Source organism: Raineya sp., assembly GCF_053497555.1.
In genome coordinates this window covers 1-56,202 of record NZ_JBRCWE010000051.1, presented here as the reverse complement: position 1 = coordinate 56,202, position 56,202 = coordinate 1, and the positions used below count along the sequence as shown (strand labels likewise).

The following is a 56,202-nucleotide window of genomic DNA, read 5'->3' as shown; positions in this document are numbered from 1 at the left end:
GTCGCGTAATTGCTGAAAAGGTGCGACTACGTCTTTGAGCTCCTCTACAATATCCGATAGCTTTTTGATGCTTTCGTGAAGTTCTTTGTAGTCTTTTTTGGCAATTTCTTTGCCTTGCTCGAGTTTTTCAAGCCTGTTTTTTACGTCGGCTATTTCTTGGGCGTCTTTCACCTCTTTTGCGACAAACTTTCCGTAAGCGACAAACACCGCTATAATTTGCCCTAAGATAGAGGCAATTATCAAAAACCATTTTGTTGCTTCTTCCAAAGTCATTTTTCTTGCAATTCTAAAAGAACCAAACTATACAAGCTGCCGATTTTGAGCGTTTGAGCAAACTCATCCCAAAACGATTTAGGCACAACAATACACCCCGCCGACCACCTATCTATAATATTATTCCAACCCGCCGTGTGAATATTTATCCCAAACATTCCCGTTTGACTTACGCTTTTATCTATGTTTCGGTTTCGGTTGCCGTCCCGCCAAATCCGTACAGGTTTAATTTGTAATAGTTCCACGCTTTTAAAGCCGAACCTGTTTTGCCACGTTGCCTGCCAAGTGTTTGGGTAAAAGCCTTCGGCTAAAACTGCTGTCCCTGTAACACCTCCATAGGTAATGGGATTAAACACCCAAAAATCGCCCGCACGCGTAGAACAAGGCATTATTTCAGCAATTTTGCCGTTTTGAAAATAAAGCAAGAAATCTGTTGCCGTGTTGTCAAATTCTTGCTTAGTACGTATAGCCAAAAAGCCCGTATAATTAGGCACAAAGGCAAATTTGGCTACTTGTTTCAAAAGTTTTGGCGTTGCCTCGTCTAAGGCGGTTTGGGTTTTGTTGCCCATTACACCATCAACCACTAAGCTACTGCCGAAATATTGATTAAGAAAAGATTGTAAAACAGCAACGTTTTTCATAAGCCTTTTATCCACTTACTACAAAATAAGTGTATTGTAGGCTATTTTTCTACCATTTTCGGCACGAAAAAGAATGATTGCACTTTTGATAAAAAGTTGCCTAATAACTTGACTACTCAAAATAAACTTTGATTTTCAAAGTCGGGCAAGATTATACTCCGTTTTTGTTTCAATACCTTTTTCTTCTCCCCTCACAACGAATTTTCTCCCTTACTTTTTTTCATAAATTTTTTTTCAAAAAACACACACCAAAAAAATTTTTTCTCTCTAGTGTATACTGTATTATAATCTTATGATATATATTATGATGGATCCGCCAAAATGGGAGTTTAGACAACCTGCCAAATTGCAAGATTGCTTTTCGCAAATGCTTGAAAATCATTAAATTATACAAATTGCAAGATTACTTTGCTTGTAACCAACTGAATATCAGCAAGTTAAAAACACTTTTAAATTTTAAAAACAATTCAGCAAATTGCGAGGTTGCGTGTGGATAACTCTATAAAATATTGATTTTCAAGTATTTAACAAAAAAACAAAAAGCAACCCCGCAAATTCCGAGTTTGCTTTGCTTGTAATTTTTTGATTTTTAAGTATTTTTATGCTAAACTTAAAACCCCAAATCTTATGAAAAATTTTTGGAAAAACCTCGACTGGAGAAGAAAAATACTCGTGATTATCGGATTTTTGATGTTCTTGGCAATTCTCATGCCTAAAAGAGAAAAAAAACAAGAAGAAACCAATGAACAAAAAACGGAAGCAAAACATAACCGAATTAGCGTAAGCCGTTCCGATTTGGGCGAAAATTACCCACTCACAGTAAATAATTGTGAAGTTTTTTGCGAAAACGATATGCTTTTCTGTTATGCCAACGGCAAAATATACGCCCTTAACGGCTTAGCTCAACAAAAAGCACAACCCATAGACGAAATATGGGATAAACACCCTACTATTCCAAACGTTAAAAAAAGTATAGAACCCCTTGCTGATATAGCAAAAAAAACGTGCAAATAAAAAAACTTAGACGGTCTCAAAAAGAGTATAGATTAAGAAATATTGGTCGGACAAAAAAGACCGACCAAAAAGACTACGAAGCTATCGTCCTAAAAAGATCGACAGCTCAGGGTAATTTAACCATTTTCACCGACTACGCGAAAAATTTTCAAAAAAAACTTAAAAAAAAATTTGCAAATCTCAATAAACTTTTGCAATTTTGTATTGCAGAAAGTTTACGTGGTCGGAATGCCACGCAAAACCTATTCCATAGACTTGTGCGTGGCTGTGCTATTTTGTAGCCTTTCCGCCCAAATGGTACATATTTAAAAACCTTTGCCAAGGTTTTACGGAGCGTTTAAGAAACGCAAAATTCACCACGTGGACTTTCTGCAGCCGTAAAATTCTTGGCAATTAATTTTTAAAAAAATGCAGAAAGTCCCAAAATTCCCCACCGTTGCCACTAACGAGCAAGGCTCACAAGTGGTGTCCGCAAGAGATTTATATGATTTCTTAGGCGTAAAAACCGACTTTACAGATTGGTGCAAAAGAATGTTCGATTATGGCTTCGAACAAGGTCAAGACTTTTCCCCAATTTTGAGGAAAAGTACACTTGGTCGTCCAAGTATAGACTACGCCTTAACACTTGACACGGCGAAGGAGATTAGTATGTTGCAACGCAGCGAGAAGGGCAGGCAAGTAAGGCGATATTTTATTGAGTGTGAGAAGCGATTGCGTTCGGGGATGTTGCAACTACCGAACTATTTATTAAATCGTCTTGGTGCTGAGCTAACGCTTTTCTATTTGGTTTTGAAATCCGTAACTCCTGATGCGAAGGGTTGGCGTGCCATATCGAGTGTATCCATCAAAGAATATACGGGTCTCTCTGAGGGCAAGCAGAAGCGATGCCGTCGTGAGTTAAAGAAGTTAGGCGTTTTGGTCGAAAAACGCAAATGCGTAATGGTAGAAGGTGTAATGCGAAATTTACTGCATTACTATTTGTTTGAGATAAACGCTGAGGTTTTGGAAGGATACAAGCCTTTGGCTAAACGTATTGAAAACATCAAAGGGAAGGAGGTGTAGTATGGAAAGTTTGGCTTTGGAATTAGAGGGCAAAACAATGATGTTTTATGAGGGTATAAACCTTCGACCTCGTATCAGACAAAATAGTTGGCTTGTATTGCAGCCTGTGGAGCCTGTGGATTGGAAATATGCATTAAATGCTATTTTCGTTGTGAATTATGCGAATGGATTTCAGGCGGTCGGCGTTATCAAGAAACAAACTTTTAGTGAGGGATACATTGAGCTTCATCCTTACTCGTATAACGACGATTATCGTTGCGGTGTTTGCAAGATATACGCCGAGGATATTAAGAGTATCTACAAAGTGATTGCCAGCTATCAAACTCACCCTGACGATGTCTGATGATGTTTATCGCAATCGGGTGCTTTCGTACTTAGGAAGCACCCTTGCCGACTACAAACGAGAAATGGGACGTTTGCTCAAAAAAGGCATACACACCCCAGCTGATAAGGAAAGGTACTATGTACTTTTGGCGAAAATCACGCTTACGAAGCAATACTTAGATATTCTAAAAATTTTGTAAAAAAATACAAGTAAATACTTGTATAATTAAAAAACTTTGTATATCTTTGTAGCATAAACTTAAACGATAAAGATATGAAAAGCAAAGTATTCAAAACCGCTTGGCAACTTGTGAAGGAAAGTGCCATTAGTTTTGCAAAAGCCTTGAAAATGGCTTGGAAATTGGTAAAAAACGAAAAATTTGAGATTGAGTTTGTCAAGAAAAGCACAGGCGAAATCACAAAGAGGGTGGCAAGTTTTGCAAAAATCAAAGAACAACACCTGCTGTTTTGGTCCGAAACCGACAACGGCTACCGAATGGCTTTGTTGGAAAACATCATTAACATTAAAAAAATTTAACCTTAAAAACAAGTAATTACGAGTATGATGCCATTAGTTTTAATATTGCAAATAACCGCTAAGGCTTGGATAGAAGAAGACAAAGGAGATTATTGGACCGCCCCCTACTGCGAATATCATATCGATATTAAGCAGATTAGCTTGAATGATAAAGACGCAACGGCAATATTTAGCGATTTGCCCGAAATTTCCGATGAGCTTCAAAAATGTTATCCCGAAACAGGCTGGGTTGTAACCGATTGCGAGATTCAAATAGAGGTTGAATGTAGCAATGGTCACGTGTTTTGGCAAAACCACGATATTACAGACTACCTGAACGAAGACGAATGGGAACAAATAAACGAATTTCAATATGATACTCACCACCGATAACATACAATACGCCCCTGCCTCTGCAATCGTGGCAGAGGTGGAGGCACTCAGGAAGGCAAATGCTCCCGAAAGCGTAATACAAGTCTTGATAGACATTTTGCGAGAAAGAAAGGAATTTTTGCAAAAGGCTCTTCAGCTCACCGAAGCCTCGTTTGGTAAAGTTTTTCAGCACAATTTTAGAAATTCTTTGATAGACAATTACAAATATTACCAAAGTGAATTATCTGCTATCAACCAAGTATTAACCTAAAATTTTAAATTTATGAAAGAAAAAGCATATGTAAAAGTTCAGGAGCGGAAAGGCAATGGTCTTGATGCTCCTACGTTTGAACGAGACGCTTACAAATACAAGTTGTCTTTGTACATCGATATTCCCGACCACTTGATTTGTGATTATATCTACGACAATATGGATACTTTCAAAAAAGTATTGCTTGATAAATACACGCCTGAGGAATTATATCAACAGCATTTTTGGGATAACGACCAAGCGGTAGATTTTTTCCGAACAATTTTTTTTGCACACGGTGCAGAAGGTTGTCCTTATCAACTCATAGAAGAAATTAAAGCGAGGGCGGCAAAATTTTTAGCAAACTACGGCATAAAACCTAACGAACTACTTTAAAACCATCAGGGGTGCGTCTGCATACGCACACATTTTTAACAAAAACGCTTACAACCATGCAAAATCTTGATTTTAGTTACAATTGGAACAACAAGTTAAACTGCGATTGCTTTACCACGTTCCGCCTGCATAATCCGAAGCAAATCCTGTCGATTCGCTTTTTTCCAAGCCATCATCAGCCAAAGGCTTTTTTCGCTACTTATCATAGCACTTTAAATATTTTATACAAAATTACAAGTTATTACTTGTAAATAAAAGGGTTTTTAATAAAAATTTGAAAAAAAATTATTTTTTTCTTTTTTTGCAAGTATTTACTTGTATATTTGTAGCATAAAATCAATGAAAAAAAATGGAAAATCAAGGAAAAGAAAACCAAAATCTCGTTCCGATGGCAGAGGATCTCTCCATCGTTGAGCAAATCGCTCGTGTGGCTCATAATTTAGAGTCGGCAGAAGTAATTGATGTGGATCTTGCGTCAGATTATTGGACACCCACCGCACCGCTCGAGAGCAAAAAGCTAATTTTTATGGGTATTCAAGAAAGGCTGGTAGATGATATCGCATCGCCAGGTACGCAAAAATTATTACCGACGGCTTTTTTTGTAGAGAAAACAAAACAGGGCGACAAAGAGACCCTGCGAAGAGTTTGTAATGCCAGCAAAAAACTGCTCGGTGTAATTGCAGATGCTAATATCCAAGCAGGCACGCCTTTACTTGTAACTTATCTCGGAAAAGTTAAAAATAAGACCAATCAGTTCTCGTCAGACTCTTGGTCGGTTAAACCTATAAAAATTTAGTTCTTACTTGCCCTCGCAAGAGGGCTAAATCCCTTTTGATGTATGAAAGTGAAAAAAATAGAAATTCGCAATTTTAAAGCAATATCAGAAGCCGACATCACGCTGAATGGCTCACACATTATCGTTATGGGCAAAAATGGGGTGGGCAAAAGTACTATTGGACGTTTAGTGCAAGACCTACTTACCAAAAATACACCACCCCGCCCCCTCAAAGAAGGTGAAAAACGAGGCTACTGCCAAGTAGAACTTACAGACGGCTCTGTTATTCATTATGCTTTTGACGAAGCAGGTCAAAAGTTGAAAATCATTAGCAAAACCGAACAAGGTAGCTTAGCTCAAATCCTGAAAAAACTTAGCGGCAAAGGCTTGAGTTTTGATATAGATACCTTTCTAAACCTTGCTCCTAAAAATCAAAAAGAAATGCTTTTGCAAATGGCGGGTATTGATACAAGCGAAATTGAACGTAAATATCAAGAGGCTTACAGCAAGAGAACTGAAGCTAATGCTCGGCTTAAAACCCAACAGGCTCGTATCAAGCCGTATAATGAGGATCTTGTAGGCAAAGAAAAAATTGACGTGCTAAAAATTACAAAGCAGTACAATGATGCCTTAACCCACAACAATACCATTCAAACGTATCTGAATAAGGCTCAAAGTTTAGATGCTGAAATTTCAGAACTACGCAAGAAACTCGCTATGCTTGAGCAACAGAGAATAGAGGTGCAAAACTATCTTAGTAGCAACGTACCTGTTTCTGAAACTGCTTTGGTAGAAATGCAAAAACAAATCAATGAAGCCGAGAGTATCAATGCCAAAATCGACGAGGCTAACAGACTTGCCAAAGAGTATGAACTTTGTGAGCAATACGAAGCCGAAGCACAAGAAGCCCATCAGCTTGTTTTGAGCGTGGAAAATGAAAAAAAGTCTATACTCGCCAACGCTAATATGCCTGCTAACATTCGCTTTACTGATGACGGTTTGGAAATAGACGGCTTACCTTTTCATAGCAGCCAAATTGCAACTTCCAAAAAAGTTATCGCCGCCTTGGAAATCGCAGAGCGTATGTTGGGCGATGTCCGTTATTTGCACTTTGACGCCTCGGTGCTTGATAAAGAAAACGCTCAGAAAGTAATTGAATGGGCTAACTCAAAAGATTTACAACTTTGTTTGGAACGTGCCGACTGGGACGGGGGCGAATTGCGTTATGAAATTTTTGAAACCTTGAAACAATGAATTATTTTGACAAAAAAGCCGTTTCAAACTCAAAAATAGGAGAGTGGCAAAGGCTCTTGCAAGGAGATACTTTGCCCTTTTCTCGTAGCCAAGAAGCAAATTTTCTTTTCGGTTCAGTTTTTCACGCAATTTTAGCAGGAGAAGATATAGCAGAAAAGTTTGAGAAACTTAAACCACACGAAAGATTTGCGGCAATGAAAATGTCTAAAAAAATACGTAAAGAACTCGGTCACATTATCACAAAAAAAGTTTCGGTAGAGAAAGAATATTTTTGGGTGCAGGAATTTGAAACCATCGGCAAAGTTAGATGTAAAGCCAAAACAGATTTAGTCTATCAAGATGAGTTTGGCTTGCACTGTTTGGATTACAAAACTACTTCGGCGAGTTCCTACGAAGAGTTTCTTTCGAGCGTAATGGCTTTTTCGTATCATAGACAGGCGGCATGGTATTTTCTTGCCGATAATTTCGTAAGTTTTACGATTGTGGGTATCAGTAAGCAGCCAAGCCACGATATTTACGTGTTGCCACCATTTAGCAGCGATGATGTGCTTATTGAAGCTGGCTTGCAAGAGTGTATAGAGATTTTGCAAAAAGTCCGAAATTTGCCTGAATATGCGGAGTATTTTGAGTTTTAACATACAAGTATCACCAACGTAAATTGTCATATATCCCCATTTTACTATAATCAAATATTAAATCAGTTGGGTCAATATCGTTATCTACACCAATATTAGTAATGTACTCAACAAGTGACTCATATTCTTTTGTACCACGTACTGTTGCCTTTAATAAGTCAGGCAATTTCTTAAAATTTCTTTTTCCTCCACCCAAGGCAACGTACTCTGCGTTAAGAATTAGTAAAAATTGATACAAATATTCGTTTTCTGCATCAATTGCTCCATTGATAAAAGGCAATAGTTTTTCTGCTGTATTGGCATCATAATTAAACATAGCATGTTCGAGCCAATGTTCTAACTGCAAGAATATTGACAATTCATACTTATCAGGTTTTGCATATTTCAAGTTTTCTTTTAAGGCACTTAATGAGATCAGAAAATGAGTGAAAGAAATTCTTGTTCCGAAATATGTAGTATTCTCAGATGGATAAAAGTGACTTCCAATTCTTTTCAATCTACTTCCTTGATAGCATTTCCTAATTTCATACGAAAAAGCATTTATTGCATCGTCTCTATTTTCATTTTCTTTTATATTGCATCTGTTATAGAAATGAGAACCCCAAAAAGTGCCAATAACATCATAAAGCATACATAGGCTTTCATAAGAACCCCAAAGTTCAACACCGAGCCCTCTTTTCGTTGGTATCATATAAAACATAAGATTATTTTATTAAAGTTGTTTAACCTGCAACCTAACATCTACCAAACTATGTTTAATAATTTTTTTCAATAAACCTTACTTTGCACAATTTCCTCGATTTTCAAAATTTGATGTATATCTTCTGCCAATATCTTTTTTTCGCCGTATTTAGGGTTATCGGCAATGAGCGTAAGATAACCCTTTTCTAACAATTCGTTTTTCACAACACGTTTCACTTCGTAGCTGTTTCGGTAGAAAATAGCATAGACAGCGTTTCCGATATATTTCCAATCTTCTTTTTCCACCACTCGTGCCAATAGCAAAGCATCATCGGCAATCGTGGGCGACATACTATCGCCCGAAACGCTTATCAAATACGTGTTGCGATAGTATTCTTCCTCGTGCAAACGAATGATTTTTTTAGTTTTTTTCGCTACATACTCCAGTCCATTGCCCGACTCTTCTTGAAACGAAGCCGCCGCATAAAACTCAATATATGGCAGCTCTATCAATTTAATATCCGACTTTTTAAGTTGTGCTTCGTAAATCGGCAGTTCCCCCTCTATAAGCCACTCGTAACGCACACCGAATACTTTGGAGATACGCTCTAAAAGTTTTCGTCCAGGACGCGTTCTTTTGCGTTCATTACTTCCTTCTACGGCTTTACCTTTAATAATATCGTATATCAAGCCGTTGTTCTTGTAGCCGAGTTTTTGGCTGAAAGAGTTAGGATTGAGATTTTCTAAATTCATCAAATATTCCACTCTTTCGTTGATACGGTGGTCTTCATCTTTTTTTTTCATAAAAAATACAAGTATTTACTTGTTTATTATTTGTTTTTGTGTTACATTTGCATTGCATTACTGAATAAATATAAAAATATTTACAAGCATTTACAAGTAAAATTTTAATAAAATTTGCTATGGACGAAAAAAATAAAATTAAAGACGAGTACAAAAGTATTCTGACGCAAATTGAGGGCAGGTTGCCACAGCGTTACACACGTTTAGTGCGGCAAAAAATCGGAGATGAGGCAAAATATGTTTCGGATTTTATGATACAAAACGTAAAAAATGGTAAGACGCCCAACATAAGAATCGCAAGAATTTTGCAAGAAATAGCTAATGAATGGTGTCCTAATGAATAATTTTTTTGAAAATATTTACAAGTAAATACTTGTTTTTATGATAGAAATAAGTCCCGATTACATCAAAAATAAGATTTGGGAGTGCATCAAATCTGACGAAGATTTTGCGAAGGAAGTAACCCTGATACTCAAAGAGCAACTGCCCTCAATGTTCAGATCGCTTGGTTTTCGCGAAGAGTACATCACCGGTGAGCAGGTTTGTCAGATGCTACAATGTTCAGCCTCAACGCTTGCACTTTATCGCAAGCAAGGGATGCCTTACATCAAGAGCAGTCCAAATAAGTATTTGGCAAGCGAAGTTTTGGAATGGTATAAACACAACAAGCAATTACGCAGAAAAATATGTCTGAGGTAATTCGTAAAAAAATCGCCTATTGCCCTGATTATGCCATTTTGTTTGATAGCGTGGAAGTAGGCGTTTTTTTAAGCCAAATGCACTATTGGCAAGAAAAACTAAACAGTTCAGACGGGTATATCTACAAAAGTCAGGAGCAAATATACACCGATACAGGACTGAAACCTGCTCGGCAGAAAGTCGTCAGGAAAATTTTAGAACAAAATTCCGTTCTACACGAGAAACGTAAAGTGGTATATCAAAGGAAAAACTCAAAAAATCTAATTCACTATAAAATTGATTGGCAAAAAATAGAGTACCTTTTTGCCCACCCAGAGGAAGTAACAACGCGTTACGAAACACAAATCCGTAACGTAAAAAAAAACGATACAGAAAAGCAAACTGCCAAATTGCAAGTTTGCAACAAAGAGCCTAAAAATCAATCTTTTGAAGAGTTTTGGGAAAAATATGATAAAAAAGTTGGGCGACAAGCCGCCGAAAACCTATGGCAAACGCTTTCGGAACACGAACAAACGCAAGCTATACGACACGCTGAGCAACTGGCAAAACACATCGAAAAGCGATACAGACCTGACCCGCAACGATACCTCGCAGAAAAGAAGTATTTAGACGAAATTATACCCAAGAAAACAGATAAAAATTTAACAGCAAATCAAGATGAATACACAAGTAGCCCCATGGTCGGCATTCGTTTTAAAAATCGCCCATGAATTTGTGCAGGAATATCAGATTGATGATGAAAACGCAGACGAAATACAGGCTCTATGGCTCTATTTTAACCACTCAAAAGACTTCGAACAACTCAATGATTATTTTTCTTTGGAAAAATCTATCATGCTGATGGGCGGTGTAGGAACAGGTAAAACTTTGCTTATGCGAATCTTTCAAAGATTTTTGCTCCTCAAAACAGGCAAAACTTTCGCATACAAACATATCAACCAATTAGCCAACGAATACATTGAAACAGGTTTTTTGGCTATACAACATTACGACCAAAAAGATTTATGGATTGACGAGGTAGGACTTTTTGATAAAGAAAATTTGAAAAGATACGGCAATAACGCCAACCTCGTAGAAGAGGTGATTATGCATCGTTATGAACGATTCGTTTGGACAGGTGTAAAAACTCATCTCACCACCAACCTAACGCCCAAACAAATAGAGCAGGAGTACGGCTCTCGCGTATGGAGTAGGTTGAAAGAATTGACTAATATGCTGCCGCTTACAGGCAAAGACAGAAGGGATTTTGCAAAACCCAAGCCCCGAAAAAAAGAAGCAGATGAAGCCGAAAATAAACCCAATCAGCAAGAAATCAACAGAGATATAGCCACAGGCATTATGAGCCATTATCAACTTTGCAGGGAGCGTGGCGAATACGTCGATTGTGGCATTTACAATATGCTTGCCCATATCTATTATGACTTTTTAGACCGACACGGCATTATCAATTTTACAAGTCAGGAAAAATGGAAAGCCTTAGAAGAGGCGAAAAAGATAAACTATTTGCAAGAAAAACAATCTTTCAAAAACTTGATACAGCAAAATCTGCAATCAAGCAATATCAATACTGCAAAAGCATTGCTTTACAAAGATTTTATTTTAAACAATGATGTTCCACGCAAAATTTCTCAATTTTTATGCAACTCAGCCAAGTTATAGCAGATTTATCGGTAGAATTAGCCAAACTCAAAGCCGAAGCCCGCAACATTAACGAACAAAAAAGCCAGCTTCAAAAAAGACTTGAACAAAAAGTCGCTGAATACGAGTTGCGAGGCGATGTTTATTTGTCGGAAGAGGAAACAAACAAAAACTTATCTCAGAAACCCTTGCAACTGAACCTCGAGAGCATTAAGCCCGCAACATCTGCCGAAACTACAAAAGCGATTATTTTATACCTCAACGCTTTTGGCTGTGTCGCTTGGCGACAAAATAACGCTGGCGTATGGGACGCTAAAAAGCAATGCTATCGGAAAAATCAATTCTCACGAAGAGGTATTCCTGACATTGTTGGCTACCGAAAAAGCGACGGCAAAGCGATTTTTGTGGAGGTAAAATCTGGCAAAGACCGCCTCTCGGCAGAGCAAAAAGAGTTCTTGCGAGAAGCGAGGGAAAATAATTGTATTGCGATTGTTGCAAAAAATTTTGATGATTTCGAGGAACAATGGAAAAAAAACAACTACTCCACATAAATTTTACGGAGTAACTTTTTTTATTTTGCAACTAAAATTATGGAAATAAATCAACTTGCTTCGCAATACGGATTAGTTCGAGCCTCTCAAATCCCTTACAAGCGAATTTCAACAGGTTTTGTAAAATTAGATACTTTCTTGCTTGGGGGTTACGAAAGAAAAAAAATTACCGAAATCACAGGTTTTGAGCAGACTGGTAAAACGCATCTATGTATCCGTGCCGCCAAGAACGTACAATCCGAAGGGGGCATTGTGGCGGTCGTGGATACCGAAAACTTTGCTGTTTGGGCGAAAAAGTATTCGCTATGCCCCGAGAAAACAATTTTTTGCCCTTTGCACGTCTGCCATAAACTTTTGCACACAAAAACTATCGATTTACTCCTCATCGATAACATTGCTTCTGTGTCTTACGAAGAGAATTATTCTGCTAAAAGTTATTACAAAAATCTTCGCAAAGTTGCTGACTACATTGCCGAAATAGCCGAACTAATCAAACTTGCCAATACTGCCTGCATAATTACCAATCAATTTCGCAACAATTTGAAAAATTTTTACCCATACGGAGATAAACATTTTGGCAAATTCTTTGACACCCGAATTTTTCTGAAAAGAATTGCTAATAAAACCTTCCTCGGCGATGGCTTTCGTGTGAATGTTTTGCTGAAAAAAAATAGTGCCGAAAAAATTTTTGAAGGAAAAGAATTAGAGATAAGCATAGATTTGAGTGCAATGAATGTAACAGAAATTATACAACAGGGACTAACGAATGGTGTAATTCGTTTCGATGGAAAAAATTTTGTCTTTCTCAATGAAATTTTAGGCAGAACCAAACAAGATATAGCCAACACATTAGCTCAAAGAGAAGACCTACTTAGTGAAATTGCAAGTTGCAAGCCTAATTATTATTAGGTTCGTCGCGTACCAAAAGTTCAAAAATCCTATCACTTACGGCTTGTATTTCGTAAGGTTGTATGTGCGGTGCCCCCTCGAATACAGGGAAGCGAACGCTCTTGATGGCGAGATAAAATATGTCAAAAATGTTTAGATAATCGCAAATGACCTCAACAGTTTCCCGAGTTTCACAAATTTTCCTTATTTTTTGAATTTCGCTGATTGGATAGCTATTTTCGTCCTCGCCAATGATGATACCTCTGATGCTTACTTCCCAATCGTTCATTCCCATACTCTCCTTGATAGTACCTTCATAATTGACCATTTCGGTAATAACAATATTTTTGCTAAGTCCCAGTTCTATCAAAGGCTCGTTAGGCAGTTCTATATCGTTGAGGCGAACCGTGTTCATTACTTGCCCCACATACGGACTCGACTTCTTGCCCGTAATTGAGCTAATTATCTCGTCAGCTCTACTCTTATCAAAAGCACGAAAATATCCGTTTTCTTGCGTAAGAAGCGGAAAAGGCAAGCCCTTCAAACCAAATACAGCTTGATATAAATCGTTTAAATTAAACTTCAATTCTGCCATTTAAAAACTCGTTTGTAATTGTATTGCACCGTTGATGGCTCTTGTAATTGTAGTAATGATTTTGCTTTCTAAATCATCTAATCCGTTTTTGTTTGTTTCTGCTCCATTTACTTCCATACGTTCAGCGGCTTGCAATTTTGAGATATTAACCGTAACGTGAAGTTGTTTGTTGCCACCTGCCGAAACGCTATCTATACCTTTTTTTGCCGCTTGCGATTGTGTCAAACTTGCCGTATTAGACGCAGGATTGATAAGTGGTGCCGTTGCCGCTTGTGAAACTGTATCTTTTTTGAAGAGTTTTTTCGTAAAATCTATGGCTTGCCCAAGCATAGTATCTTTGCCCGTGAGGGTTTCAAACATAGATTTCACGCCATCAGACATTGATTGTACTTTGTCGGATACAAATTTAAGACTTGAACCCTCTACAGAGTTTTGTACGGAAGCTATCTTACTTTCTGTTTTATCACCAAGCCAGAGTATATCCATCACGGTATTGTAAATAGTTTTCAAATCCTCAATAAACTCCATAACTTTATCCCAAACCCATTTGAGAGCATCTCCGATAGCCTCAAAAGCCATTTTACCCGCATTGCCAACAGCATCAAATATAGTTCTTACGAGTTCGGAATTATCGTAAGCCATTTTCAAAAGCCCTATCAAAGTAGCGATAGCACCGATAATAAGTCCGATAGGGTTTGCAGTGAGAGCCGTATTCCAAGCCCATTGCAAAGCTATGACCGTTCCGTAAATACCTGCAAGCACACTGAGCCAATTGCTATTATCCAACACCCAACGAGCCAATACCGCCAAACCTTCTACCAAAGGCGAAAGAATTGTTGCAAATAAATTTATGGCAGGAGCGACTACATTTTGTACAATGCCTGCCAACCCTTGCATTATGTTCTTGGTACTATCCCCAACGGTGCCTACGCTTCCAAATCCGTTAATTATAGCCTGAATAATAGGCGAAAAGGCTTGCTGTAAGCTGGCGGCTATTTGTTCTACGAATTGGAAGTTTTCGGTAACAGCATTTATGAAACTTGTGATACCCTGCACTACCTCACGCATAAATCCATTGGAGCTGTCGCCCATTCGGATAAACAAACCCTCAATCCCACTTTGCAGTATCGTAACATCACCTTTCAAATTATCAAGCATTCGCTTAGACATCTTCTCGGCAGTTCCTGCGGCTTCATTGAACTCGTTGGTAAGCCCTCGAAGAGCCTCTGCCCCCCGCATCACTACTTCTTTTCCATCTACCATTATTTTCTTTTGTGCCGACATCAGCGTAAGTATTTCGCCTGTTGCCTCTGCCCCAAAAAGTGTGGATATAGCAGCCATCTTTTGTTCTTGGGTATAGTCTTTGGTCGCTACCGATAGCTTTTCAATCATAGTTGCCAGCCCAATAAATTTGCCATTAGCATCGAAAGCTGAGAACCCAAGTTGAGCCATAGTAGCTTGCATAGCAGTTGTGGGTGCTGCGAAGCGTCCTAATGCTGTACCTAAGGCACGCGTTGCCATACTACCTTTCATACCGTAGTCGCCTAAAATACCAACTGCCGCAGAGGCTTCTTCCAGAGAAATACCCATAGAAGCTGCCGTGGGTCCGAGATACTTCATAGACTCCGCCATACTTTCTACGGTCGTATTGGTACGGCTTACGGCTTTAGCAAATACATCGGTTACGCGAGCTGAGTCTTCGGCTTTAATGCTAAATGTTGCCATTGTGTTGGCTACAATTTCGGAACTTCTACCAAGTTCCATATTTGTTGCCGCCGCAAAACTAAGTACATTGCCAATAGTATTCACCGAATCACTTGCCGTAAAACCCGCTCTTGATAGCTCTGTAAGACCTTGTGCGGCTTGTGTGGCTGAAAAAGAAGTGCTATTGCCTAACTCTATCGCCTTCTGACGCATTTTGGCAAAATCTTCGCCTACTGCTCCCGAGACTGCACCAACTTCGCTCATCTGTGCATCAAAACTCATAGAGGGTGCCATCATACTTTCAAAAGCACCTTTTACTATGCCAACCGCCTGAACGATTTGGTTGAATTGAAAAGCCTTGCCAAACATTGAAAGTTGATTATCGGCAGCCTTTGCGGCGTTACTTGTGTTTTGAAAAGCATTAGAAACTCCTCCTAAGGCACTGCTTATTCGTGCCACAGGCGAGCTAACCATATCCTGAATTTTCAAAACTACTTCGTAGGCTTTCATGGCTTAAATTGCAAAAAAGGGTTTGAGAGGGCTTCTTTTTGGCGTACCCATTGAAGTTTAGCAAATTCACTGAACAATTCGTCATCATTCATTGCTTCTACTTCGGCTTGGGTGTATCTAAAATAATACCTCAGCTGTGTTTCAATTTGGCTGAGGTAGTCTTGTTCAATAAGATTTTTGTAGTGGTCTAATTTTTTTTTACCACTTCGGCATCATAGCCCGATACAACGGCTTCTATTTTGCTTTGCAAAGCGACATACACTTTGCCGTTGTTGAGGTAATCTTTACCGTTAATAAGGGTACTTTCCAAAATTACATCAATAAAATCGCTGCCATTTTTCGTTTGAGCGACTTTTGCATTAGCAGCTTTGATGATTTGCCTGCTAATCTCTTTGAAACAAAACAACATTTTTTCATCTGTATTTTGTTTAGTTAGCTCAATCATCGTCAGCTCGCCGTATTGTTTTTCCAAATCAGCAATTTCTTGCGGCGTAAATTGTACTTTTTTGTCTAAAAGTTCCATACTATACGTTGTAATCTATTTTGCCAATATTCAGAGGTAGGCTAATTTCCATGTGTGTGTCGCCTGTTTTCATTTTTTTCTCAAATTCTGTAAAAGTACAGCCACGCAAAATATCCACTACGACAGCATTTTCGTAAGCATAAGCCACCGTAATGTCAAAAGCAGGAATATCGGTAAGGGTTTTGCCTCGTGGCAAAGATTGTTGTAAGGCTTCCAATTCACTTTGAAGCAGTGTAATAGAGCCTTCGTATTCGTTACGACTTCTGCCGTAGGCGACGGGGTCTCTGCCTCTGCCGTAGATTTTTACCTGTTCTTTTTTGGTTTTATATGAAATTTCAGTAACGCCTATGAGCGGTCTGCCCAAAAGCACCACTTCAATATCTTCCCAAGCGTATTCAGTTCCGTTAATCATACATTAGTTGGCGTTAGGATTTGAAAAGCCCAAAGTTATGTCAAAGTTTCTCCCCATACCTGCGGGAACTGCCTTGATATTGATGACCACCTTATCGGTAGCTAATACATCTTGGTTAGGGTCCGCAAAGGCTTGCACGCCACTAATTTCACCGAAAGTAACCATATTTTGCTCTATGGCTCTTTCTACTTTGCGTTGAAAAGCCTTAATCACGGCGGGTGTTAATCTGCCTGTATCGGCATCGACGACAAAATCTCTGTTTAACTCACGCACATACACATCATAAGCAATCCGAGCAATTTTATCAATTACTCTGCCTCTATTGATGAAGGCGTAATCATCAGTGATGCTTGTAGCGGTGCTATCATCGCACCAATAGAAGCCAGCCAGTCCTGCATAACTACGTGGAAAAATGTAACCTTTGTTGTAAAGTGTTTGCAGCTCGGCATTGCTGTAATCTTGCACGCGTCTATTAGAACCAATCCAAGCATTTTGCAAACCAATATCGCCATCTTCCACACAGCCTAAGTTTCTTTGCACCCTAATACGAGCCAATCTGCCAAGTGCTAATCCGACGAGGCAAGCATCGGAATTAGCTGAGTCCCAACCGAGCAGAACAGAAACCCTATTTTGCGTACCAGTTCTAAAATCCCTTGCCACGCCTACATCGCCTTGGAAATCCCTGCCCTCAATGATAATTTGAACAGGTCGGTGATTATCTTGTTCTTGAACAGCAAGTAATTGAGCCTTTGTGACGGCGGCAATTACGTCAGGGTCTATTCCTTGCGTAATAGTCGGATTGTAACTGGCGGGCATTCGCGTTACACCAAGCAACTTGACTTTGCCTTGCAACTGATTGAGCAGTTTCGTTGCGTACAAATTGCCTGTCGGGTCTAATATGGTTTCCATCGTAACCGATTCAGATACTACCATTAAATACAGTTCTGCTCCTTCGCCTGCGGCAGTGTAAAAATCTTTGCATTGTTTATGGGCGTTGGTAGCATTTGCAGTATCGTAGGCGGGTGTAATTCCTTTTGCCTCTACGTCTTGCAAAGAAAATAAGGGACCGATAACCTCACCCAAAGCAAACTGACTTGCAACGGCAACGCCTGTAAGTATCATTGCGGCGATGCCGTCGTTGGAACTTGCGGTGCGTCCGAGTTGTCCGTTTTCGTACTCAATATTTACATTAGGTAATGGCATATCAATCAGGTTCTTGCAAGAGTTCTACCGATAAATCACTATTGATTTTGTACAATTTCAGTTTTTTCAAGCGTTGATGCCTTTCTGCATACAATTTGTTGCTCTCGTAAAAAGCCTGTCCGTCGGAAGTTACAAGCAAGGTTTTAAGTTTGCTGTTTTCCTCAAATATAGCTTTCACGGATTGTGCTAATTCATTTTCAGGGCTTAGTTCTGTTTTCTCGTCCTGATTTTTTTTCTTTTTTTCGTCCATAACCTTTTTAGATTTAAGTTATTACACTGGTACTGAAACAATTGCTCCTAAGCCTTCTAATTTTTTAGGGATAGCCACAAACCATAAGCCGAAACCTATGACGGTTTTCCTCGTTTGAGGATTTGTTTTGGCGTCTTCGTAATACATATCAGGCTCGGCACTTGCTTTGAAGGTTCTGGGAGCATAAAAAGCAACAGAAGCGTAACGGTCTGTGGCGGGGTTATACACACTACCAAATGCTTTTTTGGTAAGGGCTGTTGTGGGTCCTGTATAAGCGGGTACAGAATGATACTCGTAAATATCGAATCCGAAAAGCGAAGGTACGATTGCCCCTGAACCAGTGTTTTTATACTGCTCTTTAAACACTTCGGATATGTTTAATAGTTGTTCTACGTGCTGAGGGCACAAAACGAGTATCCTATCTTTTTTAGGCACTTTCAAATCATCGAAAAGTCTTTTAAGCCTGATAATATCGGCAACGGTGATTTGTCTGCGTGGTGAGGCGGCACCATCGGAAGCACCAGTTGTTGGCACGATTGGCGTTCCTGTGGTGTTGCTGTTAGGTGCTATGGCGTGAATGGCTAAATCGGCGGCTGTTTCCTGCAAACTCTCCACGTGAATTTGTGTGTATTCGGCGATAGCGTCGAAGCTAAGTCCGTGAAGGTATTTGTGAGGAATACCAGTGTTTTGAGTTTCAAGATGCCTCAAAGGAACAACCACGTCAGTGTCGTTGGCATCGACTACGGGGATTGGATAAGTGGTATTATCCACAAGCACTTGCGGGTCTGCACCTATATCAACAAGGTGAATCACACGATTTTTAACCCAATCATTTTTTTCAGGGATACGGGACATAAAGCCTGTATCCTTACGAAAACGTCTGATGACCTCACCTGTCCAAATTTCGGTATGTACTGGCATAAGCTATGTAATGGTTTGAGATTTAAGTTCTTTACAAAATTTTAATCAGGCACAAAGCCATATTCTTGTTTAAACAAAGCAATATAAGTGCTTAATTCCTCGTTTTTGAGCCTTTCTAACTCATCAGGGTCATTTTTTAAATAATCCGAAAGTTTCCATTTGGCTCTCTCGTCGAGCGTATTAGTTTTTTCTGAAAAACGAGGGTGTCCCGACAGACTATTGATAGTTTCTTTTGCCAAATCAAAATCGGCGAGGGCGAGTTTGAGGAACTGCTCTTTTTGCGTTGCTCTGATTTTGCCTTTTGCAAGTGCATCTTCAACAAGATTGTTTGCATTTGCTTTTTTTGCTTCTTCAATGTTCTTTTTGAACTCTTCATTTTCAGCACGCAAATTTTCTATTTCACGAAGCAAGAGTTCATTTTGAACAGCTTTGGCTTTGAGCGTTTTTATGGTTTCTTCGGCTTCTTTCACAGAGGCATCAGACGACAAGCCGAGCAAACTTTTGAAATTGTCTAAGATTTTAGTTTCATCGGTCATTTTTTTCAAATTTAATGGTTCATCATTCAGTATAGTGTTGAAATACAAATACAGGTCTTTTGCAGAAGCATTTTGTTCGGTACTTTGTAAAGCTCTTTTATTAGGATACGATACAATTTCATCAATAAATCCTTTTTCGAGGGCTTCTTGAGCCGAAAGCCAAGTTTCTTGATTCATCATCTCGGCGATGGTGTTGCCGTCTTGTTTAGTACGACTTTCATATATCTTCACGAGACTTTCTTTGAGCGTATCCAAAACTTTTTTTTCTTTGGCGTCGGGTTCAGGGTTGTTGTTGTGAGGGTTGTGCAACATTAGCTTGGCATAATCTGCCATAAAAACCTTTTTACCTGCCATCAAAATCACTCCTGCCATACTTGCCGCAATACCATCGTTGTAAGTATGCACGGGAACTTTGGCATTTACAATGCTCGAAAAAATAGCGTAGCCTTCTAAAATACTTCCGCCGGGCGAATTGATACGAACATTTATTTTTTTATAGAGTTGCGAAAGATAATCTAATTCATCGGCAAAGGTTTGTCCCTGCACACCATTCAAACCGCCAATCTCTTTGTAAATCCGCATTGTAGCTGTATCGCCTGTGGCGTTATGAAAGTATTTTAGATGAGAAGTCTTGGGTGACATTGCAAGTATTTACTTTTGTTTTGATAGACAAATTTATCAGACTTAAATTACATTCAAAAAAATAAGAACATTAAAAAAGAATTATTGCACCTTTTTGTTAAATTTACAACAAGTAAATACTTGTTTTTATGCTTAAAAATATAGAATTACGCAACAAACGATTGCAGGAGGATATAGACTTTCTGCTTGCAAAGGGCAAAAAATATGTTGAGGCAATAGAAATAGTTGCTTTCAAATATGGCATTTGCGAAGAAACAACAGAAAAGGCTTACGTAAAAACAAAACGTCAGTTAAAAGAAGGCAAAAATTGAATTGTTTTTTCAAGATTGTAGGTTTGCAAAGCCGAATAAATACCTGCTGAGTCCTCTCTAAATTCGCACTCGTACTCTACGGCAACTACATAGATATTGCCCCAAGCATTAGCCGTTTGCATACGTTTGCGAGCCAAAGCCCCGAAATAGTCTTTGTGCCAGCCGTGCAAAACTTTGTTAATTAGTTCGGCAAGCAAAAAAACACCTTCTTCGCCCATTATGCCGTCTATTTCTTCAATTTCAGAGTAACTTTCGTAAGCTATGTACAGCGTGATACTTGCTTTTCCTTGTTGAAATTTTTTGCTGACGCTTTGGAACGATATTTCAGGAAAACTAATAAAAACAGCAGGGCACAAAAACGGCTCTTCCTTTTCCATCGTTTCCAACTGATTGTTGTAAAGCGTGATGGTTTTGAGCAGTGAAATTTGACTTAATCTTTGTTTGAGGTCGGCATACAGCGAGTACATAACTATCTGAATATTTTGTTAAAAGTGTCGTAATAAATGGTTTGAATTTTGCTTTTCAAAGCATCATCTATTCCTACGAATTGTCTTTGAGGGATTTGCAAATGTGTTTTTTTAGTAGTTGCCAAAGTCTTCCAATGAGGTTTTTTGGTGCTTTTATATTTAGCCCAAAAAAATTTTTTCATTTTTGCAGTAACGGGTATTTTGCCACCTTCGTTGTGAATTTTGGCATACGCTAAGTCTGATGAAATTACTATTTTACGCCAATTAGCCTCCGAAACTCGCAAAGAACGCCTTAATTTTCCCGAAAGTACCAACAAATTTCGGCTCGTGTCACCGTCTTTTCGCATTTGCCAAGGCTGTTTGTCAAAAGATTGTTTGCGAAAGTTATCGATGCTGTGTTCGAGTACCACGTTTCCAATGTTTTTGGGGAGATTCCGCACATCTTTGAGTTTATTTATCAGATTTTTGAGCATCTTCGGCAAATTTTTTGATTTTCTCTTGAATTTTTTGTGGTATATTATCGTAATAAGGGTGTTTTTGCGGAAACATAATGCCTTGTGTGGCGACATTGCTTGCGAAAATGCCATCGGGTTTTTCAAGATTTTGAGGCAAATCGGTAGGGCGTTCATCTACTACCAACACTCTGCTTCGGCATCGCCAGTGGTTAGGTGGATAATAGATAGCCCAAAAGCGGTCGTTAGCAGGCAAAACAAGTCCATCTAATTTGCGACACAGAGGCGTAGTTCGGCTATCGCCCACGGCTGAATACTTTAAAGCAACATTTGGATTTTTCGTGACATTTTCTTTCCAAAACGAAATCATTTGAGCCGAGGCGATGGCGTGTTCGTATTCGGCTTGTAGATAATTGCGATTGTAAAGCTCGTTCAGTGTTTTTACATCTTTGTAAAATTGTTCAAAAGGCTTCACCTTGCCGTTTTCGTCCAAAAGTTTCGCATTGATTTCTTTGAGTTGTTGATAAGTTTTCGCTCCCGAAAAGTAGAAAATATTGTAACGTAAGGCTTGGTCTTTTTCCAAATCCTCACTTATTTGCAAAGTTTTGGCAAGTTGTGTTGCCGTCAGTTTAGCGATAGTCTTATCAAAAAGTAGCTTTGTGCCTGTGTATATTTTGGTTGAAATTTCTTCGTAGGCTTTCTGAAATTTCTTAAACAATTTAGCAATTTCATCATCAATACCATTCACAATGCCATACAAACTGCCAATTTGGTCGTGAAGGTGGTATAAATTTTGGTAGTGATTGAGACTTGAAAATGGGTTTTGTTTGGTTTGATTTTGTTTGGGCAGAACTTTCAAACCAAAATTTTTTTCAAAAAATTCTTCGGGCAACTCGTAATGCTCCAAAACAACTTTTAACAAATCGGGTGTAATGGTTTTTTGATTTTCGGCAATTTTTTGATTGCGAATGCGGTTGTAAATAAAAGTTAGTCCCTCGAAAGGATAACCGAAACGAATAAGTCGTGGCAATAATTGTTCATTTACAATATTTTGCACAAAAACCATATCCGACTCGGCTCGTTCTTCGGAAGGGGTTTTGTTGATGGCTTCTTTGTTGATGTAGGTTTGTTGTGCGTTTTTGGCTTCATCATCAGCGGCTTTGGTGTGTCCGAGAATAAGTTTTGAAATTTCAGAATTAACACGCTCGGTCAAGTTTTCAAAAGTTTTAGAGGCATCAGCACCTGCGTTCGGCTGAAAATAATTTATCTCGTCGTCTTTTGAGAGAATACCAAGTCCATCATTGCCGACTTTGAGCATCTGCTCTTCTATTTGGCGTTTTTCTTCGTCGTCTCTGTCGGTGCGTACAATGATGGAAGGCAAGCCAAAACGTTCATTATAGCTGGCGTGGCTCGCCATAGAAAACCGCTTGTAAATAACCATTGGTGCGGCTTTGAGCAATAAACCTAAACCTGTATGCACCCAAACGTAATAATCTGTGTATGCGGGGGAGTCAAATTTTTCTCCACTTGTATCATACGAATTGATAAGTACCTCTTTGGTTTTTGGAACAATATTTCTGCGTTCTACCAAAGCGATATGCTGTAATTTGCCTTCACGGTCAAACTCTTTGAGTTCAATTAGCGAGTAGCCAAAATAAATAGCATCTAAGGTGTAAGCCACAAATTCATCAAACCAAGTTTTTTTGAGTAGTTCTACTGCCTCTGATTCTTCGCCTTTGGCGTTAAGCAACAAAAAACTTTCGCCAAGCACTTTATGCTTACGGTTTTCAATAACTCCCGAAAGATGATTATCGAGCATAATCATTTCGTAGAGGTCTATGAGGCGTTGGGTTCTTGGCAACGTAGGACTTTCTGCCGATTGCCAAGCGGCGATAAACTCCTGAATACCTTTTCTGCCTCTATCTAAGCGAAGAATTTTAGTTCGGTTGGAAAATAAAGTTTTGTTCATAATTGTATCAATAAAACATATCTTGTGGCGATTGCTTAGAAGTAAAGCGGAAGCCAGAGGGACGATTTTTGTTGGGTTCAAACACGGGTAAATCGGGAACTATGTTGCCTTTTCGGACATCAGTAAGCCATTTACAGGCGTCTTCGTATAGCTTGACACGCGTTTCCTGAGCCTGTTTCGGCGAAACTCGCATCACAAGGTAATAAATGACAATATCAATCATAATCATTACAATGTCTTTGTGGCGGTCGTCGCCTGTTTGGGCGAAGATGGTAGCTACATCATATTTACTTCGCAAGTGCGTTTCTATGAAACTTTGAGCATCTTTTTCCAAAGTGTCTAAAATATCGGTATTGCTCTCAATCATTTGCATAAGAGCGTTGTCTCGTATTCGTTTTCGGTAATCGGTAATTTGTAAGAACATAGTTAAAACACGTTTTGTGATAAAGGTCTTGAAACGGCAGTGGGTAGAATATTTGGTTTTTTGAAAAACTTGCGAAAATCGTCTTTGAAAATTTCACAGAGGAAATAATCGTTTGCGTCGGAAGTGTGTCCGAGAGCTTCATAATTTACTTTTGTTTTTGGGTCGGTAACTCGTTTTTTATTCTTTGTGCCATCGGGGTTTTCTTTGATATTCTGATAATCTTGTATGGTTTTTTGGCATTTTTTATCAATAACAATACTGATGCCTGCGTAACTATTGGCAAAAATCTCATTGATAAATTCGCCACGCATCGCCACGCTTGGAGCAGAACTGGCTACTCTTTTTTTAGGTCGCCACGCAGAAAGTTCTTGCAAGATTATATCAAAATCGTTTTTATCGTTGCGGGTATCTCGGTGCTGTCCTGCGGGGTCGCCGTAGATATAGCAATGAGCTTGTTGCTCTCTAAAATGTTTCAAAATTGCTTTACAAAGTTTGGGTGTAGTATTGTTGGGGCTTTCCAAACAGAACTCAGTAATTTGAAAGGCTTTTTTACCGAAAACTTGCCACACACAAGCCGTAATATAAGGCACTACGTTAAAGTCAAAAGTAATATGTAGAGGTTCTAATGGGTTGTAATGGTTGGCAATCTCGGCAATGTGCAAAGCTGTATCAAAACTTTTGTAGAACTCTCCGCCTGTACGTTCTTCGGCGTCCCAGTTGCCGTAGAGTAGGCGTTGTTTGTCGTATTCCGACTTCATTGCTTCAAGATTTTTTCGGTACAGCTCAACAAAGTCTTTGTTAGGATTATCAATAAGTAATGCAGAAACAAATTTTTGATTGGGTTTTAAAACAACAGGGCTTCCGTTTTTATCTTTGACAAATCTATTTTTCACCCAATGCGGACCTGGGTTGCCTGTCAGCAGGACTTTGGGGGTAAGTTGGAACTCCACAAGTCGATATCGTACCCTTGATTTCACAATTTCAAAGGCTTTTTCTGTTATTTCGGGGGCTTCGTCTATGAAAGCATCGGTATATTCCATAGAGCCAAGGGTTTGAAAGTCTGGGTCTGAGGGTTGATATTTGAGTTCTTTTAAAATAGTTCTGCTCCCATTGTACCAATTGATAACATTGCGAATGCTATCATAACGAAAATGTCGTCCCTCAATCAAGCCAAATTCACGAGCAACATCTTTGAGCGTAATAAGCGTACTTTCTGTAATGGCTTTTAGCTCGTTTCTGCCGATGAGTCCTCGGCTGCCCGAGTACCTAAGCCTTCGGTATATGTGCCAAACACAACCGAGTAGGGTTTTACCACCACCCGCAGCCCCTCCATAAAACACCTCATCACTGATGGCATCTTCTAAGTATTGCCAAGCGATATATTGTTTAGGTGAAGGTTTGAAATTTATTTCAATCATTTTGAGATTCTTCTGTTTCAGGCACAACGAGATTAAACACGATTCCCATTTCGCCAGAGTGTTTAACATCTTGCTGTCTGACGTATCCTCTTTCCTTACCTCGTGTTTCCAAATAAAATTGAATAAGTTTTTCAGACGGCTTTTCCTCCCAACCAATAATTTTTTTGTCTTTGTCTAATTTAGGAATGCCTTGAATAAGCGTGAACATCTGACTTTCACAAAAATCTAATCTTGCCTCAATTACTTCTTCATAAATTTCACGCATCTTGGCATCATTGGCAAGCCACTTGTTTAAACCCGACAAAGAACATTCTAAGGCTTTTGCGATTTGGGTTTTATTGCCCATTTTGCGGTCGCAAATCCAACGAAAAGTTTCGTAGTCAGGTTTTTTGTAAGTATTTTTTGCCATTTTTTACAGAAGTTCTAAAACTTGTAAATACGATTTGATTTGCCAATATTTTGTTTCTACCATTAGTTTTTCGATTCTGAACTGCTCCGAAAGTTCGGAAGCGGCGACACCTACCTCAAATTTTTTGAGTTGTTCGGCTAAGGTTTCTTCTTGCTTTTTGAAATAAGCAAGGGCTTTTTGCCGAAAAGACATTTTGTCGGGTTCTTCCACGACCTCAAAGTCTTTGATTTTTACGGTTTTGTCTGACATATTAAAAATTAGGTTTAGTTTGACTTCAAATGTATTTTCCATAATGTGAGCGTTTAAAGCCCACAATTTACAATAAATCCTCAATTTTGAGAGAGCCGTTAAGATGCTCGAATGCAAAATTTATGTTGTTTTTTTGGCAATAGTTGTAATAACGCAAAATAATAAGTTGTGCATAATGTTCATCGAACTCTACCCCACGACAAATTCTACTTGTTTTTTCGGCGGCAATCAGCGTTGTGCCAGAGCCAATAAAGCAATCTATTACGATATCACCTTCGTCTGAGGCATCTAAAAGCACGTCTGCCACCATTTGTACTGGTTTGGGGGTTGGATGATTGGCTAATTGACCGATACCGCCTTTTTCTTTTCTGTCGGGGTTGGCAATATCATTGGCGGAGGGATAGTCCCATATATTAGTTCTATATCTATCGGCTAAATCTATGTGCGATTTGTGTTTAGCTTTGCCGTTTTTAAAAATAAGGCAAAATTCGTGTTTAGCTCTGTAAAAAGAGCCGTTAGCCGCCACGGATTTATTCCATACACATATTTGTTTAGGAATACAGGTTTTGTAGGTTTCTTGACCGCTGGCCGCTTGGCAGACGTGCCAAACGTGGCGAAAATCCATAAAATGATAATGAATAGAACCATCTATGGAGTATTTTACGAGGTTTTTCATATAATTTTCAAGAAACTCTACAAACTCCCAATCTGACATTTCACCTGCCGCCATAGCGAAGTCTTTATGCTGAACTTTACCATGGCCTCCAAAATCTTTGTAGGAAAGGTTGTAAGGGGGGTCGGTGAATACTATTTGAGCCTTCTCGTTTTGCATCAAAATCTCAAAGGTTTCGGCTTTAGTGGAGTCGCCCACGATGAGTTTGTGTTTGCCAAGTTGAAAAATGTCGCCTTTTTTGACAAGCACAGGAGCTTCGCTGACAGGAATTTCATCCTCGATAGGATTTATCTCTTGCACACCATACAAGTCAAATTTTTGTTCAAATCTGTCAAAGCTAAACTCGGGTATATCTACGGCAATTTTTAGTTCCAAAAGGTCAAGATTGAAGTTTTGGAGGAAATCGTTAAGTCCCTGCTGTGTCATTTTAGCGTATTGGCTCGTATAGACGAGTACCAATTCGGCGGCTTCTTTTTTATTTTTGCAATCAATAAAAACGGCATCTAAATATTCAGGGATATTAATTCCTGAATTTATCATTTCATTAAGGACTTTCTGTCGATGATGTCCGTCCAATATCCAAATTATGCCTTCTTGGTCTTGCCAAACCATAAAAGGCATAACAAAGAAATACTTTTTCAGCGATTCTTTTAGTTTTTCAAATTTTTCGTCGCTTAGTTCTTTCAAGTTTTTTTGAAGCCATTGAGCCTTCTGCCACTCAATTTTTTCTGTTTTCAGAATGCGTGATGCGATTACCATACTCCCGATTTTACTCCTGATTTTATTTGTAAAACTTTGTAAAAGTTATTTGTAAATTTTTTATATTTGCAGGGTAAAATCTTTAATTATATCAAACAGAGAGGTTAGTAATATAGGGAGTATTAAATTGTTTTGTTTCAAGTGGGACCACTTCAAAATCAGTAACTTGTAAAGCCCTTACGAAAAGGGCTTTTTTATTTGTAATAAGAATATCACAAATACTTGCCAAAAAATCTGATTTCAGGGAATAATCATTGGTATAAAATTTGCTTCATTTCTTACGTTTTCACTTCAAAATGTTGCTCTATGAAAAGATTTTTACGAGGCATTTTTTTGTTGCAAGTGGCTTTTTCTTTGACAACCTGCGTTAGAGAAAGAAATCCGATAAGCCCCAATGAAGTGGAGGGCTACAAACCCATCTATATTTCCAAAGAACAAGGCAGTATCATTAACCAACTCTCGCCACGTCCTCTAGAAAATCCGGGTAAAATCTATGTGTATGGCTCTTTTTTGTTTGTAGGCGAAAAAGGTAAGGGGGTTCATATTTTTAACAATGCCAATCCTTTTAATCCTATTCCTATGGCATTTTTGGAAATTTTGGGCAATCACGATATTGCTATCAAAAACAATTACCTTTTTGCTGATAATGCAGGCGATTTGGTTGTTTTGGATATTGCGAATCCTAATCAAATAAGGCTTGTGAGCAGGCAAAAAGATGTTTTGCCCAATAGTAGTTTTCAACTTCCCCCTGAAAAAGGCTTTTTTGAATGTCCTGATAACCGAAAAGGTGTTGTTGTAGGGTGGGAAAAAACTATTTTACGAAAACCTAAATGCAGATATTAAAAGCCTATGAAAAATTATGTACTTATTATTTCGGTCTTTATAGCTCTTTTGCTATTTTCTTGTTCCGATAACAGGTCTTCGTATTATGCCCTGAACCAGAATAATACAGGTAAAGGAGGCTCGCTGGCACGCTTTGCTATACAAGGCGATAGGCTCTACATTGTGGATAAAACCAGCCTTATTACAATGGATATAAGCAATCCTACGGAGCCCAAACAAACACATAAAACCAATATTGGTTTGGGTATTGAAACAATTTTTGCTTACCAAGACAATTTGTTTATCGGCTCTAACGATGCGGTGTATATCTACAACTTTGCTAATCCCGACCGCCCTGAATTACTTTCTCGTTATAGCCATCTTACCGCTTGCGACCCTGTGGTAGTACAGGGCAATTATGCCTATGTAACATTGCGTAGCGGTTCGGCTGAATGTTTTAGAGAAATCAATAATTTGGAGGTTTTGGATATTAGCGACCTTCGGGCACCTCGTTTGGTGAATGCAATTAGAATGTTAAACCCACACGGGCTTGGCGTGAGTGGGAATAACTTATTTGTTTGTGAAGGTAAATTTGGCTTAAAACGCTTTGATATATCCAATCCCACACAACCTGAGCAAGTGGAGTTCTTGCAAGATGTATCAAGTTTTGATGTAATCCCTCGGAGCCAGAGGCTTGTAGTGGTAGGTGAAAAAGGCTTGTACCAGTACGATTTCAGCCAAACTCCTATGCAAGAGCTAAGCTTTATTCCTGTGAAAAAAGATTAGTATGAAAAAAATTTTTTTACTCTTGGCTTTCTGCTTTTCTTTCGGATTAGCGGAAGCTCAAAATTTTGCTTTGAGTTGGAATCCGCTCAGGATATTAGACCCATTAGGCTCAACTATCTATATTGGCGGCGAGATGGCTCTTCCAAAATCAGAGAAAAAAACCTTACAAGTTTCGGTTGGATTTGGGAATTGGGCAAATTGGTTGGAAGGCTCTTTTTCAGATTTTAGAATAAGCCCTTCCACGACCTTTCGTTATGGTATAGAGCAAAAGTATTTTTTAGAGGAGCTATGGCAAGGGGAGTATGTTTCGGCGGCTTTTGAAGTAAGAACTACCCACAGGTACGTAGATAGGTGGCAAAATATTTGTGAAACAGGAAATTGCTATCAGCAAATTATTACCGAAAAACAAATCAGAAATACGTTCAATCTTATAGGACGATTTGGAACAATAGAAAGAATAGGCAAACACTTGTATCTTGATTTATTTATTGGGGGAGGGTTGAAGGTATCCCGAAAAGAAGGGGGGAGAACCGCATTGGAAGATGGCTATTTCCAAATAGATGATAACCATTTCTTTTACCCTTCTTTTTCTTTGGGTTTTCGGGTTGGGGCGTTCATCAATTAAAAATTGGGAAAGTATTAGATAAGGTTTGTCGGTAATACTTTTACAAATGAGCCTTTACCTCATTCAACCCATTGTTTTGTGGGTTAGTCGTACACAAATCGCACTAAATCATTGAAAGGGTCGTACTCTACTTGATTTACTTTCAAGTAAAAACCTTTTTCTAGTACAATAGTGTCGTGCTCTTCGTGTTGCAAGATGGCAGTGTTTTTTACTTCAAATAAAAACTCTCCATTAGCAGCATTATTCTCTAAAAGCATTAAATCACCTTCCAAGAGGTGTTTGTGTCCAGTAACTTCTCCCAAAGCTAATACAAGTTTTTGTACAGGTTTAGGGTTTAGCTGTTTTTTTCCCAATTCTTTTTCGGGTAAGCGGAAAATAACCACGTCGCCGTGCCGATAGATTTTTTGAAATTTCATAATAAAGATGTTTTATGTTTCAGAATACATTAAATTGAGGTATTGTTCTTTGGTAATAGGCTTTCCATTGATTTGCATTGTCCAGGCAATTGCCTCTAAGGCATCTCCTTTTTGACCTATTTCATCAGGTACGTATAAAAAATACACCCTACCCGTAGAAGTACATTTACACTGAACTACATAAACATTTCGGGCATCTATAAACGAGTTTCGTCTATTGTTTTCAGCGGTTACAAACAATTTGCCTTTAATTTCATAGAGTATGTAAGTATCCATAAATTCATACGTATAAGGTTTCAAATGCTTATCCCACCGAATTTGCTTTTTATGGATAGTTTGTTTGTCTATTATTATTGCCTTCATATTCTCAACGATTTCTTGTGGCGAAAACAGACGCATTGCGAGCATACGTTGTTCGTTGTTTTCAAAGAGCAATGCTTCCTGCACAGTAAGAGGCTTTACCTGGGGGTAAAGTTCTTCAACTTTTTTTCGATTGGCTTCAGAAGTGAAAAAACTCAATACTTCTGCCAAAGGACGTTGCTGACGCTTGTAAATTTTCAGTACATCTTCCAAATTCTGGAAACGAACTTTTTGCGTGAAATACATAGTTATATGCCATTAAGTGTTGGGAATTAGTACAACGGTCTTGTTTTTTGTGTAGCTAATGTAATCAAAATTTCTTTCAATTACAACTTTCATTTGAGCATTGGGCAGAAAATAACCTACCAAACTGATAGTGTTGCAAAAAGCATCTATATCTCTATCTGTTGGAATGGGATAAGTTTTGATATTATCCCATTTGATACCCTTAAATTCGCCCACATTTTCCTCTTCACCTTTCACCAGTATTTCTGCAAAATTTGCAAGTAACTTGAAGGTATAGTTTTTGGCTTCGTCACTGATAGAAAAAGCGTCTCCTTCTGCAAAATTTACATCAAAATACCCCTCTTCAAAGCTATCATATGCTTCCGAAGTTTCACCATATTTTTGTTTAGGTGCATAGCAATATTCGGCTCTAATTTCTGCTTTATGAGCGAATTGACAAATGCCAAATTTGTCTTCAATAGGGAAAATATACTCTTCTTTTTCCTTTTTTTTGAGTTCTTCGTTTTCTGTCCAATAGGTTTCGTAGATATTATCAAAAGTAATCACTAAATCGCCATTTTCGTTGAAGTGAATGATACCTCTGCCATAATGGTTATCTTCACTTGCATTAGGCAGATTGAGTGTTTCTACAATCAAATCAGAAAGATACTCTTCTACAGGATTTTCGTAAGAAACAATAACGTCATCAACTTCAATGGGACAGGCACAGCTATCGTTTCCTGCATCCCAGAAAGCAGAAATTTTTTTCCCTCTTTGAATTAAGTTTGAAAGGTATTTTTTGATTTTTTTTAGTTGTGCTTTTTCCATTATTAGAGCAAAGTTTTAATTTTATTGTTTTCGTAAAGCAGGTAATAATATTCTTTTTTCAGTTCAAATTTTACTTGTTTATGGGGGAGAACTCGTATAGTCATATCTAAGGCGTCCAGCCATCTATCTATTTTAGTATCCTGATTGCGATACTCTTTTTTTTCAAGTAAAATAAACGGCTCAAAATATTTGAGGTTTTCTTTTTCCATTTGTTCGTAGAAAATATCATCACAAAATGCTTCAAAGTCCATTTTTGCTTGATTTTCTAACTGAAAATAATCTCCTTCTTTGATAGACACTTTAATTTCAGTAGGAATAAGGTCTGTAAAGTTGGAATAATAGCAGGTTGCATAGATTTCTGCTTTATTCAAATACTTTTGCAGTTGGAATGTATCTGTAAAAGGCAATATTTGGATTTCTTGCTCTTCTGAATTCCATTGAGGTATGTTAGTATGTTTAGCTGTTCTGATAGCATCATAAAAAATTTGTAGTTCGCCCTTGTCGTTAAGTATAATTTCTCCGATGCCATTGCAGTCAATTTCGTAAGGTTTGGTTTCTTCCCCGAAAACTAACTTCAGTTTCTTATGCAAGTCTTCATCGTAATATTTTATGTCCTCTGGGTTTAATAAATCAACACTTAACTTTTCTACAATAAGGTTTTCAAGTGTTTTCCAGAAGCCATTAGGTTGTAAAATACACGTATCACCTGCCCAAAAAATACAACTTCCCGACTGCTCTTTATTCCATTGTACTCTGATAGCCTTTCCTTCTCTTTGAAGATCTGCTATTTTTGTTTTAAGGTAATTTAGCTCTTTTGTTTGCATAATTTATGATAGCTTTTGCCGCAACCACAGAATTTCTTGTTTTTGTGGATTGTATTGCCAACGCTCACTAAATTGATAGTTTTTGAGCATATCTTTGACTTTATACGATGGTGGCACAAGTTGCCTGAGCAAGTCGGCTTTTGCAAATCCTAAAATTTTTTCGCACAAATACACTCCAAAGTCTGAAAAAGTAATCGTATAACTACCCAAAAGCCCTGTACGGTGGTATGGTAAATGTACGAACTTTGCCAAAGCTTCGTCGTCAATTTCGGGCAGTTGAGGAAAAAACTTTTGCAGATTTTCATCTTTTTCAAGCCATTCGTAAAGTGTAGGAATGGTTCCGTCTAAGTCTTCGCGAAAATGCTCCACTGCCACATCGCGTACCAAAATTACTCTACCATTAGTATTTTGAATAAAATTACCCAAAGTTGTTACTGCCCATTCTATGCCAAGCAAATGATGTAAAAGCAATCGGTGCTTGATATGATAAAAGAAATATTTGGAACTATCCAAAAAACTATGAACAGCCTGGTAATCTTGTGGTTCTCCTCCAAACTTTCGTGCAGATAGCAGGCAATGCTCCCAAATATTCATAATCAGTTTTTTAGGCTATTGTATTGTTTTTTAGGTCAAGATAAATATTTGCCAGCCCCATAAATACCCTTCTGAGAACATTTCGTTGGGGGATTCGGGCAACTTTTTATCTGTAAGTTGTTCTAAATTTTCTATTGAAAAATCAATAGGCAAAAGCCTTTTATCAAAATCTTTGTACGAACTTTCACAATCTACTCCCAAACCTTTTTTTATTTTTTTCTGATAACTAATCAAATGGCTCAATCGTACGATTGTATGACGCATTTGCTCAATATGATTTTGGCACATATTTTTAATGAAATACTTTATCTCCTCTCTGAAAGGCAAAATGGTAGCATAAAAATACTTTACGGTTTCCGAATCAATGTTGAAAAAGAAACGTTCAAAAGGATACTTCTTTTTCGGTTTAGTCTCTATAATATCTTCATACGTGTTTATGTCTTCAACAGATACCCCTAATATCAAAGCGGGCAAGCGTTCCGAAGGGAAATAATTAAAATCTTTTTTCCATTCTTCATCAATACTCTTTTCCCTACAAAAGCTATCCGTAACTTCCTTAATGAATTTAAGTTTGCCTTTCTTAAACAAAGCAACAAAATGTCTTTCTATGAGCATATGATCTTCCGCCGAAAATGTAATAATTCCCTCATAAAAAATTTTGTAAAAACGCTTGGGGTATCTTTTAACAATGTTTTGATAAACCCAATCATCATCATAAACAAATTCACTTATTTCCATTAAAAATCCGTTTTCATCTATGTAATAATCTAGCAAAAGCCCTTCTAAATCTTTGGTTTGCCATTGAATATCAGAGTGATTTTGAAGGTCTTGGGGTAACCACTTCTTGTGGATTTTTATGTAATCGCGTGACATAATTTTGTTTTTTTTAGGTTAAAATGTAATTATTTGCATTTTTCTCAAGCCCTGTTTTGCCTCTCAACTGCAAATTATACAAATAATTACATTAAAAGTTTATGGGATAACAATTTTTGTTGCGGAGGTGGGACTCGAACCCACGAGGCTTTCGCAGAGGCTTATGAGACCTCCCGGCTAACCAGCTACCGACACCCCGCCATATCAATTGGGTGGAGTTTGGAGGATTCGAACCTCCGACCGATCGCTTGTAAGGCGACTGCTCTGAACCAACTGAGCTAAAACTCCAAATTTGGGTTACACTACATTTTGTTGTGCGAAGGGTAGGAATCGAACCTACATAGCTAGATTTTCAGTCCAGTGCCTTGACCAACTCGGCTACCTTCGCCTAATAAGCTACGAGCAATTTTTTAATTTTTGACAATAACTTACAAGCCTAAAAATTGTACTTTTTTTAGGTTTTGGAATTTTTGTAAAATATTCTCTTTCGGTCAGAATTTTGTATTCTTACCGATTGGATAAGTTCAAACAAAAAGCCCGAAACTGCTTGCTGTGCGTTTCGGGCTTTTGCTATGAGCTATATCAAATTTGCCTTATGTGGTATTTCTTTGGCTTATTTGGCTACAACTCTCTACATACGCCCAAAACGCAGAAATGCCGACAAATTTAAATCTGTCGCTTGCGTGCATTGCGTTTGGCATAAATCCGTATGTAAAGTAGTGTAGCATTGAAACTTTTTTTACTTTTAATTTCTTTACAAAGATAAGATGTTTTTTTGTACTTTCCAAATATTTTCTGAAAAATTTTAGAAAATATTTTCAGAAATCTCACTTGTTTTTTGTAAAAAATTGATTTTCAATAAATTGGAAGGTTTATGTTAATTTCCCTCTTTATACACCTGCATAGAGTCGGCAAAATGAGCTACTTTGGCAACTACCGAAAGATAGTCGTTGTACAAATCAACAATTTCCAGCAAATCCGAAGGGGCTTGGGTAGGGTTTTGATAAATTTCGGCTACTTTTTTGAGTTTGGCATTTTGAACGTGAAAAGTCTTGAAAATTTCTTTCAGCAATTCATCGGTAGAGGTAGCAAAATGCCCTGAACGAATGTAAAAAAGGGTATCGGCTTGCATCATAAATTCAGGGAAATCTTGCAAGAGTTTTTCTACCAGCAGTTGGGGCTGTTTGAGATTGAGCACAAAATAGCTTCGCAAATGAAACAGCCGTTTCTTGACCTCTAATTCACAAGCAAGCCGCAAATCTTCCATTGAAATATGCACATTTTTGAAGACATCATCGCCCCAAATGAGGCTATTTTTGACTTTCATATCAGTAAATTCAATGGGGAAAACGTCAGCGGAGGTTTTTACTTCTTCTTTGGTGATGATAGTTGGCTCTAAATTGAAAGATTTGCGGGCTTTGGAAACAGCCTGCGAAATATTTTCAATGTTTTCTACTTTGGCACTTTTCAGCACAATCAGTACATTGATTTGAGCATTAGGGTTTTCAAAAACTTTATGCGTAACAGAGCCATAGAGATATATTGCCAAAAGATTGTCGCGGGCAATAACATCAATTTGTTGAGCAAAATCTTGCAATTTCTCTTGCAAATCTTTGGGTAAAGAAAGCTGAACAGGGGTATTTTTGCGTCCCATAGTGCTTGTTTTTGGGTAAAAATAAAAAAATGCCTTCAAAAGGCAAAATTTACCACAAAAAAATCTTTCAAAAACAAACAAATGTGAATTATTTTTTGTATTTTTGGAAAAAGTTGAGGCTTTTTTAAGAGTTTTGTAATGGTTATATCTTTTGCGGTAAAGAAACAGGAAGCAAGAAGTAGGAAACAGGATTGGATATGAACAGAGTAAAACGCTTGAACCTTCAACTTTTTGAACGTAAATTACAGAGTTTTTTAGTTTTCAATTTTTCATAAATTCAATATGATTTCGCAAAGAAAATTCTATACGGCAATTATTTTATCGGCTTTGCTTGGAGGAATTTTAGTATTGCTTGGCTTGCGTTGGTTTTTAGGTTCAAATTTTATTCCTATGACCAAAATTGCCTATCGTTACAAAGATACGGCACTTGCTATCCCCGAAGGTATGAATTTTATTTACTCCTCTGAAATGGCAATTCCTGCGGTGGTGCATATTCGGACAGCTTTTACGAAACGCCAAACTTCGCGTTATCACGAAAATGACGCAGTAGATGAGATGTTTCGGCAGTTTCACGGCAGAGGCTGGTCGCCACGCTCCTCGTCAGGTTCGGGAGTTATTATTTCCGAAGATGGCTACATTGTTACCAATAACCACGTTATTGAAAACAACGATTTGATAGAAGTTACTTTGCACGACAAACGCAGTTACGAAGCTCGCGTAATAGGTACAGACCCCTCAACAGACTTGGCACTGCTCAAAATTGATGAAGAACACTTGCCCGCTTTGCCTTTTGCAAATTCTGATAAAGTTCGCATAGGCGAATGGGTGCTGGCGGTTGGCAATCCTTTTGAACTCAACTCCACGGTAACAGCGGGCATTATTTCTGCCAAAGCAAGAAATATCAATCTTATTCAAGACAAAGACAATTTGCAGGTAGAAAGTTTCTTGCAGACAGATGCTTCTGTAAATCCGGGTAATAGCGGTGGGGCTTTGGTAAATTTACGAGGCGAACTCATCGGCATCAATACGGCAATTGCCAGTGAAACAGGTGTTTTCCAAGGGTATTCTTTTGCCATTCCTGCGAATTTAGTCAAGAAAGTAACAGACGATTTGCGTCAGTATGGGCAGGTACAAAGAGCCTTGATGGGGGTTGAAATCAGTGATGTAAATGCTGAACTTGCCAAAAGCAAAAAACTTCCCAATGTAGATGGCGTATATGTAAATGGTGTAACTGCCAATGGTGGTGCTTGGGAAGCGGGTATTATGAAAGGAGATGTGATTTTAGAAATTGAAAATGTCAAGGTTAATTCTAAATCGGAATTGCAAGGTATTATTGCCTCCAAACGCCCTGGCGATAAGGTTTCGGTGCTATTCCGTAGGAATACAGAAGAAAAAAAGGTAGTTGTTACGCTCAAAAACCCCAAAGGTAATTTAGAAATTACACGAAAAACCAGCAACGAGAGCATTCAAATTATGGGGGCAGAAATTGCTAATGTGAGCGAAACAGAAAAAGAAACTTTACACATCAAAAGTGGGGCGAAAATACTCAGAATAAGCAAAGGAAAACTTGCCGATGCAGGCGTACAGAAAGGTTTTGTGATTACACACATTAGCCAAAGTGGTAAGCGTATTGCGGTTAATTCTGCCGCTCACGTGCTTGCTATCGTACAACAAGCCGATAAAACAGGCGATGGTTTGTACTTTGAAGGCATCTACGAAAATGGCGATAAAGCCTACTATCCGATTGGGTGGTAAGTGCTTTTTAGCGAACTACGTTTCCCAAAGTTTTTGCAATTTCTTGCTCAATGCTTTTGAGCTGGATATGGATTTGCAAAAAGTGGTCTTGTTCCTCTTCGGTGCTTGCCTCTTCCAAATTTTTTTGATTTTCTTTCATCATTCTTTGTACGGCTTTCCATTTCATTCGCATAATAGCTTCATAAGCCACTCTACCCAGTTTTTCATCTTTTTTTTCAACAATAATACCTGCTTTGGTTTCCCAGTTGGGGCTTATTTCGTATTTTTCGCTAATTAGGTTTATGACGGCTTGGCGAATTTCACGATTTTCCATTTTCATAAAATCGTGATGAGAAAGCAGTTTGCCTTCGTGAAGATTGCGGGCAAAAATTTCAAATATTTCTTGAAAAATGGGGGTTTCAAACTGCAAACCCTGCAATTCTTTCAGCAGATACTGCCCAAAAATTATATCTTGCGAAATAGGATAATCGGCATAACACAAAAGCAAACGCATTGTTTCGTACTCCTGATGATATACCGAGCTAAATTCGCTGGCTTTTTGGTCTAAAAAATCATCAGGGGTGCTTTGTAAAAGTTCTGAAATGGCTTCATTATTAGACTTTTGCTTGAGTTCTTTGCCTAAAATTTTATTGCCTTCGCGAATTAAGATTTCTTCTTCTATGCCAAAAAGTTGGCTACACTCTTTGAAAAAAACATTTCGCTGAATAATATCGGGTATTTTGATGATACTGCTCACCACCTCACGAATTGCCTCGCCACGCTTGAAAGGGTCGTTTTCCGCATTTTTAAGCAGGTATTTGGTTTTGAATTTGATAAAATCTTGTGCATTTTCTTGCATATAAGCAAGCATAGCGTTGGTGCCGTGTTTTTGCACAAAGCTATCGGGGTCTTCATCTTTGGGTAGCCAGACAACTTTCAGCGAAAGCCCTTCTTCTAAAAGAATATCAACGCCACGTAAAGCGGCATTTAACCCTGCCTCGTCGCCATCGTAAAGCACTACTACATTCGTGGTAAAGCGTCTGATAAGGCGAACTTGCTCCTGCGTAAGCGAAGTGCCCGATGAGGCAACTACATTCGTGATGCCTGCTTGGTGCAGAGAAATTACATCGGCATAGCCTTCTACGAGCAGACATTCATCTTTTTGCAAAATAGATTTTTTGGCTTGGAAAAGCCCATACAAAACTTTGCTTTTGTGGTAAAGTGGTGTTTCGGGGGAATTGAGGTATTTGGGGGTATCTTTATCTTTTTTGAGAGTTCTTGCTCCAAAGGCAATTACTTTGCCCGATACATTATGAATGGGGAACATTATACGCTCACGAAATCGGTCGTAATATTCATTTTTACCTTCTTTTTTATGCAAGAGCCCTGCTTTTTCCAAAATTTCAGGGTTATAGCCTTTCTTGGTGGCGGTGCGGTAGAAAGTGTCCCAATCGCTGGTAGCGTAGCCTAACTCAAAGGTTTTGATAGTTTGTTCATTAAAACCTCTTTCTTTCAGGTAAGAAAGCCCAATGCTTTTGCCTTCATCAGTATAAAGCAACTGCTCCTCGTAAAAGTTTTTAGCAAACTGCATTGCAATATAGAGAGCATCTATTTCATTTTGCTTTTGAATTTCATCATCAGAAGGCTTTTTGTTGGCACTTTCTGGAATTGCAATTTTGTATTTTTGGGCAAGCTGACGCAAAGCCTCGCCATAGCTTACTCCTTCAATTTCCATTACAAAAGTAACGGCATCGCCGCCTTTGCCACAGCCAAAGCATTTGAAAATTCCTTTGGCAGGAGTTACAAAAAAAGAAGGAGTGCGTTCATTGTGGAACGGACAGCAAGCCTTGTAATCTTTGCCCGATTTTTGCAAACTTACATAGTCGCTTACTACCTCCAAAATGTCTATATTTTGGTAAATCTTATCTACAACCTCGCGAGGAATATGCATAGTTGAATGGAGTGATTTCGCTTTATTTTTTTATTTCCGAATGATGAATAAATCGTCAAAATTTACTACAAAGATAAAAGTTTCTGCTATTTTTGCAAAAAAGCAAAACAAGTTTCTCTTATGCAAATTTATCTTGGAGGCAAAACAGCTCTTGTGGCGGGAAGTACGCAAGGTATAGGCAAAGCAGTAGCTTTAGAGCTAGCTCGGGCGGGGGCAAATATCATTTTGCTGGCTCGTGATGAAAGCAAACTGGAACAAGTATTGGTAGAGCTGGATGGCTCTCAAAATCAGCGACATAGATACTTGGTGGTAGATTTTAGCGAGCCTGCTACGCTACAAAAGGTTTTGGAGCATTTGCAAGAAAATATCCATATTCTTGTGAATAATACAGGCGGACCGGCGGCGGGCAAAGCCATAGACGCCGAACCGCAAGCCTTTCTGCAAGCCTTTCAGGCTCACCTGATTTGCAACCAAATATTGGTACAAAAATTGGTTGCAGGTATGAAGCAAGAAAACTATGGTAGAATTATCAATATTATCTCTACATCTGTCAAACAGCCTCTCAAAAATTTGGGGGTATCTAATACGATACGCGGTGCAGTAGCCAACTGGGCAAAAACCCTTGCCACTGAGCTTGCTCCTTGGGGTATTACCGTTAATAATGTTTTACCTGGTGCCACTTGGACAGCTCGTTTGGAGAGTCTTATCCAAAAAAACGCTCAAAACAAAGGCATTAGCTCCGAAGAAGCCAAACAAGAAATGCTTGCCGAAATTCCTGCGGGCAGATTTGCTCGTGCTGAAGAAATTGCTTATGGAGTAGTTTTTTTAGCCTCTGCCCAAGCCGCCTACATCACAGGCACAAATTTGGTTATAGACGGCGGTAGAACAGGGTGTTTGTAGAATTTTTGTAATTGTTTATGAAAGTTCAAGGTTTGGAGTTCAAAGCTATTACGGACTTTATCTCTTATTCTTTTTTTTCCGACATCAATTTTCTAAAATCCTGTTTTTTGTATCTCTACTACAAATTATTCTTAAAATCACGATTTTTTTCTTGCTTTTTTCCCATTTTATTGTTAGCTTTGAAAAACTTATAACTGATTAAATACTGATTTATATGCCTCAAAATCAATCAATTACCCCCCCCCCAATGTCTTTCGGAAGGAAGAGCGTTTATAGAACTTGGCAGTGGCAATGCCCCTGTCTTGGATTACAACATTCCTCAGAAAAGTAGTTTCACTTCTTATGGTGTATTTCCTGTGTTTTTACCTGAGAAAATACTCTTTACACCTGAAGCTGCGAAAGTACCTGAATGGTTTGCGAATTTGCAGGCTAATCCGAATAGTTTGCAAGAAGCTACAATAAAGAATAATATTCTTGACGAGCTACTATTAGGTAATGCAAATTCTCAGTTCTTACAAATGGGTTATGGCATCAAACCTCGTCAGGAATTTTTACAAAATTTACAAGAAAATGTCAGTAGGCAGAATTTTATTGCCAAGAAAATTAAACAAGGTTTTGTACCTATTTTGGGCGAAAATTTTGGAGGTTTCCAGCAGGTATTGAGTCTTATCAAAAGACCGAGCACGCCTCAGCCTCGCTTGGTGGTAATAGAGGAATACAAGACGGTTTCTTTTTTAGGCAACTATGGAGCGGGCAAAACCTTGAAAACCTTTACAATGCTACCTGGCGAGGAAACGACCATTGCCATACGCACCTACCGAGAGAGCAGTAGCACGCAAAGCCGAAGTGAAAATGTAGTAGATAGTTTTTCGGAAAGCAGTGCTAAAGAAATGGAAAAACTACTGGAAACAGAAAACAGCAGCAGCAGCCAAGATAGCACACAGAAGAGCAAAAGTGCGAATGTAGGGCTTAGTTTTCCGAAAATAGGTTTGAGTGGAGGAGCTTCTGCCTCCAAGAGTAGCCAAAGCGTAAGGCAAGCCAATACCAAAAGCCTAAACAAGGCATTAGAAAAAAGTGTGGAAAACTCTAATAGCAGCCGAAATGTGAGTGTAAATACGAGCAGTAGCATAACTGCCAAAGAAGGCGAGGAGGAAACAATAACTCGCAGGCTCAAAAACGTGAACCAAAGTTGTACGCTCAATGTGGTATTTCGTCAATTATTGCAAGAATACATCACGATAACGTATTTGGATAATATCAAGGTGGGTTTTACGAACGGGCACCCCGAAATTGATGATATTGTACCCATAGAGGAGCTTGATACTTTGCTGAAGCGTTATATTGAAGCCAAAGATATAGAGGAAGTACGAGAAAGGCTGATATTTGAGTATGAAAAAGTAATGAGTAGCGAGAATGGAGAAAAGGTATTTTTAGCCAAAATACGCAAAGAGGATTATGATGGCAATGATGCAAGTTATTACACGAAGGTTAAAAATTTAGAAGATAGCTACTCGGTAGGCGAAAATATGACCTTAAGGGTGCCGGGCGTGATACAAAGCGTAGAAAAATACACGCTCCGCACCGATAGCCTGATAGCCGACTGCGTGCTGGGGCAAGGAGCAGCGTTGGATTGCTTTAATGCAAAGTTGCAGAATGCTATTTCACAAAAATCCTATAATGAAAATGCTCTTATGGAGGCAGCAATTATCACATTACAAGAGCTTACTGACCCCAACCTAAAAGTAGAGCTTTTGAAGGCTATTCTAGGAAAAAATAATGATAAAGGAGGTGAATAATGGGATTGTTAGAAAACTTTAAGAACCCGTTTGGAGAAGATATCCGGCGGGTTTCTGAAACCCAAAATGAGCTTGTAAAAGATGTAGCAAAGGTAATAGATACCTCACACATTATCAATAATTCGTTTTTGAGGCAGTTGTATGGGAAAGCAGAAAATGTAACCGATGAAAACTGGACAAAAGATGTATCATCAGTAAAAAGTTTAGTATTATTAGAAGAAGGAAAAAAAATACAAAATTTAATGAGATTGGTTGAATTAACTCTTAGAAGAAGAGATAAAGTTCTTAATGAAGTAATTAAATTAGAGTGGGATAAAGATAAAAAAGAAATTTGGGATTCCATTATAAATTTACGTAAAAGATGGCAACCAGAACGTAAAATCCCCAATAATTTAAAAATGTTTATATCATTGGTTCTTAACACCTATACTCAAAATAGATTTATTGAAGAAAAAAATTTAGATGAACAAGATTTGTCTAAATTAGCTAATGCAAGATATAACTTTGTGAAAGGTGAGGTAAGTGCTTTTCATAATAATTATCAAAACACCTTAGACAACATTAAAGTTTATTTGGAGGAAATACAAGAGTTCAAAAGATTTGATGAATTATATTTATCAAACAAAAACTTGCTCAACAAAATACCCTACATAACATTTTATCCTTCTGAAATAAAAGCATTACAAGCCCAAGAAACAGGTGATTTTACAATTACAAGTGTTGCAGGTTTGGAGCAAAAAGATAAAGGTATAAAAACTGGGGGAAGAAATTTATCTTTTGTTGGTATAGGTCAAATAGGAGCAGACGGGCTTATAGACTCTGTAAAATGGTTAAGCGAAAAAGGTATCAAAATACCTCTTGACCCCGACCCTCGTACTATTCCTGAGTTAGCGATTAAACTTACCATAGGAATATTGGGAATATATACTGAAAAATATATTTATCCTCATTTACCTGCTAACAAGCCCGAAGGATATGAGCTAAAAAAAATTATTTTTGCTGCTTATAATGCAGGTCAAGGTACAGTCCTTAAAGGAATCAATAATTATATAAATGCAACAGGTAAAAAATCTTATACTTGGTACGATGTAGAACCAAATGTTACAGCTTTAAAAAAAGGACAACCTAAGGAGTATGTGGAGAATATCATAAAAAGATTAACAATTTTGATATTAACTTTGACAGTGCTACTGTCTTGTAAAAATAATAATACCTCCTATGACATATCAAGTAAAAGTGACACATTAAAAAGCAGTAAAAAAAACGTAGAACAAACCTTAGAAATAAAAAAAGAAATCATTTTTGAAAGAATCTTAAGCACAAACAAGAATATTTACTTATATCACTGCAATGGTTCAACAAATTCTATTGTAAGCCTTTATGAACCAGACTTTTTAAGAGAAGAGATTGACAAGTCTATTTATAGTCATCTTATCAGTTATTTTAAAGCTTATGTTGATTCCATAGTAATAAGAGAAAAGTCTGCAAAGCAATATAAAGCATATTTAATTAATAACACTTTTATTGCTGCCAAACGAATTACAAAAAAAGACAATTATTTTATAATTTCGGGAGAAATAGGAGATAATCCTGAAAAAAGAACACTCTTATCCTTTGTGTTAAGTTTAGTGGTAAAATGCCCTGAGTATCCTATCAAATTTGAACCTTCTAAACCACCACGAATAGAACTGGTACAAGAGATTCAGGGTGTGGTTATCGGCTATTTTTATGAAAAGGACGACCCTAACAAACAAAGGCATCTTTTGTATTCCAGAGAGTTGCCCCTTACACCTTATACACAAGATGGATTACAATATAGTAATGAGTTGGGTATTATGAAGTGGAAGGGTAATCGTTATGGAGAACTTATTGAATTATCAAAAGACGGAGTTCCTACCGAGAACTTTCTGCAAAACTGCTACAACTTATTGCATTAAATTGATAAGGCGAAAATATGACCTTAAAGTTGTCGGGCGTGATACAAAGCGTAGAAAAATACACCCTCCGCACCGATAGCCTGATAGCCGACTGCGTGCTGGGGCAAGGAGCAGCGTTGGATTGCTTTAATGCAAAGTTGCAGAACGAGTTTTCTCAAAAAGCAATTTTAGAAAACCAGATACGTCAAAAAGCAATAGAATTTTTAGAAAGTAATGCTGAACCGACCTTAAAAGCGGAAGTTTTGAAAGCCTTATTAGGCGAAAGTAAAGCCGAAAATAATGATGCAACCCCCCCGATTTTATGAGAAGCATATTTGACAACCTGCAAAACACCCCTTTTGGCGATTTGTCAAAGGGTGTGTTGAATACTGATGTGTTGAAGGGAAATGTATTGGATGTGGCAAAGCAAATGCAGAATTCATTTAGTCCTCAAAAAGAGAATTACTTTTATTCTTGCGGCTACAATCAAGGTTTAAGAAGATATTATCAAGCTCTTGCTTTTGATAAAGAAGTTTATGGTATGGAATGTAATGCCACAACTGTAATGTATATGCTTCAAAGTTGTGGTTTAATAACTGCAAAGATGAGCAGAAAAGATTTTGAGCATATATTTACCCCTCTTAATCCATATTATTCAAAAGATGATATCTTGAATGACATCAGCCCCAAAGACGAAAGTAGAAAAATTATATTAGATGGCTTATATCTACCTGATGCAAGACCCAAAGATTTAATGTCTGCTGTTTTAGATATATCTTACCCAAATGTTACTAAAGGACATACTTCATTAGATATATTGATAAATAATAAGTATGAGCCTATTCCTATAACAAATGCTATTTTAAGGGGAGTTTCAGAGATAAAATTTAGTTATCCTATCAAAAATACTTCGGATATGTTGAAAGAGATTATAGAAATTTTTAAGCGGTTACCTTATGAAGAATCAGCATATAAAGTTTTGAAAAATATTCATAGGGAAATAATTAAATCAGAAATAAAAGTATCCTCCTTTTACACAAGACTTATTAATAATTCTATTAAAAAAGAATATTTTGAGAGTGGAGGAAGTGTATTTGTTGGAGTATCACTATATTACCCTGTTCGTAGTTTAGAACACTATTGTTTAATAGTTAGGGAGGCCTTTCCCAATCACTATTTAATTGACTCTTATAATCAAAAACATTATTATTATCCTGCTGACGACTCTTTTTATGGGCACACTTATGTTCTTGTACCTCCTATATATGAAAAATTTGACAAATTACGAAAAATGAACCCTGACTTGGAACATGATGGAGACACATTATTCTTTAATGGCAGGAAAGTTCATAATATAGCTCACCAAATTGCAAAAGGAATAAGTTTATGAGAACTTTTAAGGTAATTTTATTGTGTATCAATTGTATGTTTGTGTCTTGTGATGCAGAAAAAAAGCATTCAAAAGATTTTAATAAGGAGAAGGATTTTTATGATAAAGCTGTTCAATCTGTAAAATATACCGAGCTGAGTGTTGATAATATTTTATTAGAAAGTGATAGCATTACTAGATGCATAAAAACAAAGGAACTGATTTATGAGTTATTTCGTCCAAACTGTAACAATCATTATGAGGCAAATAGCTATTTAGAAGCTCATAAATTTATTCTTGCCTATCGAAGAATCTTAACAAGTAATGTAATTTCAGAGCCAACTAATCTTTTTTTCAATGGGCTTAATAGATTTTTTGAGAAAAATAAAGCAGATATTTATTCACTTAAATTCTACAATAAACACAAAAATATTATTCTGGGTTGTATAGATAAAAAAACAGCAGAAAAAATAGGAGTTTTACAAATTATAAGAGATTTAAAAGACTCGTATTCCTTTATAAAAACACAGAATTACACTGAAACCTTTAAGATGATAAATCAAAAGAATATAAATGTAAAAATCTATTTTTATACAAATAGGTTCAGCTATAAATTAAAGAAGCCCGAATATCCATATGCAGATTATCACTCTTGGCTATACTCTTTCTGGTATCGGAGATATTTGGAGGGAAATATGGAAACTGTATATCAAATTTTACAAGAAATAGATGAGCATTACGAGAAGCAAAAATAAGAAAAGCGTAGAAGAAACCTACACCCTCCGCACCGATAGCCTCATCACATTCACTAAACTTTATTTTCGTATGGAAATCATTTCAGAAAACCAAAAAACACCTCGCCGCAATATTCTGATGAATTTGCTTGCAGAATTGGGCTTTAAGAGCATTCGGGATTTTCAGAAAAGCCAAAAACTTGCCCAAGACGGCTTGGCAGGGCTAATGACTTACAACGCCCTCTATCAAAAACTTCTTAATATTGTAGAATTGCAGAATTTTGCAGGGCATTATTACAAACAAACCTATCCCAAAAATCAGATTGTTTGGCATCATTCGGCGGGTTGGGATAATGCCCGTGGTATGTACGACTGGTGGCGACAAGATGGCGTAATGCACGTAGCTACTGCCGTAGGCATTGTTGATGACGGCACGCTTTTCAGAGGTTATGACGAAAGTTTTTGGGCTCACCATATCGGTATGAAACACCTCAATAACCTTGCCCGAAATCAGCAAAGTGTAGCCGTAGAAATTTGTAATTGGGGTAGCCTTACCGAAAAAAACAAAAAACTCTACTCTTGGGCAAATGTTGAAATTCCTAAGAAAAAAGCTATCGCTCTCAATTACAAGGGTTACAAATACTATGAAATCTATACCGATAGCGAAATAAAAACGCTTAAATATTGGACGCTACTCAATGCAATGCGTTTTGGTATTCCTCTTGCCTATCGTGAAAGCGATATGTGGGAGCTAAGCCAAAATGCTATCAATGGCGTGGCAGGCATTTACACACACAATAGCTACATTTCTTGGAAAACAGATGTAAGCCCTCAGCTCAAACTAATAAAAATGGCAAAAGAACTTGTAGCATACGAGAAATGAGAATACGGGCTTGTATAGATTTGAACGCAAGTCTATTTCCGTACCTTATTAGTAAAGAATGTAAAAAAGTTGCAAGAAAATGAAGTGAAATGATAAAAAATTTATGTGTATTCATACATAGCACAAGCGACATCATCGCTTGCTATTTGTCATTTTGTTCATTCTCTTAGAAATTTTTTCAAAAAAATAAAAAAGCGACATTTTTTGTCGTTATTAGCCTTTAACTTTGTGAAAACTAAAACACAAAGTATTATGGCTCTTTTCAAACTCACCGCAAAAAGAACAGTGTTAATGGCATAAGATAATGTTTTGTGAATGCAAGTATATGATAAACAGGTACTTGATTTCATTTAAATGCAATTATATTTTTTCGTATCCTTTGCGGAAACCTGTAAAAAGAAAATATTTTTACAAAGCATTGGTATTTAATTTGATAACTCGCAAAACATTATTTTAACTTACAAAGCAAAATGACTTTCCTTTCACATTTGGAAATATTAACAACCTTAATAGAGCTCCTTTCTCGGAAAGGGGTTTATTTTTCATTACCCGAATTGGCGAAAAAAATAAACCTATCAGAACGCCAAACACAACGTTATATTAACGAGATTAAATCTTTGGGCTTTGAAGTAAAATACTATAAAAGAGAAAATGGTTATCAAATCGACCAAGATAGCACGGCTCTTTTACCTGCAACTCACAAACTTTTAGAGGCTTCCAAAATTTATCAGATTTCACAGCAAGATACAAGCACAAGTTACATTATTTTTGATAGACGTCAAGAAGTTGATGCTATATTCAAAGAACTTCACGAAGCTATAATAAAGCGTTTTTTAGTAGAAATTACTTATCAAAGTTTTTGGGCAGAAGAAGCCTTTACAACTGAAATAGAGCCTTATTTGCTCAAAGAATTTAGAAATCGTTGGTATGTAGTAGCTAAAAATCTTTACAACGAAAAAATCAGAACTTACGCTTTAGACCGAATACAAAATTTTCGGCTGAAAGCCAAAAAATTTACTTATCCCAAAGATAACCCTGCGAATTTATTTCAGTATTGTTATGGCATTTTTTTGCCCGAAAACCCACTACAAGAGCCTGAAGAGTTATTTTTACTTTTCACACACGAGCAAGCCTCCTATATTGAAAGTTTGCCCCTACACCATAGTCAGAAAATTATCAAAAAAACTAATGAAGGTGTTTTGTTTTCTTTGAAAGTACATTATACCTACGATTTGGCGATGGAACTTGCCTCAATGGGCGAAAGCGTAAGAGTATTGAATAAAGAGGAGATACAAGCAAAAATGCTTTGAGTTCTTAAAAAACGAAGCAATCAGAAATAAACATTTTCCTCTAAAAATTCTGTAATTGCAAAAATGATTTGCAAATTTCCTTGTAAGAAAATTAAACTCAATAAAAAGTGAATTGGGAAAATTTGAGCGAGCATAAGTCCCTTTCACCTTTGGGGAAAAGGATTTAGGGATAGGGGCTTTCTCATAGTGAAACTTCAAACCCCAAATTTTTTACTTTTGCATTTTACCATTTCACAATTACTCTCAAATTCAGAAATCTTGCCGAGAGGGCATTGGGGATAGCATAGCGTTGCCCGTTCAAATCGCTTACCCAAGAGTAAGAAACGGGATTGTTGATAGCAAGCAAATTCAAAATATCTGCTCCTATCCAAAGCGACTGAAAGAGTGTTTTCCCTTTGAAACGAACTTTATCAACAAATTTAGAAAAACCTATATCTACTCTGCGAAAAGATTTTCCTTGAAAAACATTGCGTAAATTAGGATTATTGGGTACATTAAAAGGCAAACCCGAACCCCAAACCAAATTCAAATTCATTCGCCAAGTGGGGTTATTGGGCAAATAATCTTCCAAATACACGCCCAAAGTAAAACGCTGGTCGGTGGGGCGGCGAACAAAACCTTTGTTATCAAAAGCTACATTCTCATCGGTTTTCATTAGGCTCATTGAAACCCAAGACTCCGTACCTTTGATAAGCTCGCCACTGATACGCATATCCCAACCATAGGCATATCCGAAAGCATCATTGGTGGGGTAATAACGCAAACGTACATTATCTACATCATACGGCACAATGTCCCATAGATATTTGTAATAAATTTCATTGGTAAATCTGAATGTTCTTTCGCCCCAGCCCTTAAAGCTCCAGTCGTTACCTGCAATCAGTTGTAAAGATTTTTGCGAAAGCAAAGCCAAATTCAAGTTTCCTTCAAAACTTCGCAATTCTCGGTAAAAAGGAGGTTGCTGATACATTCCTACGGCAAACTTCCAAATCATATCTTTTTTGGCTGAACGTACCGCATACTGCAAAGTAGGAGAAGCTACCCACTCACGATTGATACTCCAATAACTCACCCGAAGCCCTGCTGTAAGTCGTTGTCGGCTATTAATATCCCATTGATGTTGTAAAAATCCTGCAAAACGATTGCTTGCAAGAAAATTGTTTGCAAAATTTCGGTAATTGATACGCACAAAACCTGATGAATCTAAAAAATTATATTCTTGCAAAACATCATCAACAATTTCGTGGCTCAAACGAAAACCCGCTTCGGTGCGTTGAGTAGCTCGCCAATCATAAACAGAGCGATTTTCCAAAGCATAGATTTGTGCCTGAAAGCGATTGCGTAAATGCAGATACTCCGAACCAATGCCTACGGTCAGGATACATTCATTAAAACCTTGTGTGCCAAAATTTGGATTGATTTCACAGAGACGATAGCCGCCTTCCACTTCCGAATACTCTTTTTCAGCAGTAAAAGCCTGCGAAAGTATCCAACTGCTTTTTAGTTTTTCGTTTTGGAAAGCAAGTTTTAGGGCATTTTGGGTAATATCGTAATTCATTGTTTCTTGCCCTTCAAAAGCTACAAAAAGCCTCAGCACCCTATTGATTGTTCCGAAAGTGCTTTGTTGGCTTGCGGGATGCACCAAATAGCGATTTTGAGCATAAGAGGTCAGCAACTCTGCCGACCATTTTTTAGAAAGTTGGTAAGTAAAATATCCTTGAACATCAATGAATTGAGGCAAATATTCTCCTTTTACGGGTAAAGTACGAAGCAGATAGCGAGAGCTTTTGCGTCTGATGCCCAGCAGATAGGTAAATTTCTGATTTTTACTCAGCCCTTCTACGTGAGCCTGATTGTTCAGAATACCCAAAGTAAGCGAACCCCCATTGCGAGTAGGCTTACGATACTGCACTGATAGCACCGAAGAAAGTTTATCACCATATTTGGCTTGCCAGCCTCCTGATGAAAAACTTACCTCTTCGGCTAAATTGGGATTGATAAAGCTCAGACCTTCTTGCTGTCCTGCTCTGATAAGGACAGGACGATAAATGAGAATATCATTGACATACACCAAATTTTCATCAAAACTGCCCCCACGCACCGAATAAGTAGAGGAGAGTTCATTGTTGCTCACTACACCTGCAAGGGTAGCTAAAATTTTATTAAAATCACCAAAAGCCGAAGGCATAGCTTCCAAGCGTTTGGCATCAAGGCGAAAGGTACTGGCTTCCAAACGTTGCAAGGAGTCTTTTTTTCTACCCAATACGCTAATGGCTTCAATTTCGGTAACTTTTAAGTAGAAGTTGATTTCCAAAGTAGTATTTTCCGATGCTTGCAAGGTGGTATCTTTACTTTTGCCCAGATAGCTTACTTTTATACGTAAAACCTGATTAGCAGGGATTTGCAAGCTATAAAAACCTTGTGCATTGGTGTTTGTTCCTATGCCCAAAGAGGGTATGCCTACAATAGCTGTTTCCAGTGGTTTTTGGTATTCATCAAAGACTTTTCCTTGCAGGGTTGCTTTTTGAGCCAAAAGTAAAATCGGAAATATAAATAAGACAGAAAAAGCGTAAAATATTTTCAGGTTCATAGCACTTTTGAAAATTCAAAGATAGAAGGCTTTTCATAAAAAAACAACACGAAGCAAAATCTTTGCCTCGTGTTGTAAGAAAAACTGCTTAATTATGTATAGAACTATTTTTGTACAACAAGTTTCTTTCTTTCAATCACGCCGTTAGAGGTCTGCAAATTGATGAGGTAAATACCTTTTTCAAATTGCTCTAAACGGATAGTATGTTCGCCATTCTCGTCAATGTTGGCATTATATACGTTTCTGCCTGCCATATCAAACACTTGCAAAGAAGCAGATTGTGAGCCAATCAGTTTAATATGAGCTACATCTTTGGCAGGGTTAGGATAAATTTGAATATCAAAACCTTCATTGAGCGTAGGAACGGCACTCAAATCTTCGCGAGCGGCAACAATATTAACGGTGTAATCTTCTACTTCGCCATAGCTAAAAGTTTCACAAGAAGTAGGCACACCATTGTATTTCATTGATACACGCATACGCGTTGCACCTGTGGTTACAGAAGTAGGTACCGTGAAAGACCTTGAAATAGGCGTAGTGGTAGTAGCGGCAACGGTGAATAATTGCTCACCTGCATCAAGGAAATCGCCGTCGCGGTTGTAGTCAATCCATACGGCATAACCTTCGGCATAGCGAGTGCTTCTCCAACCGGGCGTAATGGTAATGGTATAAGCTGTTCCACGTACAAGGTTAGTAGATTGTGAAGTAAAGTTGCCATAACCAGCATTTGCACCCGAATTGTTGTTGATAGTATTGAGCTGTACTCTTTGAATCCACTCATCAGCTACGCTATTACCTTTGGAAGCACAATAAGTAGGAGTAGTAGAACCACCGCCAGAGCTACCGCCTACAAAGCCCGAACGTCCTCCACCGGGTTCAAAAGTAGCACGCATACGGTCTTTTTGTCCGAGAGTGAACATATACATACAGCGGTCGTCAGTGTAGTCCATATAGTTCATCCACATATCGCTGGTGTTGCCGCAAGAAGGTTTGGGGAAAGTAGGGCAACCGCCGTTAGAAGTTTGTTGTGTGGGAGTATCGGCTACAAAATCGTTTCCGCAATTTGCATCGCCCCAGATGTGGCGAAGGTTGAGCCAGTGTCCAACTTCGTGAGTAGCAGTACGACCTTTATCAAAAGGTGCAGATAGGTAAAACCCTGTACCTTTGGAAGATGAACCAAAATATTGAGGAGAAATTACTACACCATCGGTAGCAGTGCTTCCGCCAGGGAATTGAGCATAGCCCAAAATACCGCCACCAATGTTACAAACCCAAATATTTAGATAGCGAGTGGCGTCCCAAGGAGCTACCCCACCTGCGGAAGGTTTTTTACAATCGTCGTTAGTACCCCAAGAGGTGCGAGTAGATGCTTTACGAGTGATACCTGTGGTAGGGCTACCTGTTGGTGTTGTAGTCGCTAAAACGAACTGAATTTCAGTATCGGCTTTTAGAGAAGAGAAAAGAGAAGGTACATTTACGTGGTCGGGGTTGGTACGGCGGAAGTCCTCATTTAGTACGGCAATTTGTGATTGAATTTGGGCATCGCTGATGTTTTCTTGTGGTTTGGAAGAGTTGTAAATTACGTGAACTACCACAGGGATAGTTACAACTCCCGTAACTCTGCCATTTTCGTTCTGATACGCCGAGCCATTACGCAAGTAATTTTCGGTTACTCGCTCAATTTCGTGCATTCTGTGTTCTAATTCGGGATTTTCTTGTTTTTGTTTTTCCCACACGTGCATTGTGTGGCACACACGCTGAGCAGATACAGCACCCGCAAATAAAGCGGCAAAGCCGAAGGTTAGAATTTTTTTCATTTTGCAAATGATTTTGAATGAAAGATGAATGTTGTTTTATTAAGCGTGGCAAAGTAAATACAAGATTTTGAATTGTGCAAGAAAAAAGTTGAAAAATTTTTTCAAAACTTATAGAAAAGTTACAAAAGATATTTTTTGAGCTTATTTACGAAATAATCTTTGGTGAGCCAGAATAAACTTTCTCTCTGCCAAAAGTTTAAGAAAAGGGTTTTAGCTTACATAAAAAGATGATAGGTAAGTAAAACAAAAAATCCCGAAAGTTTACGCTTTCAGGATTTTCTCATTTTCAGGATATTAGGCATTTGCTTTTTTAGCTAAAATAGAACTCTCGTTCATTTCTTGGGGTTTGGGAATATTCATTAGGTCTAAAATAGTTGGAGCAATGTTTGCCAAAATACCTTTGCCTGTAAATTCATAATTTTGAGCATCTTTACTTACTAAAATACAGGGTACAGGATTAGTGGTGTGGGCTGTATTGGGAGAGCCGTCGTCGTTTATCATAAAATCGGCGTTGCCGTGGTCGGCGATAATGAGGGTAGTGTAGCTATTTGCAAGAGCCGTTTCTACTACTTTTTGGGTGCAAATATCTACTGCCTCGCAAGCCTTGATAGCGGCTTGCATAGAGCCTGTATGCCCTACCATATCGGGATTGGCAAAATTAAGGCAAACAAAATCTGCTTCTTGCTTTTGCAATTCGGGGCAAATGGCTTCGGCAATATCATAGGCACTCATTTCGGGTTTTAGGTCGTAGGTAGCTACTTTGGGCGAAGGGCACAAAATACGCTTTTCGCCTTCAAAAACTTCTTCTCTGCCTCCCGAAAAAAAGAAAGTTACGTGGGGATATTTTTCTGTTTCGGCAATGCGGATTTGCTTTTTACCTGCTCGGGCAAGCACTTCGCCGAGTGTATTTTGCAAGTTATCTTTTTCAAAAATTACTTTTACATTCTGAAAAGTATCATCATAGCTAGTGAGCGTGATATAATACAAGGGCAATTTATACATTTCATATTCAGGAAAATCGGTTTGTGTAAGAGCTTGGGTAATTTGCCTGCCTCTATCGGTACGAAAATTAAAGCAAATGACTACATCATCGGGGTCAATATTGGGTAGAGCTTTGCCATTTTCATACATTTTGATAGGCTTCAAAAATTCATCAGTAATGCCTTCTTGATACGATTGCAAGATAGCTTCTTGTAAATTTTCGGTATTTTTTCCAATGCCTTTGGTAAGCAAATCGTAAGCAAGTTTTACACGTTCCCAACGTTTATCTCTATCCATTGCATAATATCTACCTACGACAGAGGAAATTTTGCCCGAAGTCTGCTGAATAAATTGCTGTAAATCTGCTAAAAAATTCACACCTGATTGTGGGTCTGTATCTCTGCCATCAGTGAAGGCGTGAATGAAAACATTAGGGAAGTTTCTTTCGTAAGCAATCCGACAAATACCTTTCAGGTGGTTGATATGCGAATGTACGCCACCATCAGAAACCAAACCAATGAGATGAATATTTTTATTGTTTTTTTCGGCATACTCAAAGGCTTGCGTAAGAATGGGATTACGGCTCATTTCACCTTTTTCAAAAGCAAGGCTGATTTTCACCAAATCCTGATACACTATTCTGCCCGCACCGATATTGATGTGTCCTACTTCCGAATTTCCCATTTGTCCTTTGGGTAGCCCTACGGCAAGCCCCGATGCCTCTAATTGCGTATGAGGGTATTGGGTGTAAAGGCTGTCTATGAAGGGGGTATTGGCTTGGTCTATGGCTGAAACTTCGGGTTTCTGAGCTATGCCCCAGCCGTCAAGAATGATGAGTAAAACTTTGTTTTTCTGCATAATTTTTAGGATTCTTTGCGTATTTGTTGTATTTGGTAGAGTGTTAAGCCAGTTGCTTTACCCATTATGCGTATTTTTCCACTGAATATAAGTTGCTAAATCTTTGTCGCCTCGTCCCGAAAGACAAACAACTACTACTTCGTTGGGTTTTGCATTGAGTTTTTCCAAATAAGCAAAAGCGTGAGCTGTTTCAATGGCAGGAATAATTCCTTCGGTTTGGGCGAGCATAAAACCTGCTTGCATAGCTTCTTCATCAGTAATGGCGTGATATTCGGCTCTGTGGCTATCAAAGAGGTAGGCGTGTAGCGGTCCGATGCCCGGATAGTCCAAACCTGCTGAAATAGAATAAGGCTCAACAATTTGTCCATCGGCATTTTGCATAAGAAGCGTTTTACTGCCGTGAATAATGCCCATTTTCCCGAGAGCTGTGGTTGCCGCCGAATGTCCTGAATGTATGCCTTTTCCTGCCGCTTCCAAAGCAATGAGTTTTACTTTGGGGTTTTCTATGAAATGGTAAAAACTTCCTGCCGCATTGCTACCGCCACCCACGCAAGCAAGCACATAATCGGGATAGTTTCTGCCAATTTGCTCTTGAAGTTGCTTTTGTATTTCTTCGGAAATAACCGACTGAAAACGAGCCACCATATCAGGGTAGGGGTGAGGTCCTACTACCGAGCCAATAATATAATGCGTATCGGAGGGATTGTTTATCCAATCGCGTATGGCTTCGTTGGTAGCGTCTTTGAGTGTTTTACTGCCCGAAGTAGCAGGACGCACCGAAGCTCCTAATAGTTTCATTCGCTCTACGTTGGGTTTTTGGCGTTCTATATCTACTTCACCCATATACACAATACACTCCAAACCCATTAAAGCACATACGGTAGCCGTTGCTACGCCGTGCTGACCAGCCCCCGTTTCGGCAATAATACGTTTTTTACCCAAATGTTTGGCAAGCAGAATTTGCCCTATGGTATTATTGATTTTATGCGAACCCGTATGGTTCAAATCTTCCCTTTTTAGAAAAATCTGCGTTTGATATTTTTCTGAAAGCCTTTTGGCAAAATAAAGTGGGGAAGGTCTGCCTACATAGTTTTTGAGCAAATCCCAAAATTCTTTCTGAAAAGATTCGGAATAAATGACGGAAAGATACACTTTTTCTAATTCGGCTACATTCGGATAAAGCATTTCGGGGATATATGCACCCCCGAAATTGCCATAATAGCCTTGCTGTGTAGGATTTTTTTGTGCAGAAATTTGTGCTACCATTGGTTGAGATGTATTTGAAGCCTATTACAAAAATCTAGCGACTTTGCCCTCTCCGCCACCAAAAAGAAGTGTGGCATTCAGACCGATAACCGTGTTGTAGAGCTTTCTACCTGAGTTATCAGGGGCAATATTGGTAAAACCGGGCGTATAGTGCAAACCTATTTGCAGATTGCTAAGCTCTACACCTGCCGAAACTACAAAGCCTAAATCTATTGGACGAAGGTCTTTGGGGTCAGTGGCAGTGGTAGTGTTGCCCCAACGAATTTTTGTTTCGCTTTCGGTATAACCCACAGGGGTATCCAAACGGCTATAATTTTTCCCGCCAACGCCATAAGCCAAATAAGGACCGCCCATACCAAAAATTTTAAAGCCCTTCAAGCCAAAACGTAAGCCCAAAAGCAGAGGCACATCAACATACAAGGGGCTGTTTTGGAATGTAAATTTAGTGCCAAGCACATTATTGGTTTCAACGAGTTTGGAACCTTTGCTATTGATTTGTATAGCAGGTTGAAAGAAAATGATATTGTTGAAAGAGTAGTCAAATACCAAACCTAATTGATAGCCCAAACGCATTTTGGTATCATCGTCCAAACCTGTACGGTCATCGGGTTTGTTACGCATATCGGCGAGTTGGAAACCACCACGTACCCCTACACGCAATTGGGCAGAAGCTAAATTTACTACTCCCAATAGTAATGCAAAGCAAATATAAAAATACTTTTTCATAAGAGTTGAGTTTTGAGTTTCTTTTTGGAACGTTTTAGAAGCTAAAATTGTTCAAAATTGCAAAAAAAATGCTACATTTGAGCAAAATTATCCTATAAAAAAAATCGTAATTGTTCAGGAAACAAAAAACAAGAGGCAGGAAACAAGATTTTAGAAAATAGAT

General features: G+C 38.2%; 63 protein-coding genes and 3 tRNA genes (1 of these 66 only partly in view). 30 read left to right on the top strand and 36 right to left on the bottom strand.

Going from position 1 to position 56,202, the window contains the following annotated elements:
- Window positions 1-273 carry the 5' portion of a hypothetical protein gene (locus ACWITO_RS06540; RefSeq protein WP_448529196.1) on the bottom strand. The gene continues 42 nt to the left of window position 1, outside the view, so only the first 273 of its 315 coding nucleotides appear in the window; it begins with the start codon at window positions 271-273; its stop codon lies beyond the left edge, outside the window.
- On the bottom strand, window positions 270-914 hold the full coding sequence (locus tag ACWITO_RS06535; protein ID WP_448529195.1) for a hypothetical protein: 645 nt from the start codon (window positions 912-914) through the stop codon (window positions 270-272). The genes ACWITO_RS06540 and ACWITO_RS06535 overlap by 4 nt, the downstream gene beginning before the upstream one ends.
- A gap of 627 nt (window positions 915-1,541) precedes the next feature.
- Here ACWITO_RS06535 and ACWITO_RS06530 point away from each other — a divergent pair.
- The 11 genes from ACWITO_RS06530 (at window position 1,542) to ACWITO_RS06480 (ending at window position 7,513) form a co-directional block, all read left to right on the top strand.
- Entirely contained in the window at window positions 1,542-1,928 is a 387-nt protein-coding gene (locus ACWITO_RS06530) for a DUF2511 domain-containing protein (protein WP_448529194.1), read from the top strand.
- Window positions 1,929-2,336: 408 nt separating this feature from the next.
- On the top strand, window positions 2,337-2,990 hold the full coding sequence (locus ACWITO_RS06525; protein ID WP_448529193.1) for an antA/AntB antirepressor family protein: 654 nt from the start codon (window positions 2,337-2,339) through the stop codon (window positions 2,988-2,990).
- A gap of 1 nt (window position 2,991) precedes the next feature.
- Window positions 2,992-3,333 carry a hypothetical protein gene (locus ACWITO_RS06520; RefSeq protein WP_448529192.1) on the top strand — a complete coding sequence of 114 codons (342 nt, stop codon included), beginning with the start codon at window positions 2,992-2,994 and terminating at the stop codon, window positions 3,331-3,333.
- Window positions 3,326-3,514, top strand: coding sequence for a hypothetical protein (locus ACWITO_RS06515; RefSeq protein ID WP_448529191.1), 189 nt, complete (start codon window positions 3,326-3,328; stop codon window positions 3,512-3,514). Before ACWITO_RS06520 ends, ACWITO_RS06515 begins: the two co-directional genes overlap by 8 nt.
- Before the next feature lie 74 nt (window positions 3,515-3,588).
- A complete protein-coding gene (locus ACWITO_RS06510) occupies window positions 3,589-3,852 on the top strand; it encodes a hypothetical protein (protein ID WP_448529190.1) in 264 nt (87 codons plus the stop codon).
- A gap of 24 nt (window positions 3,853-3,876) precedes the next feature.
- Complete coding sequence (locus ACWITO_RS06505) at window positions 3,877-4,224, top strand: hypothetical protein (RefSeq protein WP_448529189.1); 348 nt, start codon at window positions 3,877-3,879, stop codon at window positions 4,222-4,224.
- Entirely contained in the window at window positions 4,205-4,474 is a 270-nt protein-coding gene (locus tag ACWITO_RS06500) for a hypothetical protein (RefSeq protein ID WP_448529188.1), read from the top strand. Before ACWITO_RS06505 ends, ACWITO_RS06500 begins: the two co-directional genes overlap by 20 nt.
- A gap of 12 nt (window positions 4,475-4,486) precedes the next feature.
- Window positions 4,487-4,849 carry a hypothetical protein gene (locus ACWITO_RS06495; RefSeq protein WP_448529187.1) on the top strand — a complete coding sequence of 121 codons (363 nt, stop codon included), beginning with the start codon at window positions 4,487-4,489 and terminating at the stop codon, window positions 4,847-4,849.
- A 349-nt stretch (window positions 4,850-5,198) separates the two neighbouring features.
- On the top strand, window positions 5,199-5,645 hold the full coding sequence (locus tag ACWITO_RS06490; protein ID WP_448529186.1) for a hypothetical protein: 447 nt from the start codon (window positions 5,199-5,201) through the stop codon (window positions 5,643-5,645).
- A gap of 42 nt (window positions 5,646-5,687) precedes the next feature.
- Window positions 5,688-6,878 (top strand): AAA family ATPase, encoded by a 1,191-nt coding sequence (locus ACWITO_RS06485; RefSeq protein ID WP_448529185.1) that lies wholly within the window; start codon window positions 5,688-5,690, stop codon window positions 6,876-6,878.
- The gene (locus ACWITO_RS06480) at window positions 6,875-7,513 is read left to right on the top strand and encodes a PD-(D/E)XK nuclease-like domain-containing protein (RefSeq protein ID WP_448529184.1); all 639 of its coding nucleotides are present in this window, start codon (window positions 6,875-6,877) and stop codon (window positions 7,511-7,513) included. The genes ACWITO_RS06485 and ACWITO_RS06480 overlap by 4 nt, the downstream gene beginning before the upstream one ends.
- Window positions 7,514-7,523: 10 nt before the next feature.
- On the opposite strand, the gene ACWITO_RS06475 is transcribed toward ACWITO_RS06480, so the two are convergent.
- Window positions 7,524-8,204 (bottom strand): DUF6904 family protein, encoded by a 681-nt coding sequence (locus ACWITO_RS06475; protein WP_448529183.1) that lies wholly within the window; start codon window positions 8,202-8,204, stop codon window positions 7,524-7,526.
- Between the two features lie 77 nt (window positions 8,205-8,281).
- Window positions 8,282-8,998, bottom strand: coding sequence for a S24 family peptidase (locus ACWITO_RS06470; RefSeq protein ID WP_448529182.1), 717 nt, complete (start codon window positions 8,996-8,998; stop codon window positions 8,282-8,284).
- 119 nt (window positions 8,999-9,117) lie between these two features.
- Here ACWITO_RS06470 and ACWITO_RS06465 point away from each other — a divergent pair, with 119 nt between their 5' ends.
- The 6 genes from ACWITO_RS06465 to ACWITO_RS06440 are packed head-to-tail and all read left to right on the top strand — an operon-like array spanning window position 9,118 to window position 12,795.
- A complete protein-coding gene (locus tag ACWITO_RS06465) occupies window positions 9,118-9,342 on the top strand; it encodes a hypothetical protein (protein WP_448529181.1) in 225 nt (74 codons plus the stop codon).
- Between the two features lie 37 nt (window positions 9,343-9,379).
- Window positions 9,380-9,697, top strand: a complete 318-nt coding sequence (locus tag ACWITO_RS06460) for a helix-turn-helix transcriptional regulator (protein ID WP_448529180.1) — start codon at window positions 9,380-9,382, stop codon at window positions 9,695-9,697.
- Window positions 9,685-10,407 carry a hypothetical protein gene (locus tag ACWITO_RS06455; RefSeq protein ID WP_448529179.1) on the top strand — a complete coding sequence of 241 codons (723 nt, stop codon included), beginning with the start codon at window positions 9,685-9,687 and terminating at the stop codon, window positions 10,405-10,407. The genes ACWITO_RS06460 and ACWITO_RS06455 overlap by 13 nt, the downstream gene beginning before the upstream one ends.
- A complete protein-coding gene (locus ACWITO_RS06450) occupies window positions 10,355-11,356 on the top strand; it encodes a hypothetical protein (protein ID WP_448529178.1) in 1,002 nt (333 codons plus the stop codon). The genes ACWITO_RS06455 and ACWITO_RS06450 overlap by 53 nt, the downstream gene beginning before the upstream one ends.
- A complete protein-coding gene (locus ACWITO_RS06445) occupies window positions 11,335-11,886 on the top strand; it encodes a VRR-NUC domain-containing protein (RefSeq protein WP_448529177.1) in 552 nt (183 codons plus the stop codon). The genes ACWITO_RS06450 and ACWITO_RS06445 overlap by 22 nt, the downstream gene beginning before the upstream one ends.
- 39 nt (window positions 11,887-11,925) lie before the next feature.
- Entirely contained in the window at window positions 11,926-12,795 is an 870-nt protein-coding gene (locus ACWITO_RS06440) for a hypothetical protein (RefSeq protein WP_448529176.1), read from the top strand.
- Here the strand turns inward: ACWITO_RS06440 and ACWITO_RS06435 are convergent.
- The 8 genes from ACWITO_RS06435 to ACWITO_RS06400 all read right to left on the bottom strand — a co-directional run bounded on the left by ACWITO_RS06435 (window position 12,782) and on the right by ACWITO_RS06400 (window position 20,070).
- Window positions 12,782-13,369, bottom strand: a complete 588-nt coding sequence (locus tag ACWITO_RS06435) for a DUF6046 domain-containing protein (protein ID WP_448529175.1) — start codon at window positions 13,367-13,369, stop codon at window positions 12,782-12,784. The two genes, ACWITO_RS06440 and ACWITO_RS06435, sit on opposite strands and share 14 nt — an antisense overlap.
- Window positions 13,370-15,583 (bottom strand): phage tail tape measure protein, encoded by a 2,214-nt coding sequence (locus tag ACWITO_RS06430; protein WP_448529174.1) that lies wholly within the window; start codon window positions 15,581-15,583, stop codon window positions 13,370-13,372.
- 187 nt (window positions 15,584-15,770) lie between these two features.
- The gene (locus ACWITO_RS06425; protein ID WP_448529173.1) at window positions 15,771-16,106 is read right to left on the bottom strand and encodes a hypothetical protein; all 336 of its coding nucleotides are present in this window, start codon (window positions 16,104-16,106) and stop codon (window positions 15,771-15,773) included.
- A gap of 1 nt (window position 16,107) precedes the next feature.
- Window positions 16,108-16,518 (bottom strand): hypothetical protein, encoded by a 411-nt coding sequence (locus ACWITO_RS06420; protein ID WP_448529172.1) that lies wholly within the window; start codon window positions 16,516-16,518, stop codon window positions 16,108-16,110.
- 3 nt (window positions 16,519-16,521) lie between these two features.
- The gene (locus ACWITO_RS06415; protein ID WP_448529171.1) at window positions 16,522-17,721 is read right to left on the bottom strand and encodes a DUF2586 domain-containing protein; all 1,200 of its coding nucleotides are present in this window, start codon (window positions 17,719-17,721) and stop codon (window positions 16,522-16,524) included.
- A gap of 1 nt (window position 17,722) precedes the next feature.
- The gene (locus tag ACWITO_RS06410; RefSeq protein ID WP_448529170.1) at window positions 17,723-17,971 is read right to left on the bottom strand and encodes a hypothetical protein; all 249 of its coding nucleotides are present in this window, start codon (window positions 17,969-17,971) and stop codon (window positions 17,723-17,725) included.
- Window positions 17,972-17,992: 21 nt separating this feature from the next.
- A complete protein-coding gene (locus ACWITO_RS06405; RefSeq protein ID WP_448529169.1) occupies window positions 17,993-18,892 on the bottom strand; it encodes a hypothetical protein in 900 nt (299 codons plus the stop codon).
- A gap of 41 nt (window positions 18,893-18,933) precedes the next feature.
- Complete coding sequence (locus tag ACWITO_RS06400) at window positions 18,934-20,070, bottom strand: head maturation protease, ClpP-related (protein WP_448529168.1); 1,137 nt, start codon at window positions 20,068-20,070, stop codon at window positions 18,934-18,936.
- Between the two features lie 128 nt (window positions 20,071-20,198).
- On the opposite strand from ACWITO_RS06400, the gene ACWITO_RS06395 reads away from it, so the two are divergent.
- Entirely contained in the window at window positions 20,199-20,381 is a 183-nt protein-coding gene (locus ACWITO_RS06395; protein WP_448529167.1) for a hypothetical protein, read from the top strand.
- Here the strand turns inward: ACWITO_RS06395 and ACWITO_RS06390 are convergent.
- The 8 genes from ACWITO_RS06390 to ACWITO_RS06355 are packed head-to-tail and all read right to left on the bottom strand — an operon-like array spanning window position 20,357 to window position 27,201.
- A complete protein-coding gene (locus tag ACWITO_RS06390; protein ID WP_448529166.1) occupies window positions 20,357-20,848 on the bottom strand; it encodes a hypothetical protein in 492 nt (163 codons plus the stop codon). The genes ACWITO_RS06395 and ACWITO_RS06390 overlap by 25 nt on opposite strands.
- A 2-nt stretch (window positions 20,849-20,850) precedes the next feature.
- Window positions 20,851-21,321 (bottom strand): phage virion morphogenesis protein, encoded by a 471-nt coding sequence (locus ACWITO_RS06385; protein WP_448529165.1) that lies wholly within the window; start codon window positions 21,319-21,321, stop codon window positions 20,851-20,853.
- Complete coding sequence (locus ACWITO_RS06380) at window positions 21,299-23,269, bottom strand: phage portal protein family protein (RefSeq protein ID WP_448529164.1); 1,971 nt, start codon at window positions 23,267-23,269, stop codon at window positions 21,299-21,301. Before ACWITO_RS06380 ends, ACWITO_RS06385 begins: the two co-directional genes overlap by 23 nt.
- A gap of 7 nt (window positions 23,270-23,276) precedes the next feature.
- On the bottom strand, window positions 23,277-23,693 hold the full coding sequence (locus ACWITO_RS06375; RefSeq protein WP_448529163.1) for a phage protein Gp36 family protein: 417 nt from the start codon (window positions 23,691-23,693) through the stop codon (window positions 23,277-23,279).
- Window positions 23,694-23,695: 2 nt separating this feature from the next.
- The gene (locus ACWITO_RS06370; RefSeq protein WP_448529162.1) at window positions 23,696-25,111 is read right to left on the bottom strand and encodes a phage terminase large subunit; all 1,416 of its coding nucleotides are present in this window, start codon (window positions 25,109-25,111) and stop codon (window positions 23,696-23,698) included.
- Window positions 25,104-25,520, bottom strand: a complete 417-nt coding sequence (locus ACWITO_RS06365) for a hypothetical protein (RefSeq protein WP_448529161.1) — start codon at window positions 25,518-25,520, stop codon at window positions 25,104-25,106. Before ACWITO_RS06365 ends, ACWITO_RS06370 begins: the two co-directional genes overlap by 8 nt.
- A 3-nt stretch (window positions 25,521-25,523) precedes the next feature.
- Complete coding sequence (locus ACWITO_RS06360; RefSeq protein WP_448529160.1) at window positions 25,524-25,811, bottom strand: hypothetical protein; 288 nt, start codon at window positions 25,809-25,811, stop codon at window positions 25,524-25,526.
- A 25-nt stretch (window positions 25,812-25,836) separates the two neighbouring features.
- Entirely contained in the window at window positions 25,837-27,201 is a 1,365-nt protein-coding gene (locus ACWITO_RS06355) for a DNA modification methylase (protein ID WP_448529159.1), read from the bottom strand.
- 306 nt (window positions 27,202-27,507) lie between these two features.
- Here ACWITO_RS06355 and ACWITO_RS06350 point away from each other — a divergent pair, with 306 nt between their 5' ends.
- From ACWITO_RS06350 to ACWITO_RS06340, 3 genes are read left to right on the top strand one after another with little or no spacing between them, the layout of a single operon-like run.
- Complete coding sequence (locus ACWITO_RS06350; RefSeq protein WP_448529158.1) at window positions 27,508-28,044, top strand: hypothetical protein; 537 nt, start codon at window positions 27,508-27,510, stop codon at window positions 28,042-28,044.
- A gap of 6 nt (window positions 28,045-28,050) precedes the next feature.
- The gene (locus ACWITO_RS06345; protein WP_448529157.1) at window positions 28,051-28,809 is read left to right on the top strand and encodes an LVIVD repeat-containing protein; all 759 of its coding nucleotides are present in this window, start codon (window positions 28,051-28,053) and stop codon (window positions 28,807-28,809) included.
- 1 nt (window position 28,810) lies between these two features.
- On the top strand, window positions 28,811-29,434 hold the full coding sequence (locus ACWITO_RS06340) for a hypothetical protein (RefSeq protein ID WP_448529156.1): 624 nt from the start codon (window positions 28,811-28,813) through the stop codon (window positions 29,432-29,434).
- Between the two features lie 83 nt (window positions 29,435-29,517).
- Here ACWITO_RS06340 and ACWITO_RS06335 read toward each other — a convergent pair whose 3' ends face one another.
- The 10 genes from ACWITO_RS06335 to ACWITO_RS06290 all read right to left on the bottom strand — a co-directional run bounded on the left by ACWITO_RS06335 (window position 29,518) and on the right by ACWITO_RS06290 (window position 35,208).
- Window positions 29,518-29,850 carry a hypothetical protein gene (locus ACWITO_RS06335; RefSeq protein WP_448529155.1) on the bottom strand — a complete coding sequence of 111 codons (333 nt, stop codon included), beginning with the start codon at window positions 29,848-29,850 and terminating at the stop codon, window positions 29,518-29,520.
- Window positions 29,851-29,862: 12 nt separating this feature from the next.
- Window positions 29,863-30,456: a hypothetical protein gene (locus ACWITO_RS06330; protein ID WP_448529154.1), complete on the bottom strand. Its 594-nt coding sequence runs from the start codon at window positions 30,454-30,456 to the stop codon at window positions 29,863-29,865.
- A gap of 12 nt (window positions 30,457-30,468) precedes the next feature.
- Complete coding sequence (locus ACWITO_RS06325; RefSeq protein WP_448529153.1) at window positions 30,469-31,263, bottom strand: hypothetical protein; 795 nt, start codon at window positions 31,261-31,263, stop codon at window positions 30,469-30,471.
- A gap of 2 nt (window positions 31,264-31,265) precedes the next feature.
- Complete coding sequence (locus tag ACWITO_RS06320; RefSeq protein WP_448529152.1) at window positions 31,266-32,087, bottom strand: hypothetical protein; 822 nt, start codon at window positions 32,085-32,087, stop codon at window positions 31,266-31,268.
- 3 nt (window positions 32,088-32,090) lie between these two features.
- Complete coding sequence (locus tag ACWITO_RS06315) at window positions 32,091-32,681, bottom strand: DUF6915 family protein (protein WP_448529151.1); 591 nt, start codon at window positions 32,679-32,681, stop codon at window positions 32,091-32,093.
- A gap of 30 nt (window positions 32,682-32,711) precedes the next feature.
- The gene (locus ACWITO_RS06310; RefSeq protein WP_448529150.1) at window positions 32,712-33,554 is read right to left on the bottom strand and encodes a hypothetical protein; all 843 of its coding nucleotides are present in this window, start codon (window positions 33,552-33,554) and stop codon (window positions 32,712-32,714) included.
- Window positions 33,555-33,674: 120 nt separating this feature from the next.
- Window positions 33,675-33,754, bottom strand: a tRNA-Met gene (locus tag ACWITO_RS06305).
- Between the two features lie 13 nt (window positions 33,755-33,767).
- Window positions 33,768-33,842: transfer RNA gene (locus ACWITO_RS06300), tRNA-Val, on the bottom strand.
- Between the two features lie 27 nt (window positions 33,843-33,869).
- Window positions 33,870-33,942: transfer RNA gene (locus ACWITO_RS06295), tRNA-Phe, on the bottom strand.
- Between the two features lie 489 nt (window positions 33,943-34,431).
- The gene (locus ACWITO_RS06290; protein ID WP_448529149.1) at window positions 34,432-35,208 is read right to left on the bottom strand and encodes a hypothetical protein; all 777 of its coding nucleotides are present in this window, start codon (window positions 35,206-35,208) and stop codon (window positions 34,432-34,434) included.
- A 282-nt stretch (window positions 35,209-35,490) separates the two neighbouring features.
- Here ACWITO_RS06290 and ACWITO_RS06285 point away from each other — a divergent pair, with 282 nt between their 5' ends.
- Window positions 35,491-36,963: a trypsin-like peptidase domain-containing protein gene (locus ACWITO_RS06285; RefSeq protein ID WP_448529148.1), complete on the top strand. Its 1,473-nt coding sequence runs from the start codon at window positions 35,491-35,493 to the stop codon at window positions 36,961-36,963.
- A gap of 7 nt (window positions 36,964-36,970) precedes the next feature.
- Here ACWITO_RS06285 and dnaG read toward each other — a convergent pair whose 3' ends face one another.
- Window positions 36,971-38,893, bottom strand: a complete 1,923-nt coding sequence (dnaG, locus tag ACWITO_RS06280) for a DNA primase (RefSeq protein ID WP_448529147.1) — start codon at window positions 38,891-38,893, stop codon at window positions 36,971-36,973.
- Between the two features lie 120 nt (window positions 38,894-39,013).
- Between dnaG and ACWITO_RS06275 the strand changes: the two genes are divergently transcribed.
- From ACWITO_RS06275 to ACWITO_RS06240, 8 genes are all read left to right on the top strand, one after another.
- Window positions 39,014-39,793, top strand: coding sequence for an SDR family oxidoreductase (locus ACWITO_RS06275; protein ID WP_448529146.1), 780 nt, complete (start codon window positions 39,014-39,016; stop codon window positions 39,791-39,793).
- Window positions 39,794-40,095: 302 nt separating this feature from the next.
- Entirely contained in the window at window positions 40,096-41,589 is a 1,494-nt protein-coding gene (locus tag ACWITO_RS06270) for a hypothetical protein (RefSeq protein WP_448529145.1), read from the top strand.
- Window positions 41,589-43,526, top strand: a complete 1,938-nt coding sequence (locus tag ACWITO_RS06265) for a hypothetical protein (RefSeq protein ID WP_448529144.1) — start codon at window positions 41,589-41,591, stop codon at window positions 43,524-43,526. Before ACWITO_RS06270 ends, ACWITO_RS06265 begins: the two co-directional genes overlap by 1 nt.
- 17 nt (window positions 43,527-43,543) lie before the next feature.
- Window positions 43,544-43,831, top strand: coding sequence for a hypothetical protein (locus ACWITO_RS06260; protein WP_448529143.1), 288 nt, complete (start codon window positions 43,544-43,546; stop codon window positions 43,829-43,831).
- Window positions 43,828-44,895 (top strand): hypothetical protein, encoded by a 1,068-nt coding sequence (locus tag ACWITO_RS06255; RefSeq protein WP_448529142.1) that lies wholly within the window; start codon window positions 43,828-43,830, stop codon window positions 44,893-44,895. Before ACWITO_RS06260 ends, ACWITO_RS06255 begins: the two co-directional genes overlap by 4 nt.
- On the top strand, window positions 44,892-45,629 hold the full coding sequence (locus ACWITO_RS06250) for a hypothetical protein (RefSeq protein WP_448529141.1): 738 nt from the start codon (window positions 44,892-44,894) through the stop codon (window positions 45,627-45,629). Before ACWITO_RS06255 ends, ACWITO_RS06250 begins: the two co-directional genes overlap by 4 nt.
- Window positions 45,604-46,491, top strand: coding sequence for an N-acetylmuramoyl-L-alanine amidase (locus ACWITO_RS06245; RefSeq protein WP_101358254.1), 888 nt, complete (start codon window positions 45,604-45,606; stop codon window positions 46,489-46,491). Before ACWITO_RS06250 ends, ACWITO_RS06245 begins: the two co-directional genes overlap by 26 nt.
- A 470-nt stretch (window positions 46,492-46,961) precedes the next feature.
- The gene (locus ACWITO_RS06240; RefSeq protein ID WP_101358255.1) at window positions 46,962-47,801 is read left to right on the top strand and encodes a helix-turn-helix transcriptional regulator; all 840 of its coding nucleotides are present in this window, start codon (window positions 46,962-46,964) and stop codon (window positions 47,799-47,801) included.
- 223 nt (window positions 47,802-48,024) lie between these two features.
- Here the strand turns inward: ACWITO_RS06240 and ACWITO_RS06235 are convergent, their stop codons facing one another.
- From ACWITO_RS06235 to ACWITO_RS06215, 5 genes are all read right to left on the bottom strand, one after another.
- A complete protein-coding gene (locus ACWITO_RS06235) occupies window positions 48,025-50,391 on the bottom strand; it encodes a TonB-dependent receptor (RefSeq protein WP_448529140.1) in 2,367 nt (788 codons plus the stop codon).
- Between the two features lie 104 nt (window positions 50,392-50,495).
- A complete protein-coding gene (locus ACWITO_RS06230) occupies window positions 50,496-52,208 on the bottom strand; it encodes a GEVED domain-containing protein (protein ID WP_448529139.1) in 1,713 nt (570 codons plus the stop codon).
- Window positions 52,209-52,502: 294 nt separating this feature from the next.
- Window positions 52,503-54,047 carry a 2,3-bisphosphoglycerate-independent phosphoglycerate mutase gene (gpmI, locus tag ACWITO_RS06225; protein WP_448529138.1) on the bottom strand — a complete coding sequence of 515 codons (1,545 nt, stop codon included), beginning with the start codon at window positions 54,045-54,047 and terminating at the stop codon, window positions 52,503-52,505.
- A 57-nt stretch (window positions 54,048-54,104) separates the two neighbouring features.
- Window positions 54,105-55,313: a tryptophan synthase subunit beta gene (gene trpB, locus ACWITO_RS06220; protein WP_448529137.1), complete on the bottom strand. Its 1,209-nt coding sequence runs from the start codon at window positions 55,311-55,313 to the stop codon at window positions 54,105-54,107.
- A gap of 24 nt (window positions 55,314-55,337) precedes the next feature.
- Window positions 55,338-56,039, bottom strand: a complete 702-nt coding sequence (locus ACWITO_RS06215) for a porin family protein (protein WP_448529136.1) — start codon at window positions 56,037-56,039, stop codon at window positions 55,338-55,340.
- Between the last annotated feature and the right edge of the window lie 163 nt (window positions 56,040-56,202).

Coding starts and splice junctions, on each gene's coding strand:
- ACWITO_RS06335 (WP_448529155.1), bottom strand. CDS start 29,850: ATGAAATTTCAAAAAATCTATCGGCACGGCGACGTGGTTATTTTCCGC.
- ACWITO_RS06315 (WP_448529151.1), bottom strand. CDS start 32,681: ATGAATATTTGGGAGCATTGCCTGCTATCTGCACGAAAGTTTGGAGGA.
- ACWITO_RS06455 (WP_448529179.1), top strand. CDS start 9,685: ATGTCTGAGGTAATTCGTAAAAAAATCGCCTATTGCCCTGATTATGCC.
- ACWITO_RS06515 (WP_448529191.1), top strand. CDS start 3,326: ATGTCTGATGATGTTTATCGCAATCGGGTGCTTTCGTACTTAGGAAGC.
- ACWITO_RS06355 (WP_448529159.1), bottom strand. CDS start 27,201: ATGGTAATCGCATCACGCATTCTGAAAACAGAAAAAATTGAGTGGCAG.
- ACWITO_RS06510 (WP_448529190.1), top strand. CDS start 3,589: ATGAAAAGCAAAGTATTCAAAACCGCTTGGCAACTTGTGAAGGAAAGT.
- ACWITO_RS06530 (WP_448529194.1), top strand. CDS start 1,542: ATGAAAAATTTTTGGAAAAACCTCGACTGGAGAAGAAAAATACTCGTG.
- ACWITO_RS06275 (WP_448529146.1), top strand. CDS start 39,014: ATGCAAATTTATCTTGGAGGCAAAACAGCTCTTGTGGCGGGAAGTACG.
- ACWITO_RS06385 (WP_448529165.1), bottom strand. CDS start 21,321: ATGCTCAAAAATCTGATAAATAAACTCAAAGATGTGCGGAATCTCCCC.
- ACWITO_RS06325 (WP_448529153.1), bottom strand. CDS start 31,263: ATGGAAAAAGCACAACTAAAAAAAATCAAAAAATACCTTTCAAACTTA.
- ACWITO_RS06430 (WP_448529174.1), bottom strand. CDS start 15,583: ATGAAAGCCTACGAAGTAGTTTTGAAAATTCAGGATATGGTTAGCTCG.
- ACWITO_RS06400 (WP_448529168.1), bottom strand. CDS start 20,070: ATGTCACCCAAGACTTCTCATCTAAAATACTTTCATAACGCCACAGGC.
- ACWITO_RS06450 (WP_448529178.1), top strand. CDS start 10,355: ATGAATACACAAGTAGCCCCATGGTCGGCATTCGTTTTAAAAATCGCC.
- ACWITO_RS06440 (WP_448529176.1), top strand. CDS start 11,926: ATGGAAATAAATCAACTTGCTTCGCAATACGGATTAGTTCGAGCCTCT.
- ACWITO_RS06350 (WP_448529158.1), top strand. CDS start 27,508: ATGAAAAGATTTTTACGAGGCATTTTTTTGTTGCAAGTGGCTTTTTCT.
- ACWITO_RS06505 (WP_448529189.1), top strand. CDS start 3,877: ATGATGCCATTAGTTTTAATATTGCAAATAACCGCTAAGGCTTGGATA.
- ACWITO_RS06285 (WP_448529148.1), top strand. CDS start 35,491: ATGATTTCGCAAAGAAAATTCTATACGGCAATTATTTTATCGGCTTTG.
- ACWITO_RS06255 (WP_448529142.1), top strand. CDS start 43,828: ATGAGAAGCATATTTGACAACCTGCAAAACACCCCTTTTGGCGATTTG.
- ACWITO_RS06485 (WP_448529185.1), top strand. CDS start 5,688: ATGAAAGTGAAAAAAATAGAAATTCGCAATTTTAAAGCAATATCAGAA.
- ACWITO_RS06435 (WP_448529175.1), bottom strand. CDS start 13,369: ATGGCAGAATTGAAGTTTAATTTAAACGATTTATATCAAGCTGTATTT.
- ACWITO_RS06390 (WP_448529166.1), bottom strand. CDS start 20,848: ATGTACTCGCTGTATGCCGACCTCAAACAAAGATTAAGTCAAATTTCA.
- ACWITO_RS06260 (WP_448529143.1), top strand. CDS start 43,544: ATGACCTTAAAGTTGTCGGGCGTGATACAAAGCGTAGAAAAATACACC.
- ACWITO_RS06470 (WP_448529182.1), bottom strand. CDS start 8,998: ATGAAAAAAAAAGATGAAGACCACCGTATCAACGAAAGAGTGGAATAT.
- ACWITO_RS06370 (WP_448529162.1), bottom strand. CDS start 25,111: ATGATTGAAATAAATTTCAAACCTTCACCTAAACAATATATCGCTTGG.
- ACWITO_RS06480 (WP_448529184.1), top strand. CDS start 6,875: ATGAATTATTTTGACAAAAAAGCCGTTTCAAACTCAAAAATAGGAGAG.
- ACWITO_RS06250 (WP_448529141.1), top strand. CDS start 44,892: ATGAGAACTTTTAAGGTAATTTTATTGTGTATCAATTGTATGTTTGTG.
- ACWITO_RS06215 (WP_448529136.1), bottom strand. CDS start 56,039: ATGAAAAAGTATTTTTATATTTGCTTTGCATTACTATTGGGAGTAGTA.
- ACWITO_RS06410 (WP_448529170.1), bottom strand. CDS start 17,971: ATGGACGAAAAAAAGAAAAAAAATCAGGACGAGAAAACAGAACTAAGC.
- ACWITO_RS06500 (WP_448529188.1), top strand. CDS start 4,205: ATGATACTCACCACCGATAACATACAATACGCCCCTGCCTCTGCAATC.
- ACWITO_RS06320 (WP_448529152.1), bottom strand. CDS start 32,087: ATGCAAACAAAAGAGCTAAATTACCTTAAAACAAAAATAGCAGATCTT.
- ACWITO_RS06465 (WP_448529181.1), top strand. CDS start 9,118: ATGGACGAAAAAAATAAAATTAAAGACGAGTACAAAAGTATTCTGACG.
- ACWITO_RS06380 (WP_448529164.1), bottom strand. CDS start 23,269: ATGAACAAAACTTTATTTTCCAACCGAACTAAAATTCTTCGCTTAGAT.
- gpmI (WP_448529138.1), bottom strand. CDS start 54,047: ATGCAGAAAAACAAAGTTTTACTCATCATTCTTGACGGCTGGGGCATA.
- ACWITO_RS06395 (WP_448529167.1), top strand. CDS start 20,199: ATGCTTAAAAATATAGAATTACGCAACAAACGATTGCAGGAGGATATA.
- ACWITO_RS06265 (WP_448529144.1), top strand. CDS start 41,589: ATGGGATTGTTAGAAAACTTTAAGAACCCGTTTGGAGAAGATATCCGG.
- trpB (WP_448529137.1), bottom strand. CDS start 55,313: ATGGTAGCACAAATTTCTGCACAAAAAAATCCTACACAGCAAGGCTAT.
- ACWITO_RS06460 (WP_448529180.1), top strand. CDS start 9,380: ATGATAGAAATAAGTCCCGATTACATCAAAAATAAGATTTGGGAGTGC.
- ACWITO_RS06240 (WP_101358255.1), top strand. CDS start 46,962: ATGACTTTCCTTTCACATTTGGAAATATTAACAACCTTAATAGAGCTC.
- ACWITO_RS06290 (WP_448529149.1), bottom strand. CDS start 35,208: ATGGGACGCAAAAATACCCCTGTTCAGCTTTCTTTACCCAAAGATTTG.
- ACWITO_RS06245 (WP_101358254.1), top strand. CDS start 45,604: ATGAGCATTACGAGAAGCAAAAATAAGAAAAGCGTAGAAGAAACCTAC.
- ACWITO_RS06230 (WP_448529139.1), bottom strand. CDS start 52,208: ATGAAAAAAATTCTAACCTTCGGCTTTGCCGCTTTATTTGCGGGTGCT.
- ACWITO_RS06420 (WP_448529172.1), bottom strand. CDS start 16,518: ATGATTAACGGAACTGAATACGCTTGGGAAGATATTGAAGTGGTGCTT.
- ACWITO_RS06340 (WP_448529156.1), top strand. CDS start 28,811: ATGAAAAAAATTTTTTTACTCTTGGCTTTCTGCTTTTCTTTCGGATTA.
- ACWITO_RS06365 (WP_448529161.1), bottom strand. CDS start 25,520: ATGGCAAAAAATACTTACAAAAAACCTGACTACGAAACTTTTCGTTGG.
- ACWITO_RS06330 (WP_448529154.1), bottom strand. CDS start 30,456: ATGTATTTCACGCAAAAAGTTCGTTTCCAGAATTTGGAAGATGTACTG.
- ACWITO_RS06490 (WP_448529186.1), top strand. CDS start 5,199: ATGGAAAATCAAGGAAAAGAAAACCAAAATCTCGTTCCGATGGCAGAG.
- ACWITO_RS06525 (WP_448529193.1), top strand. CDS start 2,337: ATGCAGAAAGTCCCAAAATTCCCCACCGTTGCCACTAACGAGCAAGGC.
- ACWITO_RS06405 (WP_448529169.1), bottom strand. CDS start 18,892: ATGCCAGTACATACCGAAATTTGGACAGGTGAGGTCATCAGACGTTTT.
- ACWITO_RS06360 (WP_448529160.1), bottom strand. CDS start 25,811: ATGGAAAATACATTTGAAGTCAAACTAAACCTAATTTTTAATATGTCA.
- ACWITO_RS06415 (WP_448529171.1), bottom strand. CDS start 17,721: ATGCCATTACCTAATGTAAATATTGAGTACGAAAACGGACAACTCGGA.
- ACWITO_RS06310 (WP_448529150.1), bottom strand. CDS start 33,554: ATGTCACGCGATTACATAAAAATCCACAAGAAGTGGTTACCCCAAGAC.
- ACWITO_RS06475 (WP_448529183.1), bottom strand. CDS start 8,204: ATGATACCAACGAAAAGAGGGCTCGGTGTTGAACTTTGGGGTTCTTAT.
- ACWITO_RS06445 (WP_448529177.1), top strand. CDS start 11,335: ATGCAACTCAGCCAAGTTATAGCAGATTTATCGGTAGAATTAGCCAAA.
- ACWITO_RS06375 (WP_448529163.1), bottom strand. CDS start 23,693: ATGTTCTTACAAATTACCGATTACCGAAAACGAATACGAGACAACGCT.
- dnaG (WP_448529147.1), bottom strand. CDS start 38,893: ATGCATATTCCTCGCGAGGTTGTAGATAAGATTTACCAAAATATAGAC.
- ACWITO_RS06495 (WP_448529187.1), top strand. CDS start 4,487: ATGAAAGAAAAAGCATATGTAAAAGTTCAGGAGCGGAAAGGCAATGGT.
- ACWITO_RS06535 (WP_448529195.1), bottom strand. CDS start 914: ATGAAAAACGTTGCTGTTTTACAATCTTTTCTTAATCAATATTTCGGC.
- ACWITO_RS06345 (WP_448529157.1), top strand. CDS start 28,051: ATGAAAAATTATGTACTTATTATTTCGGTCTTTATAGCTCTTTTGCTA.
- ACWITO_RS06235 (WP_448529140.1), bottom strand. CDS start 50,391: ATGAACCTGAAAATATTTTACGCTTTTTCTGTCTTATTTATATTTCCG.
- ACWITO_RS06425 (WP_448529173.1), bottom strand. CDS start 16,106: ATGGAACTTTTAGACAAAAAAGTACAATTTACGCCGCAAGAAATTGCT.
- ACWITO_RS06520 (WP_448529192.1), top strand. CDS start 2,992: ATGGAAAGTTTGGCTTTGGAATTAGAGGGCAAAACAATGATGTTTTAT.